Consider the following 49,478-nt stretch of genomic DNA (forward strand, 5'->3'; position numbering starts at 1 on the left):
CTCTCGCCAAGGCATCGGCTGGTCCTCCCAGCCGACAGAGAACTGTCACCCATCCATCCGGTCTACTGTGTTACCTCTCTATCCGGTCTGGACATCTTGTTTCCTTCTCCCCTTGTGGGAGAAGGTGGCTTCGCGAAGCGAAGCCGGATGAGGGGTTCTCTCCGCGAGTTCGAGAATCGCGGAGACAGACCCCTCACCCAAGTGAATGCGTGTCAACGAGCGGAGCTGCCCTCTCCCGCAAGGGGAGAGGGCACAACAAGAAACACCGGGAGGCAATCCGATGACCACCACCGCCATGCTGCGCGCCTTCTGCGACGCCGTCGAGCAGCGCAACGGCCGGGCCTTCGCGGATATCTTCACCGAGGACGGCGTCTACCACGACGTGTTCTACGGCGCCTTCGCCGGCCGCGAGAGGATCGCCGCCATGATCGACGACTGGTTCTATCGCACGGCCACCGATTTCCGCTGGGACATGCACGACCCCGTCACCGACGGCACCACGCTCTATGCACGCTACACCTTCAGTTACAAATCGACCCTGCCGGAAGCTGACGGCGCGCGGGCGATGTTCGAGGGCGTCGCGATCATGACGCTGAAGGACGGCAGAATCGCGAGCTATCATGAGGTCGCCAACACCGCGCCGGCTTTCGTCGACCTGAAGTTCGTGCCGGAACGCATTGCCAAGATCGTCGCCAAGCAGGGCGCGGAATTGAAGGCGCGGCCGGAGATGCAGCGGCATTTGGGGTAAGCTCTCTCCTCTCGTCATTCCGGGGCGCGCCACTTGGCGCGCGCCCGGAATCCATCGGGCCGCAGAAATGGTGGTGGAATGGATTCCGGGCTCGTGCTTCGCACGCCCCGGAATGACAGCGGGTTACGGCGGCGACACCTTCGGCATCGGCTTGCGCTGCGCCAGCGCTGCGACCGTGGCGGTGCCGATCGGGCCCTGTTCGTCATAGAGCCAGCATTCGCCGATCGCGACGCCATCCGTCGCCTGGTGATTGACCACGTCGAAGCCGATCCACTTCGTCACCGGCAGGCGGTGCAGATAGAGCGTGACGTCGCTGTTGATGTAGCCGAGCCCCTTGTCGCCGGCGTTGGCAAACGGACTGGCGAAATCGGCGCCAACGGCGACATGGACGAACGGCGTCATCGCAACGCCGGCGACGAGCTCGCGCACCTCGCTCATCCAGAGACGGCGTGGCCCGAGCGAGCCCATGTGCCCGACAATCGGGCGCGTCGTCCATTTGCCGTTCATGCCGAGCCTGGGATCGGTCGGTTTCGGAATGTCTGATGGTTTCGGCACGTCCCAGTTCGGCGGCGACCAGACATTGCCATCAGGATTCTGCGTCTTGCGCAGCAGCTGGCACGAGGCGCGCGCCATGCTGACGCCGCCGGAAAACAACTCCGCTTCGACCACGCGGATGCGCATGCCATCGCGCACGAGCCGCGTCGTCACGTGAATCGGCTTGTCGATGGTCGGCAGCCGGAACATGTCGACGGTGAGCCGCGCCGGCACGAATTCGGGACCGGAATGGCGTTCCTCGATGGCGAACCCAAGCAGCCCGACGATGACGCGTCCGTGCAGCGATTTCGGGTCCCACGGACCATTGGCGACGTCCGTCGGATGGAATGTATCGCCGTCGCGCGTGAAGAAAGGCATGTTTGTCATGACGCGCGACTTTGCGGGAATGAGTGGAGAAATCAAGGGTGGCGAGAGCGGGCGTCGTCCTCACACTCCGCTGTCATCGCCCGGCTTGACCGGGCGATCCAGTACTCCGAGACGGCAGTGATAGAATCGAGAAGTCGCGGCGTACTGGATTCCCCGCCCCCGTGCGCAATTGCGCACTAGGCGGGGAATGACAGCGGTGGGTTAGGAGGCGGCTTGCCACTCCTCACGCACGCTATCATCGCGCTCGTTGCGCATCGCGGCGCTCTTCATCGCCTCAAACTCTTCCCGCTCCACCAACTGCCCCAGCGCCCACACCGCGGCGCCACGCACCAGCGGGCTCGCATCAGCAAGCAATCGCCGCGCCTCGTCTGCCAGCGTTGCCTCACCCGAGTTGCCGATCGCAATCAGCACGTTGCGCAGGAACCGGTCGCGGCCGATGCGCTTGACCGGGGACTTCGTGAACAGCGCACGAAACGCGGCGTCGTCCAGACGCGCGAGCTCGACGAGACCAGGCGCACGCAATTCGTCGCGCGCAGCGAGCTTGGCCTCGCGTCCCTCCTGCGCAAACTTGTTCCATGGACACGCGGCAAGGCAATCGTCGCAGCCATAGATGCGGTTGCCGATGGCTTTGCGAAACTCGTGCGGGATCGGCCCCTTGTTCTCGATGGTGAGATACGAGATGCAGCGCCGCGCATCGAGCTTGTAGGGTGCGGGGAACGCCGCAGTCGGGCAGATGTCGAGACAGGCCCGGCACGAGCCGCAATGGTCGATCTCGGCATCGTCGCGCGGCAGCTCCAGCGTCGTGTAGATCGCGCCGAGAAACAGCCACGAGCCGAATTCGCGCGAGACGAGATTGGTGTGCTTGCCCTGCCAGCCGAGATGCGCGGCCTGCGCCAGCGGCTTTTCCATCACGGCCGCGGTGTCGACGAACACTTTCACGTCCGACGGCGCGGTCGCGACCAGCCAGCGCGCCAGCGCCTTCAGCCGCTTCTTGATGAGGTCGTGATAGTCGTCGCCCTGCGCATAGACCGAGATCGCCGCGCGCATGCGCTGCGCGAGAATCGCCAGCGGATCGGAGTCGGGACCGTAATTGACGCCGAGCATGATCACGCTGCGCACATCGGCCCACAGCCCGCGTGGATCGACCCGGCGCTCCGGCTGCGCTGCGAGCCAGTCCATGTCGCCATGGCCGCCGGCGGCGATGAATTCGAGGAAGTGCTTTCCGGCCGCCTCGATCGTGCCGGGTGCCGTGATGCCGATGCAGTCGAAGCCGAGCGCGCGCGCCTCGCGTTCGAGTGCCGCCTTCAGTTCAGTCGGATCGGAGTTCAGAAATCCAGGTCCACGTAGGTCCGCGACGCCGGCACGCCGGCCAGCCACTCGCTCAGCAGCGGACGGAACGACGGACGGGATTTCACCCGCGCGTACCACGCCTTTGCTGCGTCGTCCTCGCTCCATGGCACGTCGCCCAGATAGTCGATCGCCGAGAGATGCGCCGCGGCGGCGAGATCCGCGTAGGTGAGCCGGTCGCCGGCGAGGAAGTTACGCGTCTGCGCCAGCCAGCCGATATAGGCCAGATGATAGCGCACGTTGGCCTTGGCCGCGCGCATCACGTCGGCCGAGGGCGGGCCGCCGCCATTTTCCTCGCTCATGAAGCGCTTGTAGATGCGCTCGGTGACGAGAGGGTGCGAAACCTCCTCGAAGAACTTCTCGTTGAACCAGGCCATCAGCCGGCGCACCTCGACGCGTTCGAGGGTCGTCTCCGGCATCAGGCGCTTGGGTCCCATCCCGGCGCCATAGGCCTCGTCGACATATTCGGCGATGATCGCCGCGCCCGGAATCGGCGGCTGCTCGTCGTCCACCAGGACAGGCGTCGTGCCCGCCGCGTTGAGCAGCAAAAATGCCTCGCGCCGTTCCCAGCTGCGCTCTTCGACCAGCTTGAGGTCGAGCCCGTATTCGCCCGCGATCAGGCGGATGAAGCGCGAATGCGGACAGAACGGATGATGAAACAGCGTAAACATGAAGCCTTTGACTATTTGATGGTGCTTAAGAATCCATCAATGTTTGTGCGGCGCCACACTAGTCCTTCAAAACCGCGAAGCAAGAGCGTGATGCCGCATTTAGCGATTGCAGCATTGGGGGGAATAGGCGAGAAGAGCCCCGCTTTTCCAGCGGAAATGGACCGTAAATATGTCAGATGCAATACGGGCAGTGATCCTCGGCATCATCGAGGGTGTGACCGAGTTCCTTCCCGTGTCCTCGACCGGCCACCTGCTGCTCGCCGAGCGTTTCTTCCATCTTGGTGAAGGCGCCTTCTGGGATTCGTTTACGGTTCTGATCCAGCTGGGTGCGATCCTCGCGATCGTCGGGCTGTATTTCAAAAAGCTCTGGGATGTCGCGATCGGCATGTTCACGCGCGATGCCTATGCGCGCCGTTTCGTGATCGGCGTGCTGGTGGCGTTCCTGCCTGCCGTCATCGTCGGCCTCGTTGCCGGCAAATACATCAAGAGCGTGCTGTTCAACCCCTGGGTCGTCTGCTTCACGCTGATCGTCGGCGGCGCCATCCTGCTCTGGGTCGACAAGCTCGATCTCAAGCCGCGCGAGCACGACGCCACCAGGTTCCCGCTGCTGATGTACCTCTATATCGGCATCGCGCAGTGCGTGGCGATGATCCCGGGCGTGTCGCGCTCCGGCGCCAGCATCGTCGCTGCGATGCTGCTCGGCGCCGACAAGCGCGCGGCGGCGGAGTTCTCGTTCTTCCTGGCCATTCCCACCATGATCGGCGCGTTCGCCTACGACTTCTACAAGAACCGTTCCGAAATGACGATGGACCATATGGGTATCGTCGCGATCGGCTTCATCGTGTCGTTCATCACCGCGATCATCGTGGTCAAGTCGTTCCTGACCTACGTCACCCGCCACGGTTTCGTGGTGTTCGCCTGGTGGCGCGTCATCGTCGGCACCCTCGGCCTGATCGCGCTGGCGCTGGGCCGGTAAACATCTCTGATCGAGCAGTGCTGGCCGAAGCTCTCGGTTTCACCTCTCCCGTAGGGAGAGGTGTGGACCGTGACGCTCGGCTGGCGGGCGGCTTCAACGCAAAATAAGCTTTTGACCGGTAAGCAGTTTCCAGAGCGGGGCGCGGCGCGCACCTCGCACAGGAGCTGAACCATGACCCTCGTCTCCGGCTGGGGGCGCTTCCCGGTCGTCGATACCGATCTGCTGCGTCCGCGTTCGTTCGAGGCCGTGGGTGATGCCGTCGCTGATGTGACCGGCTCGGTGGCGCGGGGCAACGGCCGCGCCTATGGCGATGCCGCGATCGGCGCTGCCAGGACCGTCGCGATGACCGGCTTCGACCGGGTCAGGTCGTTCGATCCGGCCACGGGCCGTATTCGGCTCGAAGCCGGCGTGCTGCTGGCGGACCTGATCGACACGTTTGGTTCGCGCGGCTTCCTGCCCTTCGTTGTTCCCGGCACGCGCTTCGTGTCGGTCGGCGGCGCCATCGCGTCCGACGTGCACGGCAAGAACCATCATTGCGAGGGCGGCTTCGGCCGCTATGTCGACAGCATTCAGCTAGCGACCGGCGAGGGCCAGACCATCAAGGTCTCGCGCGAGCAGAACTCCGATGCCTTCTTCGCGACCGTCGGCGGCATGGGCCTCACCGGCGTGATCCTCGAAGCGACGATGCGGCTGCGGCGGGTCGAAACGGGATGGATCCGCGAGCGGGTGATCGCCGCATCCGATCTCGATGCCGCGATGCGCGCGCTCGATGCGGGCGACACCGCGACCTATTCGGTGGCGTGGATCGATTGCGCCGCGCGAGGACGTGACCTCGGCCGTTCCCTGATCTATCTCGGCGAGCACGCCGGCAAGGATGAGCTTGCCGACGGTGCCGACGCATTTCCGGTCGGCAAGAATCCCGGCCTCAGCGTGCCGATCGACCTGCCGTCGATGACGCTGAACCGCTACAGCATCCGTGCCTTCAACGAGCTCTACTACCGCATGGGCGCGCGGCGCGCCGGCGGCAGCCATGTGGTCTCGCTCTATCCCTATTTCTTCCCGCTCGACAGCATTGCCGACTGGAATCGCATCTATGGCAAGCGCGGTTTCCTGCAGCACCAATGCGTGATTCCTGAAGACGGTGCGCGCGCCGCGCTTGGCGAGATCCTCGATCGCGTCGCGCGGCGCGGCGATGCTTCCTTCCTCGCGGTGCTGAAGAAGCTCGGCCAGGGCGACGGCCTCCTGTCGTTTCCGCTGCCCGGCTACACGCTGGCGCTGGATTTTCCGGTGAAGGGCGACATCCTGAACTTCCTCGAGGAGATCGACCGCCTGGTCGTCGCTGCCGGCGGCCGGCTTTATCTCGCCAAGGACGCGCGCCAGTCGCGCGCGACCTTCGAGGCCGGCTATCCGGCCTTGCGCCGCTTCAATGCGATCCGCAAATCGCTCGATCCCAAAGGCAACATCCGCTCGAAACTTTCACAACGCCTGTTTGATGAGGTCTAGGCCGTGACGTCACGCAAGACTGTTCTGGTGCTGGGTGGCTCCTCCGATATCGGCCGCGCCGCCGCGCGCGCCTTTGCCAGGCGCGGATACGATGTAGCTCTCGCGGGCCGCGACGTCGCCGCGCTGGAGCCTGATGCCGCCGATCTGCGCGCGCGCTACAGTGTCGATGTCGGTGTCCACAGGTTCGACGTGCTCGACACCGCCTCGTTCGAGGGCTTTGTCGGCAGTCTTCCGGCGCTGCCCGATGTCGTCATCTCGATCGTCGGACTGCTCGGCATGCAGGAGAGCGCACAGAGCGATCTCGCCCACGCCACCACGATCATGCGCTCCAACTACGAGGGACCGTCGCTGATCCTCGGCCTGTTCGCGGAAAAATTTCTCGGCCGCGGCAGCGGCACGATCGTCGGCGTCTCGTCGGTTGCCGGCGATCGCGGCCGCGCCTCCAACTATGTCTATGGCTCGGCCAAGGCCGGCTTCTCCGCCTTCCTGTCCGGCCTGCGCGCCCGCGCCAGCCGCGGTGGCGTGCACGTCGTCACGGTGAAGCCGGGCTTTGTCCGCACCAAGATGACCGAGGGCATGAAGCTGATCGGCCCGCTCACCGTCGAGGCGCCCGTCGTGGGCGATGCGATCCTTGCCGCCGTCGAGAACAAGACCGATGTCGTCTATGTCAGCGGCAAATGGCGCCTCGTGATGCTGATCATCAAGACGCTGCCGGAAGCGGTGTTCAAGAAGCTGAAGTTTTGAGGTGTCACCGCGCCGACGGTGTGCTCCCTCGCCCCGTTCTTACGGGGCCGCGACGAGCTACGCTCGCGCTGAGAGGGTTGGGGTGAGGGGCCTCTCTCCGCACTTGCGGTCTATGTGAGATCCGTACCCCCTCACCCGATCGCTTCGCGATCGACCTCTCCCCGCAAGCGGCAGGGCTATCGCATATGAAGAAGCGTGGCGGATAGCTCGCCCGCAGCCGATCCTTCGAGACGCCCGCCGATGGCGGGCCCTCAGGATGAGGGCGGAGTGCGCGGCGGCAATTTCAACGGGGCAAATGCTGCTTAGCCGCATCCTGAGGAGACCGCCGAGCGGTCGTCTCGAAGGACGAGGCGCTTGCTCTGGTCGTCACCAAGAAGCCATCTGCGATAGCCCTGCCGCAAGCGGGGCGAGGTGAAGAAGAACACTCACACGCTCATGCGCTGGAACTGACCGGCCGAGCGGAAGCGCCAGAGATATTGCGGGGCGATCGCCTCAAGCGAATCGGCCGCGATTCCGAGCCCTTCCAGCGTCAGCCCCGCCGCCTTCGCCGCATCCGACACGACATTGTCGCGCTCGAGCAGCGTGACCTGGTCCGGCGTCAGCTTGAACGCGCCCGGCGCGAATTGCAGGAAGTTGGCCTGGAAGCGGGCGAGGCCGAACGGCAGCGGCACCAGCAGCCGCTTGCGGGCGGTGATTTCGAGGATCGCCTCGATGATCTCGCGCATGGTCAGCACTTCCGGCCCGCCGAGCTCGTAGGTCGCCCCCGCCTTGGCCTTGCCGTCGACGGCATCGGCGATCGCGGTGGCGACGTCGCCGACATAGACCGGCTGCATCCGGGTACTCCCGCCGATCAGCGGCAGCACCGGCGACATCCGGGCCAGCGCCGCAAAGCGGTTGGTGAACTGGTCCTCGGGGCCGAACATCACGGAGGGGCGGAAGATCGTGGCTGAGGGCACCGCGGCCAGCACCGCCGCCTCGCCGGCCGCCTTGGCCCTGGCATAGTGCGAGGGCGACTGCGCATCGGCGCCGATCGCGGAGACATGCACGAGGCGCGCGCCGGCAGAAGCAGCCGCCTTGGCGACGGTCTCGGCGCCCTTGGCCTGGACGGCGTCGAAGGTCTGCGCGCCGCCCTCGGCGAGGATTCCGACCAGGTTGATCACGACATCCGAATCACGCAGCGCCGCCTCGACCGAGGCCGGATAGCGCAGATTGGCCTGCACGACGTGGACCTGCCCGACCTTGCCGGAGGGCTGCAGGTATCCGGCCAGTTCCGGCCGCCGCACCGCAACACGGATCCGGTAATCCCGCCGGCACAGCGCGCGGACGACATTCCGGCCCAAAAACCCCGATCCGCCGAAAACCGTAACGAGAGTTTCCAGATTCGATGCCATGGGAGCCAATCCTGCGGGAAGAGTGCGTGATATCAGGCTTCTACCGGGCCGGTTTGCGATGTGCAATCCGCATCGCCAAAACCGGCCAAGCATGAATTGACAACGGCGTCACCGAACCGTAGTAACCGCCTCCGTGCCCCAAACGGCATGCCCAGGTGGTGGAATTGGTAGACGCGCTGGCTTCAGGTGCCAGTGGCTTAACGGCCGTGAAGGTTCGAGTCCTTTCCTGGGCACCATTTTGCGGGATTTCGACGCAAAATGGGGCTGCTCCCGATCAGTTGAGGTAGCAGGGCGGCGATTCCCGCATCACGGTCGCGCCGCGGGCTCCTGTCGCGCCAACCCGGCCGCCGCCCCTCACACCACCCTCTTCCCCGTCCGCTCCGCCACCGCCTTCTGCACGAAATACATCGCGACCAGCGTGATGATCGTCGTCATGACGACGACGTAGCCGATCCGGTCGAAATGGATCAGCGCGCCGTCGCCCGCCTGCGCGATGATCGCGCCGGCGAGCACCGAGCCGAGACCGCCGGAGAGCTGCTGGAGCGAGGCGCTGACGGCGCTGAACGAGCCGCGCTGGGTGGGGTCGGGGATCGCGGACATCAGCGCCTGCGACGGGATCATGCGCGAGAAGATGCCGACGAACATCAGCACGTTCACGGTGATCGCAGTCACGAGCGAGACGTGGCCGAGATGGGTGTAGATCAGCACCATGACGACGGTCATCGCGCAGCCGAACACGAAGGTCGGATATTTGCCGAACGCGTCGCTGGCGCGGCCGACCAGCGGTCCGGTGACGATGCTGAACAGGCCGGACACGAGATAGATCGTCGGCAGATGCAGCATGTCGATGCCGAGATTGTGCACGGTGTAGGCGCTGGAGAACGGCATCAGCATGTAGCCGCCGGTCGCAAGCAGCGTCGTGACGGCGAAGGCCAGCGTGTAGCGCGGCTCGAAGACCGTCGCGATCAGATGGTGGAACGGATTTTTGTCCTGCTTCAGCTTCAGATGCGCGTCCACCGGCTCCATGACAAAGGCGATGATGGCGATCGTGACAATCGACAGGCCGACGATCGCGACGAAGCAGACCTGCCAGCTCCAGTGATTGGCGAGAAACAGCCCGGCCGGAATACCGAGCACCTGGCTCGCGGCGAACGCGGTCTGCACGAAGCCCATCACGCGGCCGCGTAAGTGTAGCGCGAACAGGTCGGTGATGATGGCCAGCACGACCGAGCCGATCACGCCGCCGAACAATCCGGTCACGATCCGGCCGATCAGCAGCACATGGTAGTTCTGCGCCATTGCGCAGAGCAGGGTGCCGAGCGTGAAGCCGACATAGAAGAACAGCAGCAGGCGCTTTCGGTCGAAGCGATCGGCGAAGCCGGCGGCGAGGATGCCCGATAGTCCCGCGCTGAATGCGTAGGCCGACACCGCGACGCCGAACTGCCCGGCCGTGATGTTGAGCGCGGGCATCAGGATGGCGCCGAGCGGCGACATGATGATGAAGTCGAGGATGATCGTGAACTGCGTGAACGCCAGCAGCGCGATCAGGAGCGCTTGGTAGCGCGAAAAGCCGCGCTGGCGCTCCTGTTGGTCGTCGATCGGCGCGGCGAGCGTTTGTTCAGTCATCAGATTTCATTTCGCGGTGAGCGGGGCAGACGGTACGGGAAGCTCGCAACAGATAGGTATGCCCGTACGATTTTCACGGGGCGCTTGCGACAAGTTCCGCGAGTGTGTCGCAAACGCCTCTCGGTGGACGCCTTCCAGGACAGCTAGTCCTCCGGAAAGAGCAGCGGCTCGTAGTCTCGCGCGCCGTGAAGGATGTGGATCACCTCGATCACATCGTGACCGACCCGATAGAAGATCAAATAGTTTCCGAACGGCCGGCGGCGAATGCCCCGGTGCTCATAGCGCGGGACCAGCGGATAGGCGCGTGGCGCATCAGTAAGGGTTTCGCACTTCTCGCGCAGTCCCCGGATGAGCGTGAGCGCGCTCCGCGGGCTTTGCTCGACGATGTATGATGCGATGTCCTCGAGGTCGGCTTCGGCTTCCGCGGTGAGGACGACGATCACGTTTGGTCCTTCTTGCGGCCCGTCTTGGCGGCGAGTTTTGCCTCCAGCCGGTCAAAAACCTCCGAGCTCGGCTTGGTCCGGCCTGCGTCCGCATCGTCGAGCCCGCGCGCGATTGCGGCGTCCAGCGCGGCGAGCCGCGCTTCGCGCTCCTGGATCAGCCGCACGCCCTCCCGCAGCACCTCACTCTTGGAGTGATAGCGACCCGACGCGACGAGCTTTGTTACAAAGTTTTCAAGGGCTTCGCCGAGATCTGCACTGACCGCCATGCTGCGCTTCTCCGTCAATATCCGCCTTAATAACTATTATTGAACGGCTGCTGCAGCAAGCGGCGAGCCGGCCGAAATCCAGCCGATTAAGTCGCCTTTAGCGAATGCTCGCATAGGGTTCCGGCCGTCCATGTCCCTGCTCCCCGGCCCGCCCCTGGGCCGGTCATGTCGCGCAGTTGAGAGCCTTTTTCGGATGGAGCAGCCTGCCTGGAGTTACGATCCTGGCGTGCCCGAGCCGTCGGCAACCCCGGCGGCGTCGCGGACGCTCGTCATCGATCTCGAAGGCGCCCTACTGCGATCCGAGCTGCTGATGGAGGCGCTGTTCTCCAGCCCCGGCCGCATGCTGGCCCGCTTCGGCGCGGGCGGACGGGCGGGCATGGCGGCGCTCACAGCGATCCTGGCGCGCGCCGAGATCGACTACGCCCATCTGCCCTATGATCCCGACGTGCTGAACCGGGCGCTGGCGGCGCGGGGGCGGGGTGAAAAGATCTATCTCGTCGCCGGACGTTTCGCCGAGCACGCCGCCGGCATCGCGGCGCATCTTGGTTTCGATGGCGTCGTCACGCCGGCCGATCTCGCCGCGGGCAGCCTGCCGTTCGATCGGGCCGAGATCGAGCGCATCGGCACACGCACCAGCAACCGCGCGAGCCTGAAAACCTGGGCGAAGGCGCTGCGCGTCTACCAATACGCCAAGAACACGCTGGTGTTCGTGCCTGTTATCACCGCGCACCAGATGAATCTTGCGACGCTCGGCTACGCGCTGCTGGCGTTCCTGGCGTTCTCGGCCTGCGCCTCCGGCGCCTATCTGATGAACGATCTGCTCGATCTCGCCGCCGACCGGCAGCATCCGGCCAAGCGCCACCGCGCGCTCGCGGCCGGCGATCTCAAGATCTCGTCCGCGCTGTCGGCGATCCCCGTGCTGTGGCTGTTTGCGGTCGCAGCTTCCCTCTTCATCTCGCCGCTGTTCCTCGGCGTGCTCGGCGCCTATCTCGCCACCACGATCGCCTATTCGCTCGTGCTCAAGCGCAAGATGCTGGTCGACGTCGTCACGCTCGCCGGGCTCTATAGCTTGCGCATCGTCGCCGGCGCCGTCGGTGTCGGCGTGGTGCTGTCGGAATGGCTGTTGATCTTCTCGCTGTTCGTGTTCACCTCACTGGCGCTGATCAAGCGCTTCAGCGAGCTCAGCATGCGCGAGGGCGCCGGGCTCGCCGATCCCTCCAACCGCGATTACCGGATCACCGATCTGCATGTCATCGCCGCGATGGCGGCGGCGAGTGCCATGAACGCGGTGACCGTGTTCTCGCTCTATGTGTCCTCGTCCGCGGTGACGCCGCTTTACAGCCACCCCTGGATGCTGTGGCTCATGACCCCGCTGCTGCTGTACTGGTTCGGCCGGGCCCTGATGATGGCGCATCGCCGCGAGATGCCGGATGATCCGATTTTGTACGCCTTCCGCGACGGCCCCAGCCGCACCACGGTGGCGGCGATGATCTGCATCATGCTGGCCGCGATCTGAGCGGGCGCTTGCGCGGCCTGCCCTGAGTGGATACATCGCGGTCAATCCGAAATGAGCCTATTGTGCCGACTGACCGATTTGACCCGAGGTTTTGAAACACCATGACCGTACGCCTGCACCGCGGCGACCTGCCCGACCTGTCCCGCTACACCACAGCGGTGGCGATCGACACCGAGACCATGGGGCTCAATCCGCACCGTGACCGGCTCTGCGTGGTGCAGCTCTCGCCCGGCGACGGCAGCGCCGACGTGGTGCAGATCCCCAAGGGCCACACCGACGCGCCGAACCTGAAGGCCCTGCTGGCCAATCCGGCCATCACAAAGATCTTCCACTTCGCGCGGTTCGACGTCGCGGTGCTGTACCAGACCTTCGGCGTCATGACCGGGCCGATCTACTGCACCAAGATCGCCTCCCGCCTGACCCGCACCTATACCGACCGCCATGGCCTGAAAGACCTCGTGCGCGAGGTGCTCAATGTCGACCTCTCCAAGCAGCAGCAGTCCAGCGACTGGGGTTCCGACAGCCTGACCGAGCCGCAGCTCGCCTACGCCGCCTCCGACGTGTTGCACCTGCATGCCCTGCGCGAGCGGCTCGATGCCATGCTGGTCCGGGAGGGCCGCACCCAGTTGGCCAAGGCCTGCTTCGACTTCCTGCCGACCCGCGCCCTGCTCGACCTCCAGGGCTGGGAGGAAGAGGACATCTTTGCGCATTCCTGACGCCTGAGCGGCCCGCCCCGTTTCGGACACTTTCCTGCGGCCTCTCGCGGGCTGCACATTCGGTCGCCGCCGGGTACAATGGCGCGGCCTTCAACCGGACAAGGCGAGCGATCCTCTGGAGCAGCGGTGAATTCGGCCCAGAATCCCACCTACGACGCCGCGCTTGCGGCGAAGTTTGCCAGCGCGGCGCGCCACAGCCGCCTGGTGCGGATTCTGCGCGTCGCGGTGCCGGCGACGGTGGCCGCGTCCATCGCCGCGATCGTCGCCGTCTCGACCTTCCTCAATCCCTTCACGATCCCGATCAAGCTCGACTCCGGAAATCTCGTGGTGACTGGCACCAGGATCACGATGGAATCGCCGCATATGTCCGGCTTCACGCCGGACCGGCGGCCTTACGAGCTCTGGGCCAAGACGGCAACGCAGGATATCACCGACCCCGACCATGTCGATCTCGCCGATCTGCGCGCGAAGGTGCTGATGGAGGATCAGTCGACCCTGTTCCTCGATGCGCGCACCGGCCGCTTCGACAACAAGCAGCAGCAGCTCGATTTGCACAAGGACATCTTCCTGCGCACCTCGACCGGCTACGAGGCGCGGCTGAACTCCGCCTTCGTCGACATGAACAAGGGCACGGTCTCCTCGGACGAGCGCGTCGACGTCAAGCTGACCAACGGCACGCTGACGGCGGATCGCCTGCGAATCACGGAGGGCGGCGATGTCATCCGCTTCGAAGGCAATGTGGTGATGCATCTGGACAAGCTCGACGACGGTGCGGCTGCGCAGCCTGCACCGCCCGAGCCAGCGCCGCCGGTGAAGACGCGCACGCCGCAAAACAAGTCCGCCAATTCAAAGTGATTTTCATGATCAGGATTTTTCCGCGCAACGAGGACAAGCGGTGCGCCATCATCGGTGCGGCCGCGCTGGCCTTCGGCGTCGCGCTGGTCGCTGGCGGTGCGGCCATCGCGCAGAGCACGATGCAGGGCGTCCCGAACGCGATGCAGGGCTTCTCGCAGAACCGCGATCAGCCGATCCAGATCGAGGCCGCATCGCTCGAGATGCGCGACAAGAAGAAGGAGGCGACCTTCGCGGGCAATGTGAAGGTCGTGCAGGGCGACACCACCATGACCTCGAAGACGCTGGTGGTGTTCTACGAGTCGAGCAGTGACAAGCCCGCGCCGGCGCAGCCTGCGGCGAAGGGGACCAAGGGAGCGCCGATGCAGTCGGCGACACCAGGGCCCGGCGGCGCCTCGTCGATCAAGCGGCTGGAGGCGCGCGGCAATGTGGTGGTCACGCAGAAGGATCAGGTGGTGACCGGCGAGACCGCCGTGTTCGACACCAAGACCAATCTCATCACGATGCTCGGCGGCAGCGGCGGCCAGGTGGTCCTGACGCAATGCAAGAACGTGCTGCGCGGCGACCGCCTGATGGTCGACATGACCACGGGCGTCTCGCGGGTGGAGTCGGACAGCGGCAGGGTGCAGGCCCTGCTGCCGCAGGGTGGCGGCAATGATTGCGGCTCGGGGGGCCAGGGAGGCCAAGGAGGCAAGCCCGCCGCGGGGTCGCCTTTGCAGCTGCCTGGCGCAAGTAAACCGAAGTAAATTCAACGGCTTGTTCCGGAAGCTCCCGATCCGAGGTTGAAGCTTGCCCGGCGAGACTGTATCTAGCGCGAAGGGCTTTCGAAGCGGGGTCCGCCGCTTACCGGGCGTGTTTCATTGGGCATGGGACATCCCTTCACTCATGCTGCGTCGGCGAATCGATAGGGCCGGGGCGGCATATCGCGCGAATGCCGCGAAAAGCTAGAAGGCGGGGATGGTCGATCTCTTCAGCATGTTCCGTCGGCGCCCCGCCAAGCGCGGCCGGCCAGGATTTGCACGTCAGGACATCACCGCCCTCGGTGACAGCGTCGGTGGTCTTGTGGCTAGCCCGGTGCGGGATGCGCCGATCGCCCGCGATCAGCCGATGCACGCGCCCGACCAGTTCCAAGGGGATTATCAAGGGGACTATCAGGTCGATTACCAGGCCGAGGCACCGCGTGCGCCGGCGGTCCACCCGGTCAGGGCTGCCGCCAAGCCGAACGGAGCCGGCGGGCCGCAGCTCCTGAAGCGGCCGGGCTTCCTGGCTGTGCATAGCGTGGAAAAGAGCTTTGGCAGCCGCCAGGTGGTGCGCGGCGTCAGCATCTATGTCCGCCGCGGCGAGGCGGTCGGCCTGCTCGGCCCCAACGGCGCCGGCAAGACCACCGTGTTCTACATGATCACCGGCCTGATCAAGGCCGATCGCGGCGCGATCGAGCTCGACGGCCACGACGTCACGAAACTCCCGATGTATCAGCGCGCGCGGCTCGGCATCGGCTATCTGCCGCAGGAAGCCTCGATCTTCCGCGGCCTCACCGTCGAGCAGAACATCCGCGCCGTGCTCGAAGTGGTCGAGCCGTCGCGCAAGAAGCGCGAGCAGCAGCTCGACTCGCTGCTAGACGAATTCAACATCACGCGCCTGCGGAAATCACCGTCGATCGCGCTATCCGGCGGTGAGCGTCGCCGCGTCGAGATCGCGCGCGCGCTGGCGACGCGTCCGAACTACATGCTGCTCGACGAGCCCTTTGCCGGCATCGATCCGATCGCGGTCGGCGACATCCAGGACCTCGTCCGCCATCTCACCAACCGCGGCATCGGCGTGCTCATCACCGACCACAATGTGCGCGAGACGCTCGGCCTCACCGACCGTGCTTACATCGTCTATGCCGGTGAAATCTTGACCGAGGGCAGCCCGGATGAGATCGTCGCCGATCCGGATGTCCGCCGCCTTTACCTTGGCGAGGAGTTCCGCCTCTAGCTTTTTTTTGCGCTACGTCAAGCCGTGTACATCGGGCTCAGACTAGGATAAGCAAAAATCGGACCAATTTTTTGGGAACGGTTCTTGCTTCATGGCGCTCACGCAGAGATTAGAGTTCCGGCAATCGCAGTCGCTGGTCATGACGCCGCAGCTGATGCAGGCGATCAAGCTGCTGCAATTGTCCAACCTCGATCTCACCACCTTCGTGGAAGAGGAACTCGAGCGTAACCCGCTGCTGGAACGGGCCAGTGACGAGGGCCCCGTGGGCGAAGCCCCGGCCGAGGCCGGCCAGTTCAGCGACAGCGGTGACTTCGGCGGCAGCAACGGCGACGAGCCGGGTGGTGGTTCGGGCGAAGCCTTCGAGCCCGGCCAGGAAGAATGGATGAGCAAGGATCTCGGCACCCGCGCCGAGATCGAGCAGACCCTGGATACGGGCCTGGACAACGTCTTCTCCGAGGAGCCGGCCGAGGCCGCCGCGCGCAACGCCCAGGACGCTGCGCCGACCACCTATACCGAATGGGGCGGCGGCGCCTCGGGTGACGAAGACTACAATCTCGAAGCTTTTGTCGCGGCCGAGACAACGCTGTCGGACCATCTCGCCGAGCAGCTCTCGGTCGCCTTCACCGCACCCGCGCAGCGCATGATCGGCCAGTACCTGATCGACCTCGTCGACGAGGCCGGCTATCTGCCGCCCGATCTCGGCCAGGCCGCCGAACGTCTTGGCGCGTCGCAGCAGGAGGTCGAGGACGTCCTTGCCGTGCTGCAGAAATTCGACCCGCCCGGCGTCTGCGCGCGTAACTTAAGCGAGTGCCTCGCGATCCAGCTTCGCGAGCTCGACCGCTACGATCCGGCGATGCAGGCCCTCGTCGAGCATCTCGACCTGCTCGCCAAGCGCGACATCGCATCCTTACGCAAGCTCTGCGGCGTCGACGACGAGGACATCGCCGACATGATCGGCGAGATCCGCCGGCTCAACCCCAAGCCCGGCATGAAGTTCGGCTCGGCCCGGCTCCAGACCATGGTGCCCGACGTCTATGTCCGCCCGGGTCCGGACGGCGGCTGGCATGTCGAGCTCAACAGCGACACCTTGCCGCGCGTGCTGGTCAACCAGACCTATTATTCCGAGCTGTCGAAGAAGATCGGCAAGGACGGCGACAAGTCCTACTTCACCGATGCGCTCCAGAACGCCACCTGGCTGGTGCGCGCGCTCGACCAGCGCGCCCGCACCATCCTGAAAGTTGCAACCGAGATCGTGCGCCAGCAGGACGGCTTCTTCACCCACGGCGTGGCGCATTTGCGGCCGCTGAACCTGAAGGCCGTCGCCGATGCCATCCAGATGCATGAATCCACGGTGTCGCGCGTCACCGCCAACAAGTACATGGCGACAAATCGCGGTACATTCGAGTTGAAATATTTCTTCACGGCCTCGATCGCCTCGGCCGACGGCGGCGAGGCGCATTCGGCCGAAGCCGTGCGCCACCACATCAAGCAGCTGATCGATTCGGAGGAGCCCTCCGCGATCCTGTCGGACGACACCATCGTGGAACGGTTGCGCGCCTCGGGCATTGATATTGCCCGCCGCACGGTCGCGAAGTACCGCGAAGCCATGCGCATTCCCTCCTCGGTGCAACGCCGCCGCGACAAGCAGAGCGCTCTTGGTAACGTCCTCTCCACCGCACTGTCCGATCGTTCCCGCAATACCGAGCCGGCCTGATTGCGCTCGCGCCAAATCGCGCTACTCTCAATCCCCCACCGAGACCGGTCCAAGCATGCGCATGATCCGGAAAAGTGCACAGTGGTTTTCCGAGCGGATCATGCGCAGGGAACATCCCGAGCTGCGATGATGCGTCATTGCAGCTCGGCGTAACCAAGCGAGGCATCACATGACCCTTCGAATTTCGGGAAAGAGCGTCAGCGTCGGCGAGGCCCTGCGCGGCCGCGTTGCCGACCGGACCGAAGAGGTTCTGCGCAAATATTTCGACGGCAATTATTCCGGCCACATCACGCTCTCCAAGGATGGCTTCGGCTTCCGCACCGACTGCGCGCTGCATCTGGATTCGGGAATAACGCTGGAGGCCGATTCGAACGCGCCCGACGCCTATGCCAGCGCCGACCAGGCTCTCCTGATGATCGAGAGGCGCCTCAAGCGCTACAAGAGCCGGCTCAAGGATCGCTCGGCCCGCAAGGCCCATGTCGCCAATGCGGCGCTGGCCGCGCTCGACGCCACGGCTTACGTCCTGGAGGCGCCTGGCGAAGGTGAGGACGAGGAGGAGATCACCGGCTACAGCCCCGTGATCATCGCCGAGGCAACCACCTCGCTGAAGCAGCTCTCGGTCAGCGAAGCCGTGATGGAACTGGACCTCAGCGGGGCACCCTGCCTGGTATTCCAGCATGGCTCCAGCGGCCGGGTGAACATCATTTACCGCCGCGCCGACGGCAATGTGGGCTGGATCGACCCGCCCGGAGCCAAGGCCGACGGCAAGGCGGGCGGTTAGGGGCCGGAATCGGGCCCCGTATCATCCGCAGGCTTTAACAATGACCGGGGCAAAGCCGCACGCAGGAGTTGGCACCGGGATTGCGTTGGAGTAGAAGCGCCCCACATCAGGATCGGGGCTAAGTCCCCCTCCTGCTTCACCTTCTTGACGCCGGCCCGGCGTGGTTTCTTTCCAAGCTGGCCAATTCGGAACCTGACGGTTTAATTCACCTCGGAAACCTTCCATGCCGATTACCGATCTGGTCGCACCCGAGGCGATTCTCCCGGCATTGAAGGTCAACAGCAAGAAGCAGGCCTTGCAGGAGCTTGCGGCCAAGGCCGCCGAGCTGACCGGGCAGAACGAGCGCTCGGTGTTCGAGGTGCTGCTGCAGCGTGAGAAGCTCGGCACCACCGCGGTCGGCTACGGCGTCGCCATTCCCCACGGCAAGCTGCCCAAGCTGGAAAAGATTTTTGGCCTGTTCGCGCGCCTCGATCGCCCGATCGATTTCGAGGCGATGGACGGCCAGCCGGTCGATCTCGTCTTCCTGCTGCTCGCCCCCGAAGGTGCCGGCGCCGACCACCTGAAGGCGCTCGCCCGCATCGCCCGCCTCTTGCGCGACCAGGACATCGCCAAGAAGCTCCGCGCCTCCCGCGACGCCCAGGCGATCTATTCGGTGCTGGCGCTGCCGCCGGCGACCGCGGCGTAAGCCCTCCCGCCCGTTCGAACCCGCGCCGCGCCGTCTGCGACTTATTTGCAGACGGCGCTGTCGATCGGATTCCGCACGCGTCCGACCGGCAGGGATTCCGCGCAGGAATTTTTAAGATATGAGTTGCGGTTCGATTGGCCGGGTTTTCGGTCTGCTTTGCTCCGTCACCATTGCCGCCACCGCCGTGGCCCGTGCTGACGAGGCGGCAAACGACCGCGTCATCGCCGAGAAGACCGAGATCATCGCGGCCGATCCGACCAACGCGGCCGCCTACGAGCTGCGCGGGGAAGCTTACTACCTCAAGCATGACTGGACTCGCGCCTTCGAGGATTGCAGCGCCGCGATCCGGATCGATCCGAATTTCGGGCGAGCCTACAATTGCCGCGGGCGTGCCTATTCGGCCAAGGGCGATCGGGATCACGCGATGGCCGACTACAACGAGGCCATTCGCCTCGATCCTGCTTACGGACCGTCCTACACGTCGCGCGCGGAGGAATATTTCAACAAGCGTAATTTCGATCTCGCGATCGCCGGCTTCACCGAGGCCATCGAGCGCAGCCCCAAGCAGGCTTACCGTGCGCTCGTCATGCGAGGACAGGTGTATGCGGCGAAGGGCGACACCGATCGCGCCGTCGCCGATTACACCGAGGCCATGCAGCGTAATCCGGCGGCCGCGTGGCCCTACGAGCTGCGCAGTACCATCCATCTCAACAAGAGCGAGATCGATGCAGCTCTCGCTGACTGCGACAGTGCCGTCCGTCTGGAGCCCGCAAGTGCCGGTGGCCACTATTGCCGGGCCATGGTGTTCCTGAAGAAGGACGATTTCGACGGCACCATCCGGGAGCTGGATGACGTCACCAGGATCATGCCGTCTTTCGAGAGAGCCTATCTCATTCGAGGCGTCGTCCAGCACAGGAAGGGCGACGACAAACGCGCCCTTGCTGATCTCGACGAAGCGATTCGGCTGCAGCCGGAGAATTCGGACGCCTACAAGGATCGCGCCGGTGTGTTTCGGGACATGGGACAGCACGATCGCGCGCTCGCCGACTACAACGAAGCGCTTCGACTCGATCCCAAAAGCCAGGATGTCCTGGTCAATCGCGGCCTTCTCTACATGATGATGTCCGACGCCAAGCATGCGCGCGCGGATTTCAACAGCGTGCTGGCGCTGCCGCCGACCGACAAATGGGCCGTCGACACGGCGCGCGAAGGGCTGGGCTTTGTGAAATGATGCGGGAGAGAGGCGCGCGCGGCCGCCTCACGCTCCGTCATTGCGAGGAGCCCTTGCGACGAAGCAATCCAGACTGCCTCCGCGGAAGGACTCTGGATTGCTTCGCTGCGCTCGCAATGACGGCGCGGAAACATCATCGCTTCCAAAATGAAACGGGCACGCCTTCGTGCGAAGGCATGCCCGTCAAAATTCTCTCCGTGCGACGCGCGCGTGCTCAGTGCACGCTCACCGCTTGCAGCTCGTTGCTCCAGGCGTTGGCGATCGCGGCTTCGCGGCTGTCGGTCAGCATGATCGGCGTGCCGTCGGCGGCGTGGAGCGCGAAGAGCTTGAGGCCCGGCGCGATCTTGGGCGCCTCGGGGAACAGGTCCGGCACGTCCTCGGAACGGATCTGCTTCACATAGGCGATATGGCCTTCGCCCAGGGTGGCAAGCGTCTCCGGAGAGACGTTCTTGGCTTCGTATTCGAACGCAACGTGACCTTCACTCATGGTCTCGACTCCTCTGACGAACTAAGCGGTCGAGTCCGCTACTCGTTCCATTATTCGTGCTCATTGATAGCGATTGTCTTAACGATCCTCTCCGGTTCAGGCCGGGCCAGGTCGATCGACAACAACCCGTTCTTCAGATCCGCACCCAGCACCAGCATCCCCTCCGCCAGCACGAAGGTGCGCTGGAAGTGGCGCGCGGCGATGCCGCGATGGATGTATTGCCGGGTCTTGTCGTCCTGCTGCCGCCCGCGGATCACGAGCTGGTTTTCCTCAATGGTTACATCGAGTTGGTCGCGCGTGAATCCTGCGACCGCCAGCGTGATACGCAGCCGCTCGGGCTGGCCGTCCGTGCGGTCACACCTCTCGATATTGTAGGGAGGGTAGCCGTCGGCGCCTTTGACGACGCGGTCGAGCACGCGCTCGATCTCGTCGAAGCCCAGCAGGAACGGACTGGATAACGTGGGAACACGAGACATAGTTTACAAAGTCCTCTCGAAGCGACTTTGGTGTTTCGGGGCCCGATCAAGGCACCCCTTGCTCAGCAATATGGGCATATCCCCGTGTAGGTTCAAGGACGTAGCCGGAGGCTGTGGATGGGCCGCTTCGCCGCCCACGGCTCTCTGCCATCGCACAAAATGCTTACAATTCGTCGTGACCCGAGAAGCGCAGGCAGGGCGAATCTGCGGGGCGATTTATCCCAATGAAAACAGACCCCGTCCTACTGTGCATGGGGTTGTTTTCGCGGTTGTGAACAGACGGCCATTCGGAGCCGGTCAGGCCTCGATCCGCTTCCGCCCGTCGCCGCTGAACAGATGCAGCTTCGCCCGCACCGCCGCGACGCGGATCTTCTGGCCGATGGCGGGGGCCTCGGTTCCGGGGATGCGGACGATGACCTCGCCGGGCGGCAGCTCGCCCGGGGTTGCGGCGACGCGCTGGTCTTCCTGCTCGCGGGAGCCGTAGACGAAGGTTTCCGCGCCGACGCGCTCGATGGCCTCGACTGTGAGCGGCAACGCGACGCCGCCGGCCGGGGTCTGGTCGGTGATCGCAAAATCTTCGGGGCGGATGCCGACGATGCCGGCTTCGCCTGCGGCCCCGCCGAGCTGGGACTTGATCTCCTCGGGCCGCGTCGACATCAAATTCATCGGTGGTGCGCCGATGAAGGAGGCCACAAAGGTCGTCGCCGGCTTCTCGTAGATCGCAAGGGGATTGCCGACCTGTTCGACCTGGCCGCCGTTCATCACGACGAGGACGTCGGCGAGCGTCATCGCCTCGAGCTGGTCGTGGGTGACGTAGATCGACGTGGTGTTGAGCCGCCGCTGCAATTTGCGGATCTCGACCCGCATTGCGATGCGCAGCTTGGCGTCGAGGTTCGACAGCGGCTCGTCGAACAAAAACACTTTCGGCTGGCGCACGATGGCGCGGCCCATGGCGACGCGCTGGCGCTGGCCGCCGGAGAGCTGGCGCGGCTTGCGCTCCAGCATGGCGGAGAGCTCGAGCACGCGCGCGGCTTCCTCGACGCGGGTCTTGATCTCGGCTTCGGCCATGCCGCGGTTGCGCAGGCCGTAGGCCATGTTGTTGTAGACGCTCATATGCGGATAGAGCGCGTAGTTCTGGAACACCATCGCGATGTCGCGATCGGCGGGCTCGATCTGGTTGACGACGCGCCCGCCGATGTCGATCTCGCCGCCGGTGACGGTCTCGAGACCTGCGACCATGCGCAGCAGCGTGGACTTGCCGCAGCCGGAAGGGCCGACCAGCACGCAGAACTGTCCGTCCGCGACATCGACGTTGACGCCTTTGATGGCCTCGAAGCCGCCGGTGTAGGTCTTGCGGACGTTCCGCAGGGTGACGTTAGCCATGAAAACTCACTTCTTACTTTTCCGTCTCGACCAGGCCGCGCACGAACAGTTTCTGCATGGCGACGACGACGAACACCGGCGGCAGCATGGCCAGCACGGCGGTCGCCATCACGATCGGCCATTCGGTCAGCGCGTCGGTGGTGGTGATCATCTTGCGGATGCCGACCTGGATGGTCTGCATGTCGTCGCGGGTGGTGATGAGCAGCGGCCAGAGATATTGATTCCAGCCGAGGATGAACAGGATCACGAACAGCGCCGCCATGTTGGTGCGCGACAGCGGCAGGAGCGTATCCCAGAAGAAGCGCAAGGGGCCGGCGCCGTCGATGCGCGAGGCCTCGAGCAGCTCGTCCGGCACGGTCATGAAGAACTGGCGGAACAGCAGCGTCGCCGTGGCAGAGGCGATCAGCGGCAGCGAAAGGCCCGCATAGCTGTCGAGCATGTGCAGGTCGGCGACGATCTTGTAGGTCGGGTAGATGCGCACCTCGACCGGCAGCATCAGGGTGATGAAGATGATCCAGAAGATCGACATCCGGAACGGAAAGCGGAAATACACGATCGCGTAGGCCGAGATGATCGAGATCGCGATCTTGCCGATCGCGATCGCCAGCGCCATCACCAGCGAATTGAGCATCATGTTGCCGACGGGCTCGCGGGTCGAGCCGCTCGTGCCGACGAAGATGGTCTGGTAGTAGACCTCGAAGAAGTGCCCGCCCGGCAGTAGCGACATCTGCCCGTTCGCGATCAGCGCGTTGTCCTGGGTCGAGGCGATGATCGCGATGTAGACCGGGAATGCGACGATCGCGATCCCGATCCAGAGGATGAAATGGGCGACGTAGCGCCTGATGCCCTCGTCCTCGACCATCAGTAGGTCACCTTGCGTTCGACGAAGCGGAACTGGACGCCCGTGAGCACGATGACCATGATCATCAGGATCACCGATTGCGCCGCCGAGCTGCCGAGATTGCCGCCGAGCAGGCCGTCCGAATAGACCTTGTAGACCAGCGTTACCGTCGACGTTCCGGGACCGCCGCGGGTCATGGTGTCGATGATGCCGAACGTGTCGAAGAAGGCGTAGACGATGTTGACGACCAGGAGGAAGAAGATGGTCGGCGACAGCAGCGGGAAAGTCACGGTCCAGAACCGCCGCATCGGACGCGCGCCGTCGATCGCGGCGGCCTCGAACACGCTTTTCGGGATTGCCTGCAGGCCGGCGAGGAAGAACAGGAAATTGTAGGAGATCTGCTTCCAGGCGGCGGCGAGGATGATGAGGCCGGCGGCCTGGTTGCCGTCGAGCAGCGGATTCCAGTCGATGCCGGCGGCGCGCAAGTAGCGCGAGATCACGCCGAGCGAGGGATGCAGCATGAAGATCCAGAGCACGCCGACCACGGGCGGCGCCACCGCATAGGGCCAGATCAGCAGCGTGCGGTAGAGCATCGAGCCGCGCAGCGGCTTGTCGGCCATCACGGCGAGCAGCAGCGCAAACGACAGCGACGACACCGCGATGGCGAACGAGAAGAAGAAGGTGCGGACGATCGCCGCGAAATAGGCGGGGTCCTTGAACAGCTCGACGTAATTGTCGAACCAGACGAAGCTCGTCGAGAGGCCGAAGGCGTCCTGGAGCAGGAAAGACTGGATCACCGCTTGCAGCGCCGGCCAATAGAAGAAAATCAGGACGATCGCGAGCTGCGGCGCAACCAGCGCGTAGGGCAATAGCTTTGACTGGAAAATGGCTTGCTTTTGCATGGTGTCAGCAGAAGCGGCAGGCCGGCATGCGGCCTGCCGCCGGTCGCCTTACTTCACGGCGGTCTTTTCGAACTGCCGCAGCATGGTGTTGCCGCGTTCGACGGCGGCATCCAGCGCCTGCTTGGCGGTCTTCTTGCCGGCGAGCGCCTGCTCGATCTCCTCCGACCAGACGTCGCGCAGCTGCACCATGTTGCCGAGGCGCAGACCGCGGGAATTGTCGGTCGGCTCCTTGTTGGTAAGCTCGATCAGCGGGGTCTCGAGATAGGGCTGATCCTTGTAGAAGCCTTCTTCCTTCGCCTTGGCGTAGGCCGCCTTGGTGATCGGCAGATAGCCCGAGGCCTTGTGGATGTAGACCTGACGATCGGTGTCGGAGAGGAAGGTCAGGAATTTCGCGACGCCCTTGTAATCGTCGGCCGGCTTGCCGCCCATGACCCAGAGCGAAGCGCCGCCGATGATCGAGTTTTGCGGCGCGCCCTTGGCGTCCGGATAATAGGGCATCGGCACCGCGGTGAAGTTGAATTTTGCCTGCGCCTTGACATTGCCGAAGAACGCCGAGGAGGTCAGGTAGATCGGGCATTCGCCCGAGGTAAAGCGGCCTTCGCCGGTGTTGGTGCGGCCGGCATAGTCGTAGACCTTGGTCTTCTGCAGCTCGACCAGGTTTTCGAGATGCTTGACCTGGAGCGGTCCGTTGAATTCGAGCACGGTGTCGAAGCCGTCAAGGCCGTTGGCCTTGCTGGCGAGCGGTACGTTGTGCCAGGCGGAGAGCTGCTCGAGATTGACCCAGGTGATCCAGGAGCCGGAGAAGCCGCATGTGTCGTGGCCGGCGGCCTTCAGCTTCTTGCCGGCCTCGAACACTTCGGGCCAGGTCTTGGGAATCTCGACATTGGCTTTTTTCAGCTCGTCGAGATTGATCCACATGACCGTGGACGACGAGTTGAACGGGAATGACAGCATCTCGCCCTTCGAGGTCGAGTAGTAGCCGGTGATCGCGGGCAGGTAGTTCTTCGGATCGAACTTCTCGCCGGTCTCGGCCATCAGCTTGTAGACCGGCTTCACGGCGCCGGTCGCGGCCATCATGGTCGCGGTGCCGACTTCGAACACCTGCATGATGTGCGGAGCGTTGCCGGCGCGGAACGCGGCGATGCCGGCGTTCATCGTGTCGGGGTAGTTGCCCTTGTAGGTCGGGATGACCTTGTAGTCGGTCTGCGACGCGTTGAAGTCGTTGGCGAGCTTGACGATCACGTCGTTGTTGGCGCCGGTCATCGCGTGCCACCACTGGATTTCGGTCACGGCCAGGGCCGGCGAGGCGCCGAGACCAACCGTGAATGCGACAGCTGCAGCCGCGCCAAAATGTCGAAGAGCCATCAAGAAAACCTCCCTTGCCCGTCACTAAAGAAGCGCTTGCGCTAGCAGCGCCATATGACGTTCACATGACTGTGTAAGCGGCCGAAACGAAAGCGGCAAGCGCTGGAAAAGGGAAGCCGTCAAATAGGCGAATGCGACGCGGACAGTCGCCGGCGTTCGCGCTGCACATGCGTGGGCGCGCCGCAGTGCGGCATTGGAGGCTGTGGAGGCGAGGGTCCCTAGCGCTTGCGCTCGGGACCGCAGACGGTGCCCTTTTCGACCATCGCGCCGATCTCGGCCTTGGAGTAGCCGAACTCGCCCAGCACCTCGGCCGCGTGCTGGCTGAATTTCGGCGGCAGGCGGCGCAGGCTCGGCTTGCTGCGATCGAGCCGGATCGGCGAGGCAACGCCCTTGTACCAGTCCTTCTCGATAATATCGCCGCGCGCGATCGTGTGCGGGTTCGTCAACGCCTGGTCGATCTTCTGCACCGGGCCTGCGGGCAGGCCGGCCGCGAGCAGGCGATTGCACAGCGGCTCGGCCTCGTGCTGGCTGAACACCGCGGCAAGCTCGGCGCGCAGCGCCTCGCGGTTGGCGATGCGGTCCTTGTTGCGGGCAAAGCGCGGATCGATGCCGAGCTCGGGCTTGCCGATCTCCTTGGCGAGCTTGCGGAAGGTGCCGTCATTGCCGACGCCGATGAAGATGTTGTCGGTCTTGGTCGGGAAGATCGCGTAAGGAACGAGGTTCGGATGTTCGTTGCCGGTGAGCGAGGGCGGCTTGCCATGCATGAAATAGTTCGCGGTGTGCGGATGCATGATGGCAAGGCCGGTCTCGTACAGCGTGGTCTCCAGGAACTGACCCTTGCCGGAACGCTGCCGCTCCGACAGCGCCATCAGGATGCCGATCGCTGCATAAAGTCCGGTGGTGATGTCGACCAGGGGCACGCCGATCCGCATCGGCCCGCTCTCGGGCGAGCCGGTCGCGGCGATCATGCCCGTCATGGCCTGGATGATGGCGTCATAGCCGGGATTGCCGCCGCGCGGTCCGTCAGCGCCGAAGCCGCAGATCCGGCAGTGCACGAGGCGCGGGAATTTCTCGCGCAACACCTCATTGCCGATGCCCCATTTCTCCAGCGTGCCCGGCTTGAAATTCTCGATCAGAACGTCGGCCGTCTCCAGCATCTTCAGCAGCACGATGCGGCCGCCTTCGGAGGCGAGGTCGAGGCCGATCGAACGCTTGTTGCGGTTGATGCCGACGAAATAGGCCGCATCCTCCTCGTGGAAGGGAGGGCCCCATTCGCGCACCTCGTCGCCTGCGGGCGGCTCGACCTTGATGACGTCGGCGCCATGGTCGGCGAGGATCTGGGTGCAGTAGGGACCGCCGAGCACGCGCGTGAGATCGATGACGCGCAGTCCGCTCATTGCGCCCAAAACGGCTTCAGTCATGCCTTCGCTTCCCCTGTGTCGATGATTGGATCACAGGCCTAGCGAGGTTTTTTTGCGCCAGCAATGGCGCGGGGCGTGGGGCTGTATGCGCCGCCGCGCGTCTATCCCGCGAGGTGGCAAATCAAGCGGAAGCGGCCGGCCCGAGGGGGATCCCGGGCCAGCCAATCCGCCGTTAGATCAGACGACCGTCAGGCGAACGTCGACGTTGCCGCGCGTGGCATTGGAGTACGGACACACCTGGTGCGCCTTCGCGACCAGCGCCTCGGCTTCCGCGCGGGCAAGGCCCGGCAGCGACACGGCAAGATCGATGTCGAGGCCGAAGCCGCCCTCCGAGCGCGGGCCGATGCCGACGGTCGAGGTGACGGAGGCGTCGGCGGGGACCTTCGGGCCGCCTTGCGAGGCGACGAACTTCATCGCGCCGATGAAGCAGGCGGCATAGCCGGCCGCGAACAGCTGCTCGGGATTGTTGCCGGCGCCGCCGCCGCCGCCGAGCTCCTTCGGCGTGGTGAGCTTGACGTCGAGCGCGCCGTCGAGGGTCGCGGCGTGGCCGTCGCGGCCGCCGGTGGCTTTTGCGCTGGTCTTGTAGAGGACGTTCACGGACATTTTCGTCTCCTCGGGTCTTCCGGGTTGGGGTGCGATCTCTATCGCAGGCAATTAGATTGTGCTCAATCTAAATTGGGGTGCCTCACATTTAATTGTTCGCAATTGAATGTGCCGCCGGCCGGCCCCAGAATGGAGCAAACGACGTGAGATTCTCGATGGCCCGGAAATTATCGGCGCTGGACCCGCAGCGCCTCGACAACCAGATCTGCTTCGCGGTCTATTCCGCCACGCACGCCTTCAACCGCGTCTACAAGCCGCTGCTCGACCGGCTCGGCCTGACCTATCCGCAATATCTGGTCATGCTGGTGCTGTGGGAGCGCGACGACGTGCCGGTCAAGGAGATCGGCGAAAAGCTGTTTCTGGATTCGGGTACGCTGACGCCGCTGCTCAAGCGGCTCGAAGCCGCCCATCTCGTCAAGCGCACCCGCTCGCACGAGGACGAGCGTCAGGTGCTGATCGCGCTGACCCCGCAGGGCCACGCGCTGAAGGAGAAAGCGCGCAGCGTGCCGCAATCGATCCTGGCGGCGTCGGACTGCTCGGTGTCGGAGCTGGTGGCGATGAAGGATGAGATCGTCGCGCTGAGGGATCGGTTGAATGCGGTGACTGGGGAGTAGGGGCGGTTAGAGGCGTTTCTTGGCAAAGGCGCGGCCGGACGCTGACTTCAGGTACTTCTCGAATGCGACGGCCTGCTTCTCGTTGCTGAACGCAATGTAGGTCTTGAGACGCCACGGTCCGTATTTCGAGGTGTGAGGGACCTCACCAGCATTGTGCTTTGTCAGTCGGGCGCGCAGGTCATCGGTGATCCCGACATAGAAGTGGAGGGAATCGAGGCTCTCAAGGATGTAGACGTACTTCACGGCACGCTCCCCAGTTGTCGAGGAGAGCTTACACTCGCTCTTGTTCTGCTGAAGCCCGGCTTCGCCGTACGGGGTTACGCCGCGGCAGCCTTCGCTACGAGGGGGCTTGCCGAGCCGAAGCTGGCGAACGAGCTATACGGATAGAGCCCGCCGTCGCCCTTCGGGCTATGGCGCGGCAGCCTTCGCTTGCTTCGCTACGATAGAGTTCGGCGTGGCTTGCCGAGCCGAAGCTGGCGAAGCCAGCGAAGGCTGGTGGAGCCAGGCGGGATCGAACCGCCGACCTCTTGCATGCCATGCAAGCGCTCTCCCAGCTGAGCTATGGCCCCTTAGTCCTTAAATGGGACGATCCCGGAGGATCCCCCACAGACCGGCGAGTCCTAGGTGACTCGCGCGGTGCACCCTTTTTCACAGATCAGGACTGATCTCAAGTCTCTTCATCACCTCCGACATCACCAATGATGTCGGTCACGTCCTCATCGCCCTCTTCTTCGTCTGCGATGAAGGTCGAATCATCATCATCGTCGTCGTCGAGGGTCTCGTCGACCTCGATATCGTCCTCCGATTCGGGCACGGCGGCCTTGACCTTGCCGGTGTTCTCCTCGGCATCGGCCTCCTCGAGCGACACCTCTTCGACCTCCGCCGGCTCCGGCGCGGTATCCGCTGTCGCGGCGTGCCGGGCTTCGGCGCCGCGGGGGACGCGAGCGGGCGCCACCGGGGCGATCGGCACCACCTCGCCGGTATAGGGCGAGATCACCGGATTCTTGTTGAGGTCATAGAATTTCTTGCCCGTGGTCGGGCAAATACGTTTGGTTCCGAGTTCGGACTTGGCCACGGCAGGAATCCTGGGAATGTCTGAAAAGCGGTGCTTCACTTGGCTAGTTGGCGGCCCGCTGTCAATAGCGCATTACGAGAGAAAGACATGCCCGTGACGGGGGCCAGACCATGTGGTACCTGCGCGCCAGCCCACGGGGCCTATTCAAGGACACAATCTTGACCCATTCCGACCAACCGCGGCCGCTCCAGTCTCGCGCGAGCGGCCAACTGACCGGGAAAGTACGGGTGCCCGGGGACAAGTCGATCTCCCATCGCGCCCTCATCCTCGGCGCGCTCGCGGTCGGCGAGACCAGGATTTCGGGCCTCCTGGAGGGCGAGGACGTCCTCAACACCGCCAAATCCATGCAGGCGCTGGGCGCCGCGGTCGAACGCACCGGCGATTTTGCCTGGAAGGTGAACGGCGTCGGGGTCGGCGGCTTTGCCCAGCCTAGGGCGCCGCTGGATTTCGGCAATTCCGGCACCGGCTGCCGGCTGGTCATGGGCGCCGTCGCCGGCTGCCCGATCTCGGCGGTGTTCGACGGCGATGCCTCGCTGCGCAGCCGCCCCATGCGCCGGATCCTCGATCCGCTCGAAAAGATGGGTGCGAAGGTCATCTCCGGCGGCGAGGGCGGGCGTCTGCCGCTGACCCTGCAGGGCGCGCGCGATCCGCTGCCGATCACCTACAAGACCCCGGTCGCCTCGGCCCAGATCAAGTCGGCGGTGCTGCTGGCGGGCCTCGCCGCGCCGGGCACGACCACCGTGATCGAGACCGAGGCCAGCCGCGACCACACCGAGCTGATGCTGAAGCATTTTGGCGCGGACATCGCCTCGGTGCAGGAAGGTCAGCACGGCCGCCGCATCACGCTGGTGGGCCAGCCAGAGCTGCATGGCGCCAATGTCGTCGTGCCCGCTGACCCCTCGTCGGCTGCGTTCCCGATTGTCGCGGCGTTGATCGTCGAGGGTTCGGATGTCGTCCTCTCCGATGTCATGACCAATCCTCTGCGCACGGGCCTTTTCACGACGCTGCGTGAAATGGGCGCTTTCATCGAGGAAAGCGAAGTGCGGGGCGATGCCGGCGAGCCGATGGCGCGCTTGCGCGTGCGCGCCTCAAAGCTGCGCGGCGTCGAGGTGCCGCCGGAGCGCGCGCCCTCGATGATCGACGAATATCTGGTGCTGGCGGTGGCGGCGTCCTTCGCCGAAGGCACCACCATCATGCGCGGCCTGCAGGAGCTGCGCGTCAAGGAATCCGATCGCCTGGAGGCCACCGCCGCCATGCTGCGCGTCAACGGCGTCAAGGTCGAGGTCTCCGGCGACGATCTGATCGTCGAGGGCCGCGGCCATGTCCCCGGCGGCGGCACTGTCGCCACCCACATGGATCATCGTATCGCGATGTCGGCGCTGGTGATGGGCTGCGCTTCCGACCAGCCGGTGACCGTCGACGACACCGCCTTCATCGCCACCAGTTTCCCGGATTTCATTCCGATGATGCGTTCGCTAGGGGCCGAGTTTTCATGATTATCGCCATCGACGGGCCCGCGGCCTCGGGCAAGGGCACGCTCGGCAAGCGTCTCGCCCACCATTACGGCTATCGTCATCTCGATACCGGCGTGATCTATCGCGCGGTGGCCTATGCCCTGATGCAGTCCGGTCATGATCTCCGGGACGAGGCGGCTGCGGTGCAGGCCGCATTGGAGCTCGATCCCGAAAGGTTCGGCAATCCCGCGCTGAAGACCCAGGAGGCCGGCGAGGGTGCCTCGATCGTCTCGGCGATCCCCAGGGTCCGCGAGGTCCTGGTCAATTTCCAGCGGCAATTCGCCGCCGATCCGCCGGGAGCGGTGCTGGACGGCCGGGACATTGGAACCGTGATCTGCCCCCATGCCGACGTGAAGATTTTCGTCGTGGCCGACCCCAAGGTCCGCGCCCGCCGCCGCACCATGGAGGCGAGGGCCAGGGGCGAGGAGGCGGATGAGGCCGCGGTGCTCGCCGACATCATCCGGCGCGACGAGCGCGACAAGAACCGGCCGATTGCGCCATTAAAACCGGCCCCGGATGCTTACTTGCTAGATAACTCCCAACTGGATATAGAAGGCGGCGTCCGGGCCGCCATCGACATTATCGAGGCCGTCCGAGCGGGCCGGTCGCGGGGTTAAGCCGCAGCCGTCATTGGAGGAAGCGCCCGCTCCCGCTCTTTGAGGTCGATACTCTCGGTCCCTGTTTCGGGGACCGGCACGATCCAGGCTCCGGACAAAGATTTTCACGTATCGAACGCGCGGGCCTCAGCCGGCCCGCTTCCGCTGTTCCGCCTTCAGGCCGGAGCAGCGAGCGGTCGCTCGAAGGTTTTGCGGACCTTCCGACACTGCGTGTGCGATGCGCCCATGAACCCAACGGCCGGCAAGACATCCGCAACTGGAGAACAAATGGCTTCGACTTCTGCTGATACCTATAGCCCCTCGCGTGACGATTTCGCCGCGATGCTCGACGAGTCCTTCGCAGGTGGCAACCTGCAGGAAAGCTCCGTCGTCAAGGGCAAGGTTGTTGCAATTGAAAAGGACATGGCCGTCATCGACGTCGGCCTGAAGACCGAGGGCCGCGTCGCCCTCCGCGAATTTTCCGGCCCCGGCCGTGACTCTGACCTCAAGGTCGGCGACGAGGTGGAAGTGTTCCTCGATCGCATCGAAAACGCCCTCGGCGAGGCCGTGCTGTCGCGCGACAAGGCGCGCCGCGAAGAGAGCTGGGGCAAGCTCGAGAAGGCGTTCCAGAACAACGAAAAGGTCAACGGCGTCATCTTCAACCAGGTCAAGGGCGGCTTCACCGTCGACCTCGACGGTGCCGTGGCCTTCCTGCCGCGCTCGCAGGTCGACATCCGTCCGATCCGCGACGTTGCGCCGCTGATGAACAACTCGCAGCCGTTCCAGATCCTCAAGATGGACCGCCGCCGCGGCAACATCGTCGTCTCCCGCCGCACGGTTCTCGAAGAGACCCGCGCCGAGCAGCGTCAGGAGCTGGTGCAGAACCTCGAAGAGGGTCAGGTCATCGACGGCGTGGTCAAGAACATCACCGATTACGGTGCGTTCGTTGACCTCGGTGGCATCGACGGCCTGCTGCACGTCACCGATATCGCGTGGCGCCGTGTCAACCATCCGACCGAGGTGCTCTCGATCGGCCAGACCGTGAAGGTCAAGATCATCAAGATCAACCACGAGACGCACCGCATCTCGCTGGGCATGAAGCAGCTGCTGGACGATCCGTGGCAGGGCATCGAAGCCAAGTACCCGCTGGGTGCCCGCTTCACCGGCCGCGTCACCAACATCACCGACTACGGTGCGTTCGTCGAGCTCGAGCCGGGCATCGAAGGCCTGATCCACGTCTCCGAGATGTCGTGGACCAAGAAGAACATGCACCCCGGCAAGATCGTGTCGACCTCGCAGGAAGTCGACGTGCAGGTGCTGGAAGTCGATTCCGTCAAGCGCCGTATCTCGCTCGGTCTCAAGCAGACCATGCGCAACCCGTGGGAGGTCTTCGTCGAAGGTCACCCGACCGGTTCGGTGGTCGATGGCGAGGTCAAGAACAAGACCGAGTTCGGTCTGTTCCTGGGTCTCGAGGGCGACGTCGACGGCATGGTCCACCTCTCCGACCTCGACTGGAAGCTTCCGGGCGAGCAGGTGATCGACAACTACAAGAAGGGCGACATGGTGAAGGCCGTGGTGCTCGATGTGGACGTCGAGAAGGAGCGTATCTCGCTCGGCATCAAGCAGCTCGAAGGCGACCCCTTCGCCGAGCCGGGCGATGTCAAGAAGGGCGCGGTCGTGACCTGCGAAGTGCTCGAAGTGAAGGAGAGCGGTATCGAGGTGAAGATCGCCGGTACCGACTTCACCACCTTCATCAAGCGCTCGGAGCTCGCCCGTGACCGCAACGACCAGCGCGCCGAACGCTTCGCCGTCGGCGAGAAGGTCGATGCCCGCGTGATCCAGTTCGACAAGAAGGCCCGCAAGGTCCAGGTGTCGATCAAGGCGCTCGAAGTCGCCGAAGAGAAGGAAGCCATCGCGCAGTACGGCTCCTCCGATTCGGGTGCGACGCTGGGCGACATCCTCGGCACCGCGCTCAAGAATCGCGACAACAAGTAAGCGAAACGCAGGTTTTGCTGCATCAAAGCCCCGGCGCGAGCCGGGGCTTTTTGTTGCTGCCTCCACGAACTCCGCTGTCGTCCCGGACAAGCGCGCTCAAAGCGCGCGCCGATCCGGGACCCATAACCACAGGGAGCGGCTTGGCGCGGGCTGGTAACTCCGAGTCTTCGCCAAACTCAATCCTGTGGGTATGGATCCCGGATCAGCGCTCCGCCCTGGACAACGCTACGCGTTGCCAAGAGCTGCGCTTGTCCGGGATGACGAGGAGCGTGTGACAGGGGCTCGGCCTCCACCAGACCCCAGCCTTCATTTCTTCAAATTGCGCCGCAATTGATGTATCCAGACAAGCCAATGCTTACGTTGTGACGGCACAACGCCTCTGGCCATTCATTTGGAGATATTCCGATGTCGCTCGATTCGGACATCATCGTCGATCGCCGCAGGATCCGCCGCAAGCTGACGTTCTGGCGTGTCATGGCGGCGCTGATCGCGATCGCTGCGATTGCGAGCTTTGCGCTGATCGCGACACCCGGTGCGCGCGGCACGTTCGCGGCCGCCGGCTCGATCGCGCGGGTCCAGATCGAGGGCCTGATCCGCAGCGATTCCGATCGCACGCAGGCGCTGGAGCGGCTCGAGAATTCGCAGGCCGCCGCCGTCATCGTTCACATCAACTCGCCGGGCGGCACCACCGCCGGCTCCGAGCAGCTCTATGACTCGCTCGTGCGGCTGAAGGCGAAGAAGCCCCTCGTCGTCGTGGTCGAAGGTCTCGCCGCCTCGGGCGGCTACATCACGGCGATCGCGAGCGACCACATCGTCGCCCAGCAGAGCTCGCTGGTCGGCTCGATCGGCGTTCTGTTCCAGTATCCCAACGTCACCGAGCTCTTGAAGACCATCGGCGTCAAGGTCGAGGAGGTGAAATCCTCGCCGCTGAAGGCGGCGCCCAACGGCTTCGAGCCGACGAGTCCCGAAGCGCGCGCGGCGCTCGATGCGCTGGTGAAGGACTCCTACGCCTGGTTCAGGGGCCTGGTGAAGGAGAGGCGTGGCATGGATGACGCACAGCTCGAGAAAGTGGCTGACGGCCGCGTCTTCACCGGACGCCAGGCAATCGATCTCAAGCTGATCGATCAGATCGGCGACGAGAAGGCTGCGGTGACCTGGCTGGTCGAGCAGAAGGGCGTCAAGAAGGGGCTTCCCGTTCGCGATTACAAGCTCCAGCCGCGTTTTGGCGATCTGCCGTTCCTCAAGACGGCGGCCGCCGTGACGCTGGAAGCGCTTGGTTTGGGCTCGATCGCGCATCAAATCGGGCAAACCGGCGTCGCGCAGGCGGTCGACCGACTCGGAATGGATGGAATGCTGGCGTTGTGGCAGCCGGCCGCATCAAACTGACTGGGACGGGCGAGTTCCCGAGGGTTTTCTCGCCTTGCGAGTGTAGGGGCAGCCCGCTTTTTCGGCATTTGTCACGCACTTTCCCGACGCTCAACCTTGATTTAGCGTCTTGACAGATCACGGTATTTTCACGGAAATGGTCATCCGCACGCTTCCGGGTCCTATCTCTCGATGATCAAATCCGAACTTGTTCAGCGTATCGCCGAGCACAACCCGCATCTGTACCAGCGGGATGTCGAGAACATTGTGAATGCGATTCTCGAAGAGATCGTAGCGGCCCTCGCGCGCGGTGACCGCGTCGAGCTGCGCGGCTTCGGTGCCTTCTCGGTCAAGCATCGCCCGGCGCGCGCCGGGCGCAATCCACGCACCGGCGCCCATGTGCCCGTCGACCAGAAGAGCGTTCCGTTCTTCAAGACCGGCAAGGAAATGCGCGAGCGGTTGAACCGCGACCATCCGGATCCCGGCGCGGCAGACTAAGGCCGGAGCCAGGGTTTTTCGCGGTCGCTCAGGATGCGGCCGGAAGCTTGATTCAAGGCGAGCGAAGCGAGATGCGAAAGTTCCTGACCGCGCTGATCGTGATTCCGCTGGGCCTGATCCTGGCGACCTTTGCGGTGGCCAACCGGCATTTCGTCACGGTCTCCTTCGATCCCTTCATCTCCGACGACCCCTCATTCTCGGTCACCATGCCGCTGTTCCTGCTCCTGATCCTGGTGGCTGCCCTGGGCGTCGTGGCGGGCGGCTGTGCGGTCTGGTTCGGCCAGCGGCGCTGGCGGCGGGCCGCGCGCCGGCATGAGGCCGATGCCCGGGCTGCGCGGGGCGAACTGGCCGATCTGCGGGCCCAGGTGGCCGCGGCGAGGCCCGAGACGCAGCGCCTCCCCGTTCCCTCGGGGGTAGGCCTTTACGGGCCCATCGGGCGAGACAAGCAGCGCGCGACGTTGTAGAAGCGGCCCCGACCGAAAACCCTGTTTTCCGGCCGCGCCTTGCGGCCGCTACCCGCTTTGAGACCATGTCCCTGCTCGTCAAAATCTGCGGCCTGTCCACGCGCGAGACGCTTCAAACAGCGCTCGACGCCGGCGCCGACATGGTGGGGTTCGTGTTCTTTCCGCCGTCGCCCCGGCACCTGTCGCTGGAGGCCGGGCGCGACCTTGGCCGGCAGGTGAAGCAGCGCGCGTTGAAAGTGGCGCTCACGGTCGATGCCGACGACGCCACGCTCGACAACATCATGGACGCGCTGTCGCCGGACATTTTCCAGCTCCACGGCAAGGAGAGCGTCGCCCGGCTGCGCGACATCAAGCAGAAGTTCGGCCGCCCCGTGATGAAGGCCGTGCCGGTTGCAGCCGCGGCCGATCTCGCCGTGCTGCCCGGCTATGCCGCGGTCGCCGACCGCATCCTGTTCGACGCGCGTGCGCCCAAGGATGCGACGCGGCCCGGCGGCCTGGGGGCACCGTTCGACTGGCACCTGCTCGAAAACCTCGATCTGAAGCTGCCCTACATGGTCTCGGGCGGACTGCACGCCGACAACGTCGCGGAGGCTCTCCGCGTCACCCGCGCCGGCGGCGTCGATGTGTCCTCCGGTGTCGAGAGCGCCCCCGGCGTCAAGGACCCCGAGATGATCCAGGCCTTCATTCGCGCCGCGCGCGCCACCCAGGATGCAAGTCAAGAGTTGAGCGTTCGATGAACATCGCCAAACCCAATTCCTATCGCAGCGGCCCCGACGAGCGCGGCCATTTCGGCATTTTCGGCGGACGCTTCGTCGCCGAAACCCTGATGCCGCTGATCCTCGATCTGGAGAAGGCCTACACCGCGGCCAAGGCCGATCCGGCCTTCCAGGCCGAGATGAACGGTTATCTCAAGAACTATGTCGGCCGGCCTTCGCCGCTCTATTTCGCCGAACGCCTGACCGAGCATCTCGGCGGCGCAAAAATCTACCTCAAGCGCGAAGAGCTCAACCACACCGGCTCGCACAAGGTGAACAACGTGCTCGGCCAGATCATGCTGGCGCGGCGCATGGGCAAGAAGCGCATCATCGCCGAGACCGGCGCGGGCCAGCACGGTGTCGCCACCGCGACGCTGTGCGCGCGCTTTGGCCTGGAATGCGTGGTCTATATGGGCGCCGTCGACGTCGAGCGGCAGCAGCCCAACGTGATCCGCATGGAGATGCTGGGCGCAAAGGTGGTCCCGGTGCAGTCGGGCACGCGCACGCTGAAGGACGCCATGAACGAAGCGCTGCGCGACTGGGTCACCAACGTGCACAACACGTTCTATTGCATCGGCACGGTGGCGGGCCCGCATCCCTATCCGACCCTGGTGCGCGACTTCCAGTCGATCATCGGCAACGAGACCAAGGCGCAGATGCAGGAGGTCGAGGGACGCTTGCCGGATTCGCTGGTCGCCTGCATCGGCGGCGGCTCGAACGCGATGGGCCTGTTCCATCCGTTCCTCGATGATCCCTCCGTCGAGATCTTCGGCGTCGAAGCCGCCGGCCATGGCCTCACGCAGCTGCATGCGGCCTCGATCGCGGGCGGCCGTCCCGGCGTGCTCCATGGCAACCGCACCTATCTCTTGATGGATGCCGACGGCCAGATCCAGGACGCGCATTCGATCTCGGCCGGGCTCGACTATCCCGGCATCGGCCCCGAGCATTCCTGGCTGCACGAGGTCGGCCGCGTCAATTATCTCTCCGCGACCGACGACGAGGCGCTCGCTGCATTCCAGCTGCTGTCAAAGCTCGAAGGCATCATCCCCGCGCTCGAGCCGGCGCATGCCATCGCCAAGGTGATGGAGCTCGCACCGAAGCGGCCCAGAGATCACCTGATGGTCGTCAATCTCTCCGGCCGCGGCGACAAGGACGTCCCGCAGGTCGGCGACATCCTGAGGGGCAAGAAGTGACCACGCGTATCGATACCCGTTTTGCCGAGCTGAAGAAGCAGGGCCGCTCGGCCTTCGTCACCTATGTGATGGCCGGCGATCCCGATCTCACGACTTCGCTCAATATCGTCAAGGCGCTGCCCAAGGCAGGCGCCGACGTCATCGAGCTTGGCATTCCCTTCACCGATCCGATGGCGGATGGTCCCTCGATTCAGGCCGCAGGTCTGCGCGCGCTCAAGGGTGGCATGACCTTGAAGAAGACGCTGGAACTGGTGCGCGACTTCCGCAAGGACGACAACGTCACGCCGCTGGTGCTGATGGGCTATTACAATCCGATCTACATTTACGGCGTCGACGAGTTTCTGGCTGATGCCAAGACGGCCGGCGTTGACGGCCTGATCATCGTCGATTTGCCGCCGGAGGAGGACGACGAGCTCTGCATTCCCGCGCTGAAAGCGGGCCTGAACTTCATTCGCCTCGCGACCCCGACCACCGACGACAAGCGCCTGCCCGCGGTGCTCGCGAACACATCAGGCTTTGTCTATTACGTCTCTATCGCCGGCATCACTGGTGCAGCGGCGGCAGACGCCAATGCCGTTGGTGAAGCTGTCGCGCGCATCAAGCGGCATACCAAACTGCCGATCTGCGTTGGTTTTGGCATCCGCACGCCGGAGGCGGCGCGCGCCATTGCCGAGAAGGCCGATGGTTCTGTGGTCGGCACCGCGCTGGTGGACGCGCTTAAGAACAGCCTCGATGCCGAGGGCCGGGCCACCGCCAAAACCGTTGACGCCGTGGCCGAGCTGACGGCGGCCCTGGCCCAGGGCGTCAAGGGCGCGAAGCAAGCGGCCGAATAGGCCAAAATTCCGCTCTTCGGGCGGGCGACACGGCGGCTTGCCGGGCCGGGGCCCGGCCGCCATATATCCCTTCAGGCGATCCCCAGCGGGATCGCACATCGGAGCAAACCATGAACTGGCTTACCAATGTGGTCCGGCCGAAGATCCGCAACATGCTGCGGCGGGAGACGCCGGAGAATCTGTGGATCAAGTGCCCGGATTCCGGGCAGCTCGTGTTCTACAAGGACGTCGAGGCCAACCAGTTCGTCATCCCCGGCTCGAACTACCACATGCGCATGGGCGCGGTGGCGCGTCTGAAGTCGATCTTTGACAACGAGACCTGGTTCGATGTCGCGCTGCCCGACGTCACGCCCGATCCGCTCAAGTTCCGCGACGAGAAGAAATACGTCGACCGCATCAAGGATGCGCGAGCGCGAACCAACCTCAATGACGCGATCAAGGTCGGCTATGGCAAGCTCGAAGGTGCCGCCGTCGTCGTCGCCGTGCAGGATTTCGATTTCATGGGCGGCTCGCTCGGCATGGCCGCGGGCGAAGCCATCGTGCGCGGGCTGGAGCTCGCCGTCGAAAAGAAGTCGCCCTTCATCGTGTTCGCGGCTAGCGGCGGCGCGCGCATGCAGGAAGGCATTTTGTCGCTGATGCAGATGCCGCGCACCACCGTCGCGGTGCAGATGCTGCGCGAGGCAAAGCTGCCCTACATCGTCGTGCTGACCAATCCGACCACCGGCGGCGTCACCGCCTCCTATGCGATGCTGGGCGACGTGCAGATCGCCGAGCCCGGCGCGCTGATCGGCTTTGCCGGCGCGCGCGTGATCGAGCAGACCATCCGCGAGAAGCTACCTGAGGGTTTCCAGCGTGCCGAATATCTCAAGGAGCACGGCATGGTCGACATGGTCGTGCATCGGCACGATCTGCGCCCGACCCTGGCGCGGCTCTGCCGCCTGCTGACCAAGGCGCCGGCGCAGGAAGGCGCATCGAAGCCGGCGCAACCGGTGACGAGCCCGGCGCAGATCGTATCGGCCGCCGAGACGGCGCCGGCCGCGCCCCACGCGTGAACGCCTCCTCTGACAGTGCAAAGACGCCGCTCGGCCAAGTGATCGGGCGGCTGTCGACCCTGCATCAGAAGCGCATCGATCTCGGGCTGGAGCGGATGCACCGCCTGCTCGAGCGGCTTGGCCACCCCGAACGCACGCTGCCGCCGGTGATCCACATCGCCGGCACCAACGGCAAGGGCTCGACGGTCGCCTATCTGCGCGCGACGCTGGAGGCCGCCGGCCTGCGCGTCCACACCTACACCTCGCCCTATCTGGTCCGCATCAACGAATGCTTCCGGCTCGGCCGCGTCGGTGGCGGCGTGCTCGTCAGCGACGACGAGCTGCGCGCCGCGCTGGAAGAGGTCGAGCGCGTTAATGCCGGTGAGCCCGCGACCGTGTTCGAGCTGAAGACCGCTGCGGCGTTTCATCTGTTCGCGCATAACCCGGCCGACGCCGTGCTGCTGGAAGTTGGCCTCGGTGGCCGGCTCGATTCGACCAATGTGATCGATACGCCGGCGGCCTGCGTGATCACGCCCGTCAGCATGGACCACATGGATTTCCTAGGGGACACGCTGACCTCGATCGCCGGCGAGAAGGCCGCGATCATCAAGCGCGGCGTCCCCGTGATCTCGGCGGAGCAGTCGCCGGAGACGATGGCCGTGATCGAGGCGCAGGCCAAGCGCATGCGTGCGCCGCTGTTCGCTGCGAACGAAAGCTGGCATGTTAATGTCGAGCACGGACGGCTGGTTTACTCCGACGACCGCGGCCTGATGGATCTCGCAGCGCCGCGCCTGTTCGGCCGCCATCAGTTCGACAATGCCGGCCTTGCGATCGCGACGCTGCGCGCGATTCCGACCTTCAAGGTCAACCAGGCGGCCTTCGAGGCCGGCATCGTCGGTGCCGAATGGCCGGCGCGGATGCAGCGCATCACCTCGGGAGAGCTGCTCTCGTGGGGACCGCAAGGCTCGGAGATCTGGCTCGACGGCGGCCATAATGTCGAAGGCGGGCGCGTCGCGGCCGCCGCGCTCGGCGATCTCGAAGAGCGGGTGTCGCGGCCGCTGGTGGTCATCGCCGGCATGATGGCCAACAAGGATGCGCAAGGCTTTCTCGCCAATTTCGCCGGCCTCACCCGCCATATCATCGCGGTGCCGATCCCCGACACCGAGAATGCGATGCCGGTCGACCGCCTCGCCGAAGCGGCGCGCAGCCTCGGCATGCGCATCGAGACCGCGCCCGGTATCGAGGCCGCGCTGCGCGCGCTGTCGAAGCTGGCTTACGAGGTGCCGCCGCGTATTCTGATCACCGGCTCGCTCTATCTTGCCGGCCACGTGCTCGGGCTCAACGGCACGCCTCCTGCATAGAAGTCTCGTGTACTCGATACGAGATTGGGAATGCCGATGCGTTTTGCCGCGATCGCCGACGTCCATGGAAACTATCTCGCGCTGGAGGCGGTGCTCGCCGACATCCGCGCCCACGGCATCGCCGACATCGTCAATCTCGGCGATATGCTGAGCGGCCCGCTCGATGCGCGCCGCACCGTCGAGATCCTGATGCAGCTCGATGCCGTGCACGTGCTCGGCAATCACGATCGCTATCTTCTCGACCGTCCGCCGGAGAAGATGGGCTCGTGGGATCGCCCCGCCCATGCAGCGCTCAACGCCGCGCAGCTCGAATGGCTGCGCGCGCAGCCGATGACGCGCGTGTTCCGCGACCGGGTCTTCCTCTGCCACGCGACGCCCGAGAACGACGAAGTCTATTGGCTCGACACCGTGAATCCCGATGGCACCGTCGCGCTATCGCCGCTCGACCGGATCGAGCAGTTCGCGGAAGGAATCACGCAATCGCTGATCCTGTGCGCCCACACCCATCTGGCCCGCGCGGTGCGGCTTCGCGACGGAAGGTTGATCGTCAATCCCGGCAGCGTCGGCAGCCCCGGCTATCGCGACGTGCATCCGTTTCCGCATGTGGTCGAAGCCGGCACGCCGCACGCGCGCTATGCGATCCTCGAACGCGTGGACGACGCCTGGCAGGTAACGTTCCGCCACATCGCCTACGATCACGAAGCAATGGCCGCGCTCGCGCGCCGCAACAATCAGCCGGAGCTCGCGAACGCGCTGGCGACAGGGTGGATCAAATAGCGCCGCTTTGCTCTGGGGTTTGACTTCGTGATAAGTGCGCTTGATAGCAGCGTAAATATCGAAGAGGGAGTGCGCAATGGACGACGGACATGTCTGGCGAGACGAATATGCGATCGAGACGTCTGCAACCGCAGAGACGATCTGGGGTATCTTTCGCGATGTGCCCGGCTGGAAAACCTGGAACGCAGGGATCGAGCAGATCGATATCGATGGGCCATTTGCCGCCGGCACCTGGTTCACGATGAAGCCCCCCGGCGAGGAGACGCTACGCTCCCAACTGATCGAGGTCCGCGAGAACGTCTGCTTCGTCGATGAAACGCGGGTCGGCGACCTCGTTATCACAGTCGCTCATCGCATCGAATCGCTGGTCGATTCTCTTGGCCCTGTGCGCACGCGCATCGTTTACGCCGCGGACGCGCGAGGGCCGCAAGCGTCCGAGATCGGTCCGGCTGTGGCGTCTGACTTTCCCGATGTTCTCGCCAGTCTTGCCAAACTTGCCGAAACGAGATCGGCATGATTGCCGCCGACAAGAAGCAGAACGGCCGGCGTGACGCCGGCCGTTGTCGAAACCAGAATGCGCCGCGGATCACACCGCCGACGTGATCCACTGCTGCAGCTTCGCCTTCGGCGCCGCGCCGACCTGGCGGGAGGCCATCTCGCCGCCCTTGAAGATCATCAGGGTGGGAATCGACATCACGCCGTACTTCGACGCCGTCTTCGGGCTCTCGTCGACGTTGAGCTTGACGATCTTGACCTTGTCGCCCATCGCGCCGGCGATCTCGTCGAGAGCGGGCGCAATCATGCGGCAGGGGCCGCACCACTCGGCCCAGAAATCGACGACCACGGGGCCGTTCGCCTTGAGCACTTCGGCTTCGAAATCGGCGTCGGAAACCTTGCTAACGGCCATTGGAGTACCTCACTCGGTTGAAAGAGAATCGGCGCGACGTTGGAATCGCGCCCGGGATCATGCGGTGAACCTATGAACGGCTCCTTGCCGGGTCAAGGACGCTCACACCGAGATGAAGGGATGCCAGCGCCGCGTCCAGCGCGGGGGCTGAAATCTCCATATATTCAAGGGTCTCGGTCCAGAGCAGGACGGCCCTGACGGGCTTTTGGGGATAAAGCCGCGCCAGCACCGCCCGGTACAGCGCAAGCTGCCGGACATAGGCCGCAGGGGCCTCGGCGGCGCTCCTGGGCGCGGTCTGGTTGGTCTTGAAATCGACGATCAAAACCTCGTCCGGACGAACGACCAGCCGGTCGATCTGCCCCGACACCAGCGCCGGCGGTCGGCCCGGCCGCTCCAGCCGGCCGGCAATGGCGACCTCCGCCCGGCTGCCGGCGGCAAAGACCGGGGCAAAACGCGGCTCCGTGATCAAGGCGAGCACCTTGTCGGCCAGTGCAATGCGGTCGGCCTCCGGCCAGTCCGCGGCGTTGCGCGCCATGAAGCCGACCGCAGCCTCGCGCCGGCGCTCGGTGGCGATGTCGGGCAGGGATTGCAGGAGACGGTGCACCAGCGTGCCGCGCAGCAGCGCCAGCGCACGCGACTGCACCGATTCGCCTGTTCGCACGCTGCGGCCTTCCTCGGCCGACTGGCCGGACGGGCGCACGGCATCGTCGTCGATGGTCTCGCGCGGTGCCGGTGTCCGCAGCCAGTCCGGCAGCGCGATGGTCTGGTGCATTGACGTCGCGGGCGTGCCCAGCGCCGCGACATCCTCCGGCCGGGCGAAGCGCGTGACCTTGCCGAGCGGCGTCTCGATCGTCTGCTTGTCGAGGCCCGAGCCGGTGAGACCGGTGTCGATCAAATCGTACCAGCTCAGCTTGCGCACCGTCCTCATGTTGCCGGGCATGCAGCCGCCGACGATCAGCCGGTCGGCCGCACGCGTCATCGCGACATAGAGCAGGCGGCGATATTCGTCCTCGGTCTCCTCGATCATGGCCTTGCGCGCCTCGACGACCGGTTTCGGATCGTCCGCCTTGCGCCCGGCCCAGACCACGACCTCGCCGCCATTACCGCGCGGCACCTGGATCAGCCGCAGCCGCTGCGAGTCCGCGGGCGACGACGTCGTGTCGACCATGAACACGACGGAGGCCTCCAGGCCCTTGGCGCCGTGCACGGTCATCACCCGCACCTCGTCGCGCGAGATCTCCATGTCGCGCTTCACCTCGGTGTCGGCCGAGCGTAGCCAGGCCATGAAACCCTGCAGCGAAGCCGGTGCCTTGCGCTCGTAGTTCAGCGCCAGCTCCAGGAACTCGTCGAGCGCGTCATTGGCCTCATGGCCGAGCCGGCGCAGGATGCGCGCGCGGCCGCCGTCGCCCCCGAGTAGCCAGGCGTAGAAGGCAAACGGCGTCTCCTCGCGGGCGCGGGTCTCGCAGGCTTCCAGGCGCCGCAACGCGGTGGCGAATTTCTCGCTTGTAGCCGCATGCTCGCCGAGGGCGCGGCGCAGCGATCCCTTGCGATCCCAGGCGAGCTGGAACAAATCATCGTCATCGAGCCCAAACAGCGGGCTCTTCAGCGCCACCGCCAGCGCGAGATCGTCCTGCGGCAGCAGCAGCGCGTCCGCAAGGTTCATCAAATCGATGATGCCGATGTGCTCGGTGAGCTTGAGCCGGTCGGCACCGGCGACGGGGATATTGGCGTGCTTCAGCGCCTGGATCACGGCGTCGAACGCGTTGCCGCGCCGGCGCACCAGGATCAGCATGTCGCCATAGCGCAAGGGACGTCGCTCGCCTTCGTGCCCGGTCAGCGTGCCGCTCTCGACCAGCCGCTTGATCTCGGCCTGGATGCGCCGGGCGAGCTTGACCTCGGGGCTGGTCACGGCAACGCCGTCGAACGGCGCGCGCCAGCCCTCGATGTCCTGCCTGTCGTCGGCTTCAGCCAGGTCCCACAGCTCGATCACGCTGGGGCCGGCGTCGGCGAGCGCGTTGTGCAGGGGATGGCCGATCTCGACCGAATGGATGCTCTTGTAGATCTCCGGCTCGCGGAAGACGTGATCGACCGAATGCAGGATCGCGGCGCCCGAACGGAATGAATAGGTGAAGGCGACCGGATCGAATTTCAGCCCGGCGGCGGTGAACTTGCGGTGCAGCTCGCGCCGGCGTGCGTCGAACTCGTGCGGAGCCGCGCCCTGGAACGAGAAGATCGATTGCTTCTCGTCGCCGACGGCGAAGATGGTGCGGTTGAGCCCCTCGCGCGCGCCTTCGCCGGCCGTGAACTCGGAGATGATGTGCGCGACGATGTCCCATTGCCGCGGGCTGGTGTCCTGCGCCTCGTCGATCAGCACGTGATCGACGCCGCGGTCGAGCTTGTAATGCACCCAGCCCGAGGAGACGCGGTCGAGCATCGCCAGCGTCTTGTCAATGAGATCGTCATAGTCGAGCAGGCCACGCTCCTGCTTCTCGCGGCGGTAGTTTGCGGCGGCGGCCGTCGCGATGTGTAAGAGAGCGGCCGTGCGGTCGCGCATGGTCACCGCGCGGCGCTTCTCGATCAATCCGGCGAGGCGCTGCACCTCCGCCTCGAACAGGCGGGCGACGGACGGATTGTGATCGCAGAACTTCTTGGTCAGCACCGCCTTGCGCGGCAGCTTGTCGTCGGTGAGGAAGACGCAGAGATAGGCATCGACCTGCGCGCTGCCGGAAAACACCTTCGCCTCGCGCAGCCGTCCCGCCTGGTCGTTGTCGGATTTGCTGCCGTCCTCCAGCGCGAAGGCGATGTCGTCCCAGCGCGAGCGCGGCAGGAACGGGCCATCCAGAATTTCCGTCTCGACGTCCTCGATGCGGTCGCTTGCGTCAACGCCGAGCACCGCAGCCATCTGCGCCGTTGCGGCTTCCGCGTTACCGGCTTCGTCGGTCCAGGCCATGAAATGATCGCGGCTGAGGCACGCTTCGCGCACGACCTCCTTGAACGTGACATCGGCGGCGCTCGCCATCGCCGTCAACAGCGCACGGCCGGTGACGCTGTCGGAGTCGCGCGCAGCTTCCAGCAGCACCTTCAGATTAGCGCGCTCCATCATGTCGGTCTGGTCGCGCTCGTCGATGACGGAAAAACGCGCCGGCACGTTGGCCTCGAACGGAAACTGCTGGAGCAGGCGGGTGCACAGCGCGTGGATGGTCTGCACCTTCAGCCCGCCCGGCGTCTCCAGCGCGCAGGCGAACAGCTTGCGCGCGTCGCGGCACAGCCTTGCGGTGGGGTGCGGGATGCCAACCGCGACAATCGCCTTCTTGAGCGCATCATCGTCCAGCGTAACCCAATGACCGAGCGTGGTGAACACGCGCTCGGCCATGTTGGCGGCGGCGGCCTTGGTGAAGGTGATGCAGAGGATCTTCTCCGGCGGCACGCCAGACAGCAGCAGGCGGATCACGCGCTGCACCAGCACATGCGTCTTGCCCGAGCCGGCATTGGCCGACACGAAAGCCGACGCAGTCGGATCGGACGCACGCGCCTGCCGCGCGCGCACTTCATCGGGGATCGGGCGCGGCAGTTTCACCATTCCTCGATTCCCAAACCGCCGGCCGCGGACCATTCCTTGATCCGGGCGAGATCGTCATAGGTGCCGTAACGGTTCGCCCACATCGGCAGGTTCAGCGAGGTGTAGGGTTGATTCTCGTCCTCGAAGGCGCGGATCAGCGCTTCCAGCTTGGCGCGCGCTTCCGCGGCCGCCGTATCCGGCGGCTGCGGTTCGTCGCCCTGCTTGTACTTGAGCTCGAGAATGCGCTCCTCGCCCGGCGGATTGTTGCCGCTGAGGCGGACATAGACGAGCTGGCTCACGGAGGCGCCGGCATCGATATCAGGGAAACCGCCCTCGCGCAGGATCGCGGCTTCCAGCGTCAGCTGTGGCGACAGGCCCATGCGGACCTGCTTGCCGGTCGGCGGCTGCCCGGTCTTGTAGTCGAGGATAGCGTAGCCGCCGCCCTGACGCCGCTCGATGCGATCGGCGCGGGCGGAGAGAGTGAAGCTACGCTCATTGTCGAGCCTGATCGAAATCTCGCCGCGCGTCTCGGCCGTGATCGTCTCGATCACGTCACGCCGCGCCGTCTCCCATTCGCCGAACCAGCGCGCGATGCGCTGGAAGCGCGGCCACCACAGTGCACGGGCCTCGGGCCGCTCCATCAGCGGGGCAAAATGCTTCTCGCCAATCGCCCGCAGCGCGCGCGCGGGATCGGGAGGCAGATGCGCTGCGTAGTTTTCCGTGAACTCGCCGATCGCCTCGTGGATCGCGGAGCCGCGGTCTGCGGCCGACAGCGGCATGTCGACGGGGTCGAGCGCATCCAGCCGCAAAATGTACTTGGCGTAGATCGTGTAGGGATCGCGCAGCCAGTCCTCGATCGCGGTCACGGACATCTTCAGCGGCCGCGTCGCGCGCGGCGGCCGCGGCTCGGGCTGCTTGATCGGCCTGACCTCGTCGGGCTGGTCCAGCGCGGCTGCGAACTGCACGTATTTTTCGCCGGCGCGAATGGCCGCCTTCCAGAGTTCATCGCCCGCCACCGCCTCCAGCCGATGCAGGAAGCGCGAAGCCACTGCCGGCGCGCCGCCGGCCTTGGCCGAATGCGTGAGGATGACTTCGTCGCCGCCGAGCAGCTGCGCGAAGTCATGGGCGGACAGGCCGATACGGCGCTCCGGCAGATCGAGCCCGAGCTCATGCCGCATCGGCCGGCTGAGCCAGGGATCGATGCGCGGCGCCGGCGGCCAGACGCCTTCGATCAATCCGCCGATGATGATGCGGTCGGCCTGCATCAGGCGCGATTCCAGCGGGCCGTAGATCTGCAAGCGCGCGCCCGGCCTGTCGCGCCGCCGCACCGCGCGGTCGCCGAACGCGGTCTGGAAGACGTCCGCGTAGTCCGCTAGCTGCACCATCAATCCGCTGGTCGTGCCGCCGCGCAGGAGATCATCGAAGGCGCTGGCGAGCGCGAGGCCTTCGCGCTCCTCGAAAGCCAGCGGAATGCCGGGCTCGTCGCGCGACAGCTCGATCATGATCTCGCGATGCCGGTGCGCAAGCTCGGCGAAGTCATACGGCTTCGACGGCGGCAGGCTCTCGATCGGCGCCAATGCTTGTCGCAAGGCATCGATCAGCGTCTGGATGCGATCGAGATCCTCGGCCTTGAGACGTGCGCGGGGCTCGGCTTTATGGAGCGCAGAGTCCTCGCTGCGCCACAGCTTTGCCAGTTCCTCGCGGAAGCGGTTGAACTCGCGCAAGAGGCCGGCCGTGCCCGCAGGCGGGCGTGTGCCGCGCAAGACCGCGAGCTCGAGGCCTTCGATCGCCGCCTTCCATGCGCCGGGCGCGCGGCCGAGCCGGCACAGCGGATGCTTCAGCATCGCCAGCAGCGTCGGCGGCTCCAGGCCCTTGGTCGCCGCTTCCGCGACAAGGCGCGCAAAGACGCCGGCGGAGGTTTCCATCAGCACGTCGCCGCCTGAATCGTCGAAGGCGAGATCCCATCGCGTCAGCGCGGCCATCACCCGCCGCGCCAGGGCGCGGTCAGGTGTCACCAGCGCCGCCGATTTGTCGAGATGCCGCGCTTCGCGCATCGCAATGGCGATCGCAAGCGCCTCCATTTCGGGATTGGGAGCCTCGACGACTGCAAGATTCTTCATACCGCCGGCGATCTTCGCGGCGACATCGGGCTGCTTCAGCCGGTCGTGCCAGACTTCGGTCTTGGCAGACGGCCGCATCGATTCCGATGCGAGTAGGTCGCGGCCGCCTTCGGCCGGCGGCTGGAGGATTTCGACGTCACTGCGCTTGATGCCAAAACGGTCCAGCAGCGCGTGCATGGCATATTGCGGATGGTTCGAGGCCGGATGCTCCGCGAATTTGCCGAGCGCATCGCGCACGCCGCCGATGGTGCGCCAGGCATCGTCGTCGAGATCGGTGTCGAGGCCCGGCAGCACCACGGCGCCATGCGGCAGCGCCGCGACCGCATGCAGGAATTTTGCGGTGGCCGGCATCGAGCCGGTCGAACCCGCCGCGATCACCGGCCCGTTCGGATGCGCGGTCAGGCGCCTCGCTTCCGCAGCGATCAGGAGATCGCGCCGCGCCGCCGGCTCGATCCGGTTGATCTCGGCGAGATGAGCGGGCCAGGCAATGCGCGCGATGCGCAAAAATTCGAGCGAGTGCTGCCAGTAGCGGTCGAGCATATCAGGCACGAGGCCGTCGAGCGTGCTCCAGTCGACGCCGCGCGTCACCATGTCGTCGATCAGGCGGGCGAGATCGCCGGCAAGAGCAAGCGTCGAGGCGGGGCCGCCGACCACCAGCGGCGCCAGCACCGGGCCTTTGGCCCAGGCGGCGACGAGCTGCGCCAGCGTCAGCCGTCGCTCCAGCTCGCCAAGCCGTGGCGGAATGTCGAGCGGCGTTGCGCCTGAAAACTGCTCGCCTTCGTCGGCGAAGGCGAGCTCGTCCTCGTCGATGTCGCCGAGAGCGACGATGCGCGGCAGCACCACCGCGTCCGCCTTCATCTCGTCGAGAAAAATCTCGCGGACGACGCGCATCGCGCGCCTTGTCGGGAGGTACAGCGTGGCGTCGGCCAGCCGCGCCGGTTCCTTGCGCGCCTCGAAGCCGTCCACCAGCCGGCCGTCGAGCAGGGCCGTGACGACCGTGCGCAGGAACGGGACTGAGATGGGAACGCTGAAAACGCGCATGAGCTGCCTGATTCGGGAATCAGGGCAATATAGGCAACCGGGCTCGAATGGTCATGGGGCGGGGAGGAATCGTCCCCGCTGTTCGCGGGGCTGGCACAGGTGCCGTAGGACCTCCTACCCGTGGTCAAGGGGGAGCGTCCTTGAATAGGGCAATATCGTAGCGCCGTGCTCGATGCAGTCCAGGACGCTGCGCG

General features: G+C 65.0%; 47 protein-coding genes and 2 tRNA genes. 28 read left to right on the forward strand and 21 right to left on the reverse strand.

Annotated elements, in window-relative coordinates; genetic code table 11:
• Positions 1–280 precede the first annotated feature (280 nt).
• The gene (locus GGD63_RS37605; protein WP_183250031.1) at positions 281–748 is read left to right on the forward strand and encodes a nuclear transport factor 2 family protein; all 468 of its coding nucleotides are present in this window, start codon (positions 281–283) and stop codon (positions 746–748) included.
• A 123-nt stretch (positions 749–871) separates the two neighbouring features.
• On the opposite strand, the gene GGD63_RS37610 is transcribed toward GGD63_RS37605, so the two are convergent.
• The 3 genes from GGD63_RS37610 to GGD63_RS37620 form a co-directional block, all read right to left on the reverse strand.
• The gene (locus GGD63_RS37610) at positions 872–1,669 is read right to left on the reverse strand and encodes an acyl-CoA thioesterase domain-containing protein (protein ID WP_183250033.1); all 798 of its coding nucleotides are present in this window, start codon (positions 1,667–1,669) and stop codon (positions 872–874) included.
• A 201-nt stretch (positions 1,670–1,870) separates the two neighbouring features.
• Complete coding sequence (gene queG / locus GGD63_RS37615) at positions 1,871–3,046, reverse strand: tRNA epoxyqueuosine(34) reductase QueG (RefSeq protein WP_183250035.1); 1,176 nt, start codon at positions 3,044–3,046, stop codon at positions 1,871–1,873.
• Complete coding sequence (locus GGD63_RS37620) at positions 2,995–3,687, reverse strand: glutathione S-transferase family protein (RefSeq protein ID WP_183250037.1); 693 nt, start codon at positions 3,685–3,687, stop codon at positions 2,995–2,997. The genes queG and GGD63_RS37620 overlap by 52 nt, the downstream gene beginning before the upstream one ends.
• A 169-nt stretch (positions 3,688–3,856) precedes the next feature.
• On the opposite strand from GGD63_RS37620, the gene GGD63_RS37625 reads away from it, so the two are divergent.
• The 3 genes from GGD63_RS37625 (at position 3,857) to GGD63_RS37635 (ending at position 6,910) form a co-directional block, all read left to right on the forward strand.
• Positions 3,857–4,663 (forward strand): undecaprenyl-diphosphate phosphatase, encoded by an 807-nt coding sequence (locus tag GGD63_RS37625; protein ID WP_183250039.1) that lies wholly within the window; start codon positions 3,857–3,859, stop codon positions 4,661–4,663.
• A gap of 171 nt (positions 4,664–4,834) precedes the next feature.
• Positions 4,835–6,166, forward strand: a complete 1,332-nt coding sequence (locus GGD63_RS37630; protein ID WP_183250041.1) for an FAD-binding oxidoreductase — start codon at positions 4,835–4,837, stop codon at positions 6,164–6,166.
• Between the two features lie 3 nt (positions 6,167–6,169).
• On the forward strand, positions 6,170–6,910 hold the full coding sequence (locus GGD63_RS37635) for an SDR family oxidoreductase (RefSeq protein WP_183250043.1): 741 nt from the start codon (positions 6,170–6,172) through the stop codon (positions 6,908–6,910).
• 425 nt (positions 6,911–7,335) lie between these two features.
• On the opposite strand, the gene GGD63_RS37640 is transcribed toward GGD63_RS37635, so the two are convergent.
• On the reverse strand, positions 7,336–8,301 hold the full coding sequence (locus GGD63_RS37640) for a complex I NDUFA9 subunit family protein (RefSeq protein WP_183250045.1): 966 nt from the start codon (positions 8,299–8,301) through the stop codon (positions 7,336–7,338).
• Positions 8,302–8,450: 149 nt separating this feature from the next.
• Here GGD63_RS37640 and GGD63_RS37645 point away from each other — a divergent pair.
• Positions 8,451–8,537: transfer RNA gene (locus GGD63_RS37645), tRNA-Leu, on the forward strand.
• A 118-nt stretch (positions 8,538–8,655) separates the two neighbouring features.
• Here the strand turns inward: GGD63_RS37645 and GGD63_RS37650 are convergent.
• The 3 genes from GGD63_RS37650 to GGD63_RS37660 form a co-directional block, all read right to left on the reverse strand.
• Positions 8,656–9,927 (reverse strand): MFS transporter, encoded by a 1,272-nt coding sequence (locus GGD63_RS37650; protein WP_183250047.1) that lies wholly within the window; start codon positions 9,925–9,927, stop codon positions 8,656–8,658.
• A gap of 143 nt (positions 9,928–10,070) precedes the next feature.
• On the reverse strand, positions 10,071–10,370 hold the full coding sequence (locus tag GGD63_RS37655; RefSeq protein ID WP_183250049.1) for a type II toxin-antitoxin system RelE/ParE family toxin: 300 nt from the start codon (positions 10,368–10,370) through the stop codon (positions 10,071–10,073).
• Positions 10,367–10,636, reverse strand: a complete 270-nt coding sequence (locus GGD63_RS37660; RefSeq protein ID WP_183250051.1) for a type II toxin-antitoxin system ParD family antitoxin — start codon at positions 10,634–10,636, stop codon at positions 10,367–10,369. The genes GGD63_RS37655 and GGD63_RS37660 overlap by 4 nt, the downstream gene beginning before the upstream one ends.
• Before the next feature lie 193 nt (positions 10,637–10,829).
• Between GGD63_RS37660 and GGD63_RS37665 the strand changes: the two genes are divergently transcribed.
• From GGD63_RS37665 to GGD63_RS37705, 9 genes are all read left to right on the forward strand, one after another.
• Positions 10,830–12,152 (forward strand): UbiA family prenyltransferase, encoded by a 1,323-nt coding sequence (locus tag GGD63_RS37665; protein ID WP_183250053.1) that lies wholly within the window; start codon positions 10,830–10,832, stop codon positions 12,150–12,152.
• A gap of 101 nt (positions 12,153–12,253) precedes the next feature.
• On the forward strand, positions 12,254–12,868 hold the full coding sequence (locus GGD63_RS37670; RefSeq protein WP_183250055.1) for a ribonuclease D: 615 nt from the start codon (positions 12,254–12,256) through the stop codon (positions 12,866–12,868).
• 126 nt (positions 12,869–12,994) lie between these two features.
• Entirely contained in the window at positions 12,995–13,723 is a 729-nt protein-coding gene (gene lptC, locus GGD63_RS37675) for an LPS export ABC transporter periplasmic protein LptC (RefSeq protein ID WP_183250057.1), read from the forward strand.
• 5 nt (positions 13,724–13,728) lie between these two features.
• Positions 13,729–14,466, forward strand: a complete 738-nt coding sequence (locus GGD63_RS37680; protein WP_183250058.1) for an LptA/OstA family protein — start codon at positions 13,729–13,731, stop codon at positions 14,464–14,466.
• Positions 14,467–14,677: 211 nt separating this feature from the next.
• Positions 14,678–15,697 carry an LPS export ABC transporter ATP-binding protein gene (lptB, locus tag GGD63_RS37685; protein ID WP_183250061.1) on the forward strand — a complete coding sequence of 340 codons (1,020 nt, stop codon included), beginning with the start codon at positions 14,678–14,680 and terminating at the stop codon, positions 15,695–15,697.
• 91 nt (positions 15,698–15,788) lie between these two features.
• The gene (gene rpoN / locus GGD63_RS37690) at positions 15,789–17,411 is read left to right on the forward strand and encodes an RNA polymerase factor sigma-54 (protein WP_183250062.1); all 1,623 of its coding nucleotides are present in this window, start codon (positions 15,789–15,791) and stop codon (positions 17,409–17,411) included.
• Between the two features lie 169 nt (positions 17,412–17,580).
• Positions 17,581–18,192: a ribosome hibernation-promoting factor, HPF/YfiA family gene (gene hpf / locus GGD63_RS37695; RefSeq protein ID WP_183250064.1), complete on the forward strand. Its 612-nt coding sequence runs from the start codon at positions 17,581–17,583 to the stop codon at positions 18,190–18,192.
• Positions 18,193–18,415: 223 nt separating this feature from the next.
• Positions 18,416–18,877, forward strand: coding sequence for a PTS IIA-like nitrogen regulatory protein PtsN (gene ptsN, locus GGD63_RS37700; RefSeq protein WP_008141251.1), 462 nt, complete (start codon positions 18,416–18,418; stop codon positions 18,875–18,877).
• A gap of 118 nt (positions 18,878–18,995) precedes the next feature.
• Entirely contained in the window at positions 18,996–20,108 is a 1,113-nt protein-coding gene (locus GGD63_RS37705; protein ID WP_183250066.1) for a tetratricopeptide repeat protein, read from the forward strand.
• Positions 20,109–20,322: 214 nt separating this feature from the next.
• Here GGD63_RS37705 and GGD63_RS37710 read toward each other — a convergent pair whose 3' ends face one another.
• From GGD63_RS37710 to GGD63_RS37745, 8 genes are all read right to left on the reverse strand, one after another.
• Positions 20,323–20,595 carry a DUF1150 domain-containing protein gene (locus GGD63_RS37710; RefSeq protein WP_035704148.1) on the reverse strand — a complete coding sequence of 91 codons (273 nt, stop codon included), beginning with the start codon at positions 20,593–20,595 and terminating at the stop codon, positions 20,323–20,325.
• Between the two features lie 50 nt (positions 20,596–20,645).
• Positions 20,646–21,071, reverse strand: coding sequence for an Hsp20 family protein (locus GGD63_RS37715; protein ID WP_024338612.1), 426 nt, complete (start codon positions 21,069–21,071; stop codon positions 20,646–20,648).
• Between the two features lie 297 nt (positions 21,072–21,368).
• Positions 21,369–22,454: a sn-glycerol-3-phosphate import ATP-binding protein UgpC gene (locus tag GGD63_RS37720; RefSeq protein WP_183250068.1), complete on the reverse strand. Its 1,086-nt coding sequence runs from the start codon at positions 22,452–22,454 to the stop codon at positions 21,369–21,371.
• A 13-nt stretch (positions 22,455–22,467) separates the two neighbouring features.
• Positions 22,468–23,316 carry a sn-glycerol-3-phosphate ABC transporter permease UgpE gene (gene ugpE, locus GGD63_RS37725; RefSeq protein WP_183250070.1) on the reverse strand — a complete coding sequence of 283 codons (849 nt, stop codon included), beginning with the start codon at positions 23,314–23,316 and terminating at the stop codon, positions 22,468–22,470.
• Positions 23,316–24,197: a sn-glycerol-3-phosphate ABC transporter permease UgpA gene (gene ugpA, locus GGD63_RS37730; protein ID WP_183250072.1), complete on the reverse strand. Its 882-nt coding sequence runs from the start codon at positions 24,195–24,197 to the stop codon at positions 23,316–23,318. The genes ugpE and ugpA overlap by 1 nt, the downstream gene beginning before the upstream one ends.
• A gap of 48 nt (positions 24,198–24,245) precedes the next feature.
• Positions 24,246–25,562: a sn-glycerol-3-phosphate ABC transporter substrate-binding protein UgpB gene (gene ugpB, locus GGD63_RS37735; protein WP_183250074.1), complete on the reverse strand. Its 1,317-nt coding sequence runs from the start codon at positions 25,560–25,562 to the stop codon at positions 24,246–24,248.
• A gap of 218 nt (positions 25,563–25,780) precedes the next feature.
• Positions 25,781–26,983 carry a CaiB/BaiF CoA-transferase family protein gene (locus GGD63_RS37740; protein WP_183250076.1) on the reverse strand — a complete coding sequence of 401 codons (1,203 nt, stop codon included), beginning with the start codon at positions 26,981–26,983 and terminating at the stop codon, positions 25,781–25,783.
• Positions 26,984–27,160: 177 nt separating this feature from the next.
• Positions 27,161–27,586, reverse strand: coding sequence for an organic hydroperoxide resistance protein (locus GGD63_RS37745; RefSeq protein ID WP_018645071.1), 426 nt, complete (start codon positions 27,584–27,586; stop codon positions 27,161–27,163).
• 155 nt (positions 27,587–27,741) lie between these two features.
• Here GGD63_RS37745 and GGD63_RS37750 point away from each other — a divergent pair, with 155 nt between their 5' ends.
• A complete protein-coding gene (locus tag GGD63_RS37750; RefSeq protein WP_183250078.1) occupies positions 27,742–28,200 on the forward strand; it encodes a MarR family winged helix-turn-helix transcriptional regulator in 459 nt (152 codons plus the stop codon).
• A 6-nt stretch (positions 28,201–28,206) separates the two neighbouring features.
• Here GGD63_RS37750 and GGD63_RS37755 read toward each other — a convergent pair whose 3' ends face one another.
• The 3 genes from GGD63_RS37755 to GGD63_RS37765 form a co-directional block, all read right to left on the reverse strand.
• Positions 28,207–28,443, reverse strand: coding sequence for a GIY-YIG nuclease family protein (locus tag GGD63_RS37755; RefSeq protein ID WP_183250080.1), 237 nt, complete (start codon positions 28,441–28,443; stop codon positions 28,207–28,209).
• A gap of 250 nt (positions 28,444–28,693) precedes the next feature.
• Positions 28,694–28,769 (reverse strand) — tRNA-Ala (locus GGD63_RS37760).
• 98 nt (positions 28,770–28,867) lie between these two features.
• Complete coding sequence (locus GGD63_RS37765; RefSeq protein ID WP_183250106.1) at positions 28,868–29,275, reverse strand: TIGR02300 family protein; 408 nt, start codon at positions 29,273–29,275, stop codon at positions 28,868–28,870.
• Positions 29,276–29,433: 158 nt separating this feature from the next.
• On the opposite strand from GGD63_RS37765, the gene aroA reads away from it, so the two are divergent.
• The 13 genes from aroA (at position 29,434) to GGD63_RS37830 (ending at position 42,174) form a co-directional block, all read left to right on the forward strand.
• On the forward strand, positions 29,434–30,771 hold the full coding sequence (aroA, locus tag GGD63_RS37770) for a 3-phosphoshikimate 1-carboxyvinyltransferase (protein WP_183250082.1): 1,338 nt from the start codon (positions 29,434–29,436) through the stop codon (positions 30,769–30,771).
• Complete coding sequence (cmk, locus tag GGD63_RS37775; protein WP_183250084.1) at positions 30,768–31,406, forward strand: (d)CMP kinase; 639 nt, start codon at positions 30,768–30,770, stop codon at positions 31,404–31,406. Before aroA ends, cmk begins: the two co-directional genes overlap by 4 nt.
• A gap of 267 nt (positions 31,407–31,673) precedes the next feature.
• A complete protein-coding gene (gene rpsA / locus GGD63_RS37780) occupies positions 31,674–33,380 on the forward strand; it encodes a 30S ribosomal protein S1 (protein ID WP_183250086.1) in 1,707 nt (568 codons plus the stop codon).
• Between the two features lie 405 nt (positions 33,381–33,785).
• The gene (gene sppA / locus GGD63_RS37785; RefSeq protein WP_183250088.1) at positions 33,786–34,766 is read left to right on the forward strand and encodes a signal peptide peptidase SppA; all 981 of its coding nucleotides are present in this window, start codon (positions 33,786–33,788) and stop codon (positions 34,764–34,766) included.
• Between the two features lie 171 nt (positions 34,767–34,937).
• A complete protein-coding gene (locus tag GGD63_RS37790) occupies positions 34,938–35,243 on the forward strand; it encodes an integration host factor subunit beta (RefSeq protein WP_008539997.1) in 306 nt (101 codons plus the stop codon).
• 71 nt (positions 35,244–35,314) lie between these two features.
• Positions 35,315–35,707 (forward strand): lipopolysaccharide assembly protein LapA domain-containing protein, encoded by a 393-nt coding sequence (locus tag GGD63_RS37795; RefSeq protein WP_183250090.1) that lies wholly within the window; start codon positions 35,315–35,317, stop codon positions 35,705–35,707.
• A gap of 65 nt (positions 35,708–35,772) precedes the next feature.
• Positions 35,773–36,444 (forward strand): phosphoribosylanthranilate isomerase, encoded by a 672-nt coding sequence (locus tag GGD63_RS37800; RefSeq protein WP_183250092.1) that lies wholly within the window; start codon positions 35,773–35,775, stop codon positions 36,442–36,444.
• Positions 36,441–37,655, forward strand: coding sequence for a tryptophan synthase subunit beta (gene trpB / locus GGD63_RS37805; RefSeq protein ID WP_183250093.1), 1,215 nt, complete (start codon positions 36,441–36,443; stop codon positions 37,653–37,655). Before GGD63_RS37800 ends, trpB begins: the two co-directional genes overlap by 4 nt.
• Positions 37,652–38,488, forward strand: a complete 837-nt coding sequence (trpA, locus tag GGD63_RS37810; RefSeq protein ID WP_183250095.1) for a tryptophan synthase subunit alpha — start codon at positions 37,652–37,654, stop codon at positions 38,486–38,488. The genes trpB and trpA overlap by 4 nt, the downstream gene beginning before the upstream one ends.
• Positions 38,489–38,598: 110 nt before the next feature.
• Positions 38,599–39,540 carry an acetyl-CoA carboxylase, carboxyltransferase subunit beta gene (gene accD / locus GGD63_RS37815; protein ID WP_183250097.1) on the forward strand — a complete coding sequence of 314 codons (942 nt, stop codon included), beginning with the start codon at positions 38,599–38,601 and terminating at the stop codon, positions 39,538–39,540.
• Positions 39,537–40,880 carry a folylpolyglutamate synthase/dihydrofolate synthase family protein gene (locus GGD63_RS37820; RefSeq protein WP_183250098.1) on the forward strand — a complete coding sequence of 448 codons (1,344 nt, stop codon included), beginning with the start codon at positions 39,537–39,539 and terminating at the stop codon, positions 40,878–40,880. Before accD ends, GGD63_RS37820 begins: the two co-directional genes overlap by 4 nt.
• Before the next feature lie 36 nt (positions 40,881–40,916).
• Positions 40,917–41,657: a metallophosphoesterase gene (locus GGD63_RS37825; RefSeq protein ID WP_183250108.1), complete on the forward strand. Its 741-nt coding sequence runs from the start codon at positions 40,917–40,919 to the stop codon at positions 41,655–41,657.
• A gap of 76 nt (positions 41,658–41,733) precedes the next feature.
• On the forward strand, positions 41,734–42,174 hold the full coding sequence (locus tag GGD63_RS37830) for an SRPBCC family protein (protein ID WP_183250100.1): 441 nt from the start codon (positions 41,734–41,736) through the stop codon (positions 42,172–42,174).
• Between the two features lie 69 nt (positions 42,175–42,243).
• Here the strand turns inward: GGD63_RS37830 and trxA are convergent, their stop codons facing one another.
• The 3 genes from trxA to addB form a co-directional block, all read right to left on the reverse strand.
• A complete protein-coding gene (trxA, locus tag GGD63_RS37835; RefSeq protein ID WP_008540017.1) occupies positions 42,244–42,564 on the reverse strand; it encodes a thioredoxin in 321 nt (106 codons plus the stop codon).
• 70 nt (positions 42,565–42,634) lie between these two features.
• The gene (gene addA / locus GGD63_RS37840; protein WP_183250102.1) at positions 42,635–46,144 is read right to left on the reverse strand and encodes a double-strand break repair helicase AddA; all 3,510 of its coding nucleotides are present in this window, start codon (positions 46,142–46,144) and stop codon (positions 42,635–42,637) included.
• Positions 46,138–49,284 carry a double-strand break repair protein AddB gene (addB, locus tag GGD63_RS37845; RefSeq protein ID WP_183250104.1) on the reverse strand — a complete coding sequence of 1,049 codons (3,147 nt, stop codon included), beginning with the start codon at positions 49,282–49,284 and terminating at the stop codon, positions 46,138–46,140. The genes addA and addB overlap by 7 nt, the downstream gene beginning before the upstream one ends.
• Between the last annotated feature and the right edge of the window lie 194 nt (positions 49,285–49,478).

Source organism: Bradyrhizobium sp. cir1, assembly GCF_014198245.1.
Lineage (GTDB): Bacteria > Pseudomonadota > Alphaproteobacteria > Rhizobiales > Xanthobacteraceae > Bradyrhizobium.

What these genes read in the sequence shown, in the direction of transcription:
- GGD63_RS37605 (WP_183250031.1), top strand. Translation starts at nt 281, where the DNA reads ATGACCACCACCGCCATGCTGCGCGCCTTCTGCGACGCCGTCGAGCAG.
- GGD63_RS37610 (WP_183250033.1), bottom strand. Translation starts at nt 1,669, where the DNA reads ATGACAAACATGCCTTTCTTCACGCGCGACGGCGATACATTCCATCCG.
- GGD63_RS37620 (WP_183250037.1), bottom strand. Translation starts at nt 3,687, where the DNA reads ATGTTTACGCTGTTTCATCATCCGTTCTGTCCGCATTCGCGCTTCATC.
- GGD63_RS37625 (WP_183250039.1), top strand. Translation starts at nt 3,857, where the DNA reads ATGTCAGATGCAATACGGGCAGTGATCCTCGGCATCATCGAGGGTGTG.
- GGD63_RS37630 (WP_183250041.1), top strand. Translation starts at nt 4,835, where the DNA reads ATGACCCTCGTCTCCGGCTGGGGGCGCTTCCCGGTCGTCGATACCGAT.
- GGD63_RS37640 (WP_183250045.1), bottom strand. Translation starts at nt 8,301, where the DNA reads ATGGCATCGAATCTGGAAACTCTCGTTACGGTTTTCGGCGGATCGGGG.
- GGD63_RS37650 (WP_183250047.1), bottom strand. Translation starts at nt 9,927, where the DNA reads ATGACTGAACAAACGCTCGCCGCGCCGATCGACGACCAACAGGAGCGC.
- GGD63_RS37660 (WP_183250051.1), bottom strand. Translation starts at nt 10,636, where the DNA reads ATGGCGGTCAGTGCAGATCTCGGCGAAGCCCTTGAAAACTTTGTAACA.
- GGD63_RS37665 (WP_183250053.1), top strand. Translation starts at nt 10,830, where the DNA reads ATGGAGCAGCCTGCCTGGAGTTACGATCCTGGCGTGCCCGAGCCGTCG.
- GGD63_RS37670 (WP_183250055.1), top strand. Translation starts at nt 12,254, where the DNA reads ATGACCGTACGCCTGCACCGCGGCGACCTGCCCGACCTGTCCCGCTAC.
- GGD63_RS37680 (WP_183250058.1), top strand. Translation starts at nt 13,729, where the DNA reads ATGATCAGGATTTTTCCGCGCAACGAGGACAAGCGGTGCGCCATCATC.
- lptB (WP_183250061.1), top strand. Translation starts at nt 14,678, where the DNA reads ATGGTCGATCTCTTCAGCATGTTCCGTCGGCGCCCCGCCAAGCGCGGC.
- rpoN (WP_183250062.1), top strand. Translation starts at nt 15,789, where the DNA reads ATGGCGCTCACGCAGAGATTAGAGTTCCGGCAATCGCAGTCGCTGGTC.
- hpf (WP_183250064.1), top strand. Translation starts at nt 17,581, where the DNA reads ATGACCCTTCGAATTTCGGGAAAGAGCGTCAGCGTCGGCGAGGCCCTG.
- ptsN (WP_008141251.1), top strand. Translation starts at nt 18,416, where the DNA reads ATGCCGATTACCGATCTGGTCGCACCCGAGGCGATTCTCCCGGCATTG.
- GGD63_RS37705 (WP_183250066.1), top strand. Translation starts at nt 18,996, where the DNA reads ATGAGTTGCGGTTCGATTGGCCGGGTTTTCGGTCTGCTTTGCTCCGTC.
- GGD63_RS37710 (WP_035704148.1), bottom strand. Translation starts at nt 20,595, where the DNA reads ATGAGTGAAGGTCACGTTGCGTTCGAATACGAAGCCAAGAACGTCTCT.
- GGD63_RS37715 (WP_024338612.1), bottom strand. Translation starts at nt 21,071, where the DNA reads ATGTCTCGTGTTCCCACGTTATCCAGTCCGTTCCTGCTGGGCTTCGAC.
- GGD63_RS37720 (WP_183250068.1), bottom strand. Translation starts at nt 22,454, where the DNA reads ATGGCTAACGTCACCCTGCGGAACGTCCGCAAGACCTACACCGGCGGC.
- ugpE (WP_183250070.1), bottom strand. Translation starts at nt 23,316, where the DNA reads ATGGTCGAGGACGAGGGCATCAGGCGCTACGTCGCCCATTTCATCCTC.
- ugpA (WP_183250072.1), bottom strand. Translation starts at nt 24,197, where the DNA reads ATGCAAAAGCAAGCCATTTTCCAGTCAAAGCTATTGCCCTACGCGCTG.
- ugpB (WP_183250074.1), bottom strand. Translation starts at nt 25,562, where the DNA reads ATGGCTCTTCGACATTTTGGCGCGGCTGCAGCTGTCGCATTCACGGTT.
- GGD63_RS37740 (WP_183250076.1), bottom strand. Translation starts at nt 26,983, where the DNA reads ATGACTGAAGCCGTTTTGGGCGCAATGAGCGGACTGCGCGTCATCGAT.
- GGD63_RS37745 (WP_018645071.1), bottom strand. Translation starts at nt 27,586, where the DNA reads ATGTCCGTGAACGTCCTCTACAAGACCAGCGCAAAAGCCACCGGCGGC.
- GGD63_RS37750 (WP_183250078.1), top strand. Translation starts at nt 27,742, where the DNA reads ATGGCCCGGAAATTATCGGCGCTGGACCCGCAGCGCCTCGACAACCAG.
- cmk (WP_183250084.1), top strand. Translation starts at nt 30,768, where the DNA reads ATGATTATCGCCATCGACGGGCCCGCGGCCTCGGGCAAGGGCACGCTC.
- rpsA (WP_183250086.1), top strand. Translation starts at nt 31,674, where the DNA reads ATGGCTTCGACTTCTGCTGATACCTATAGCCCCTCGCGTGACGATTTC.
- sppA (WP_183250088.1), top strand. Translation starts at nt 33,786, where the DNA reads ATGTCGCTCGATTCGGACATCATCGTCGATCGCCGCAGGATCCGCCGC.
- GGD63_RS37790 (WP_008539997.1), top strand. Translation starts at nt 34,938, where the DNA reads ATGATCAAATCCGAACTTGTTCAGCGTATCGCCGAGCACAACCCGCAT.
- GGD63_RS37795 (WP_183250090.1), top strand. Translation starts at nt 35,315, where the DNA reads ATGCGAAAGTTCCTGACCGCGCTGATCGTGATTCCGCTGGGCCTGATC.
- GGD63_RS37800 (WP_183250092.1), top strand. Translation starts at nt 35,773, where the DNA reads ATGTCCCTGCTCGTCAAAATCTGCGGCCTGTCCACGCGCGAGACGCTT.
- trpB (WP_183250093.1), top strand. Translation starts at nt 36,441, where the DNA reads ATGAACATCGCCAAACCCAATTCCTATCGCAGCGGCCCCGACGAGCGC.
- accD (WP_183250097.1), top strand. Translation starts at nt 38,599, where the DNA reads ATGAACTGGCTTACCAATGTGGTCCGGCCGAAGATCCGCAACATGCTG.
- GGD63_RS37825 (WP_183250108.1), top strand. Translation starts at nt 40,917, where the DNA reads ATGCGTTTTGCCGCGATCGCCGACGTCCATGGAAACTATCTCGCGCTG.
- GGD63_RS37830 (WP_183250100.1), top strand. Translation starts at nt 41,734, where the DNA reads ATGGACGACGGACATGTCTGGCGAGACGAATATGCGATCGAGACGTCT.
- trxA (WP_008540017.1), bottom strand. Translation starts at nt 42,564, where the DNA reads ATGGCCGTTAGCAAGGTTTCCGACGCCGATTTCGAAGCCGAAGTGCTC.
- addA (WP_183250102.1), bottom strand. Translation starts at nt 46,144, where the DNA reads ATGGTGAAACTGCCGCGCCCGATCCCCGATGAAGTGCGCGCGCGGCAG.
- addB (WP_183250104.1), bottom strand. Translation starts at nt 49,284, where the DNA reads ATGCGCGTTTTCAGCGTTCCCATCTCAGTCCCGTTCCTGCGCACGGTC.